Genomic DNA, 56,108 nt, shown 5'->3' on the forward strand with positions numbered 1-56,108 from the left:
GCATCCTGGGCATGCACAACTGGATCCACCGCTGGTATGTGCCCGGTGGCCGCAATTCACTGACCGAGATCGGCGACGCCTTCGCCGCCATGGTTTTGTCCGGCCTGCGTCCCTGACCGCGACTGTACGCAATCTTGGGTTCTGCGCCGTCACGAACTGCGTTGACGCCGTGGAAGAGCCTAGGATTGAATGCAATCTGCAGTCCGATCGCTGAAAGGAGACGCAATGCCGCGTCTGAAGCCGATCCCGCGAGATGAAGTCACCGACGATTTCACGCTTAAGATGTACGACTTCATGTTCGGCGATCGTGATCCGGTCGCCGATCTCGGTCAGTGAATTGCGGCCACCGGGCACATACCAGCGGTGGATCCAGTTGTGCATGCCCAGGATGCCGAGCATGACCAGCCGCGGGTCCAGGTCGGAACGGAAGGCGCCGGCGGCGACGCCTTCTTTGATGATCGCCAGCAGCGTCTTGCCGTAGGCGTCGGCATTGGTGACGATGCCCCGCGCCTCGGGAATGGTTGCAATGTGCTGACTTTCGCCCAACAGCAGGAACAGCTCGGGATAAGTCGCCAGGTCGGTGATGTAGGAATCCAGGGCGCGGCGCAACTTCTCTTCGGGTGCCGCATCGGATTCGAGCGCTTCGCGGCAGTGCCGGGTCATCTCGTAGGCCGGCTGCTCGATGAGTGCGACCAGCAGTTCCTCTTTGGTGCCCACGTAGTAGTAGAGCGAGGCGCGATTGATGCCGACCTCGACCGCAACGTCTTCCAGCCGCGCCCTTGCGAATCCCTCGCGACGGAACACTTCCGCTGCGCCTTTCAGGATGGTCTGCCACCGCTCGTTGGATGCGCGGCGGTCGGCATTTCGCCGCTCATGGCGGCGGCGAGCGTTGTCGCTCTGCTGACGTGCGGCTGGCATCGTCGGCCTCCTCGTGTGCGAGTCTCGCGTTGTCAAACTACGCCATCGGGGGAGCTGACCTGAGGATTAACACATCTATCAATGTGAACGTTGACGTTGACAAATCCGCCCCATTGCCCGCCGGCAGCGCGGCATGCACGTGCAGGTCCCCGAGTTTCGCCGACTCGGACATGTAGGCACCGCATCCAGCCCGATCGCATGACCGTTGACCGCGGCGACCAGCGGCTTGGTCAGCCCCACGATGTCGTCGACGATATGGCGCGCCTCCTCGATCGGAGTACGTCCCGAACTGGTCGCGTACTGGCGATCGCCGGACTCGTCGCCGCCGGCCGAGAAGGTTCGGCCCGCCCCAGTGAGCACGACGGCGCGCACCCAGGCGTCATCTTGAGCCGCCGCGAATATGCGGGACAGTTCCGAATGCATCACGTCGTCGACGGCGTTGGCCTTCTCCGGTCGATTCAGCGTCAGCACCGCCACGGCGGTCGCGCTGTCCACAGCGACATCGATGGTGCGGTATGCGGCGGGATCGAGCATCGGCGGCGCCCCCTTGCTGACTTGAACATGAACGTTGACGTAGATTATAGGAGCTGGACGGCATGTTGAAGTTCGGAACATTCATCGCGCCCTATCACCCGGTGCGGGAAAGCCCGCTGACCACCTACGAGCGCGACCTCGAGCTGATCGAGTGGTGCGATCGGTGGGGCTTTGACGAGGCATGGGTCGGCGAGCATCATTCGGCCGCCTGGGAGAACATCGCCGACCCGGCCATGTTCCTGGCCGTCGCCGGAGAGCGGACCACGCGGATCAAGCTCGGTTCCGGAGTGGTCAGCCTGCCGTACCACCACCCGATGATGGTGGCCGACCGATTCGTCCAGCTCGACTACCTGACGCATGGGCGGGCGATGCTCGGTGTGGGCCCCGGGGGCGTTGATTTCGGACGCCACCATGATGGGCATCGACCCCAGCACGCAGCGCCCGCGGATGAACGACGCCCTCGGTGTGATCATCCGGTTGCTCGCCGGGGAGATCGTCACGTATAACAGCGACTGGTTCACCCTGAATGAGGCTCGGCTGCAGATGCTTCCGGTCAACGGCTCGATGCCGATCGCCGTCGCATCCAGCACCTCACCGTCGGGCATGACGGCCGCGGGCACCCACGGGGTGGGGGTACTGTCGCTGGGCGCCGGGCTGATCGGCGGCAAAAAGGACCTGGCGGCGCACTGGGCGCTCGGCGAGAAGGCCGCTGCGGAAAGCGGCAAGCAATTGCGCCGCGACGAATGGCGACTGGTGATCCGGGCGCATCTCGCGCACACCCGGGAGCAGGCCAAGGCCGAGGTGATCGAGGGGCGGGAAGCCGAACGTGTCGGGTACTTCAAGCGGGTCGCTGGACTGAAGAACGACTACACCTTGGAGCAGGAGATCGAAGAGGACGCCGCATCGTAGGCACTCCCGACGACATGATCGAGGCGCTGCACCGGCTGCAGAACCTCACCGGCGGGTTCGGTGGCTTCCTGGTGCTGGCCGGGGATTGGGCCGACCGAGAGGCCACCCTGCGCAGCTACGAACTGATGGGGCGCTACGTGATTCCCGAATTTCGGGGACACATGGAGCCGCTGCGGGCCAGCTACGACATGGTGGTCGCGAAGAAGCGCGACTACGGCGCACCGGCGATGGCTGCGATCAAAAAGGCCTACGAGGACGCCGGCCAGCAGATGCCCGAGGACCTCAATCCCACCAACCTGCGGTAGGCGTGGCCCAACGGGCTGCCGCTGCACGACCGCCTAGCGCTTGCGCCGGCGGGGCGCCGGTGCCGAGTCGATCAGAGCTTGCCTGCGACGAAGTCGGCGGCCTGATTGGCCATGCCGGCGTCGATGTAGGCACCGGCGAGATGCTCTGGCCAGTTTGCCTTCCAGGTGTTCGGGTCGGCCGGGTTGCAGACCGGGTCGGCGCCGTGGCACAACTCGATGGTCCGGTCGTTGTAGGTCGGGTTGAAGTTGGTGATCGGGCCCACCCACTGGCTTCCGTTGCCGAACAGTGCGACAGCGGCGACGTGCTGATCGACGCCCGGGGGCAGCGGGCTGTCGAAACCGAATGCACCGATGGGCGCCGCCAGTACGACGTCGGTGACCGCCGCGCCCAGCGAGTAGCCGCCCAGCACCAGTCGGGTGTCCGGGCAGTTGTTGACCATGTCCTGGATGTGGTGGCTCATGTCGTTGGCGCCCTGGGCGACCTCGGTGTCGGCGGGGTACTGCACGGCGTATACGCCGACCGTCTTGTTCACCTTGTTGCGGACATCGCTGATGAACGCATTGCCCAGCGTGCCCGGTCCCGGTGATTCGTTACGGCCGCGGGCGAACACGATCTGTACCGGCGGGCAGTTCGCGGCCACGGCCGGCGGCGCCGCCCCCGGCGTGCCGGGCGGAAGTACTGCGGCGGGCAGCATCAGCGCCGCCGCAGCGACGATCGCGGCCAGACCGACAACAGCAAATCTCGGGATAAGCAGGGCGCGCACACCGATGATGGTAAAGCGAACCCGCTCCGGCCGCAGGGCAGCCGAAGATCTCGGGTGATCGCTGAGCGCGAACATCGACCACGGTGACGGCAGTGTCGATCCAGGCGATAGGTTCAGCTGATGAGCCATGTCGACGCGGGTGCGCCCGAGCGCTTGTTCGCGCTCGCCGAACAGGTACAAGGTTTCATGCCGGCCGACGAGGGGCGCGCGCTTTACGACGCCGCGCTGCGCTATCTCGGTGGCGGTGTCGGCGTCGAGATCGGCACTTACTGCGGCAAATCCACTCTTCTGCTGGGCGCAGCGGCACAACAGACCGCCAGCGTGCTCTACACCATCGACCACCACCACGGTTCCGAGGAGCACCAGGCGGGGTGGGAATATCACGACGCTTCGATGGTGGATGAGGTCACGGGCTTGTTCGACACCCTGCCGACGTTTCGTCGTGCGCTCGATTCCGCCCAACTGGACGAATATGTCGTCGCGATCGTCGGCAGGTCACCGCTGGTGGCGAGGGCGTGGCGCACCCCCCTGCAGTTCTTGTTCATCGACGGTGGGCACAGCGAAGCCGCTGCCAACCAGGACTTCGACGGATGGGCCAAATGGGTCGCCGCCGGTGGGGCGCTGGCCATCCACGACGTGTTCCCCGACCCGAAGGACGGCGGCCGGCCGCCGTATTACATCTACTGTCGCGCACTCGATTCCGGCCAGTTCCGGGAGGTATCGGCCACCGGATCGCTGAGGGTGCTCGAACGTATCGGCGGTCAGCCGGGGGAGCAGGTTTAGCGGGTCAGCGGCCCGGGCCGGCGACCACGCATTCGCAATCGAAGTCGGTTTGCAGACCCACCGGCAGCTGGTCGCCGCGGAAGATTCCCGCCCCGGCGGTGGTGTTCGACAAAGCGTCCGCCGCCAAGATCATCGCCGCGCCCGTCCAGGTGGTCCGCTCTTCGGGCCAGCGCTTTCCGTCCGCGAAAACCAAACCGGTCCAATAGGATCCGTCGTCCTCACGAAGATGTTGCATCGCGGCGAACTGCCGGTGAGCCTGCGAGTGCTGCCCGATGGCATCCAGCGCCATCACCAACTCGCAGGTTTCGGCGCCGGTTACCCACGGACGATCGCCGACACACCGGATGCCCAGACCGTCGACCACGAAGTCATCCCAGCGCTGCTTGATGCGCGTGGCCGCCGCCGCGCCTCGCAAGGCGCTACCGAGGATCGGGTAGTACCAGTCCATCGAGTAGCGGTCTTTTTCGGTGAATGCCTCGGGATGGGCGGAGATGGCGTGGCCCAGGCGGCCCAGCGCCAGTTCCCACTCCGGCTGCGGATCCCCGACCATGGCCGCCAACGCGAGTGCGCAGCGAATACTGTGAAATATGCTCGAGCACCCGGTCAGCAGAGCTTCCGTCAACAGGCCGGCTTCGCTTCGGGCCCAACCGATTTCGCCATAGCCGACCTGCATGTCGATGACGAAGTCAATCGCTTTGTGCACCACCGGCCACATCTCGGCGCCGAACGACTTGTCGCCGGTGACCAATACGTGGTGCCACACGCCGGCGGCGATGTAGGCGCAGAAGTTGCTGTCGCTATTGGCGTCTTCGATGACGCCCGCGCGAAACTGTAGGGGCCAGGACCCGTCCGGACGCTGGGTGCGCCGACTCCAGTCGAAGGCCGCTCGCGCCGGCTCCAGCAACCCGGCGGTGGACAACGCCATCGCGCATTCGATGTGATCCCACGGATCGGTGTGCCCACCCTCGAACCAGGGGATGGCGCCCGACGGCTCCTGTGCGGCGGCGATTGACAGCGCGGTCTGACGGCATTGCTCGGGAGTCAATACCCCCGTAACGGCAGGCGGGTTAGACCGATGCAACTGAATACCCTTCAGTTGCAGGGCTATTCGCCTCCTGCGGTTTGACGAAGTACATCGCTACACTTTTGCCCACCAGCGGATTGAGCATCGATTCCGCCAGCTGGGTGATTTTCGGCCGCCGCATCAGGTCCCAAACCAGCAGCTTGTGGTAGGCGGTCACCGCACGGTGCTCAGTGTTCTCCACACCCACAGCGCATTTGAGCCACCAGAAAGGGGAGTGCAGGGCATGTGCGTGATGAGTATGGGTCAATTCCATTCCGCCGCCGAGGATCTTGCCGCGCAATTCACTGGCTCGGTAAACGCGGACGTGGCCACCCTCGTTGCTGTGGTATTCGTCGGACAGCAGCCAGCACACCTGCTCGGGCAGCCACCGTGGCACGCTGACGGCCAGCGTGCCACCGACTTTGAGCACCCTGATCAGCTCGGCGATCGCCGTATCGTCGTCCGGAATGTGCTCCAAGATTTCCGACGCGATCACGCAGTCGAATGTCTGGTCGGGGTAGGGCAACTTCAGCGCGTCACCGACAACCACCTTCGCCGACGCGGCGGCGGGCGCCTCGCCGGTTTCGGCCATGGCACGCAGGATGGTGTCCACCGAACGCAATTCAGCTTCGTCGCGGTCGAAGGCGACGACGTCGGCGCCGCGCCGATACGCTTCGAATGCATGGCGGCCGGCCCCACATCCCACGTCGATCACCTTGCTGGACGGCCCAATTCCAAGCCGGTCGAAATCGACTGTCAGCATGGCGCTCCGCTCTGCGCGTTGCGGGCGATCGCTCGCTGGTAAACCCGGACGGTCTGAGCGGCCACCGCTTCCCAGCTGAACACGTCGACGGCCCGGGTCCGGCCGGCCTTGCCCAGATTGCGGCGCTTGTCCGGGGAGTCCAAAAGTTCACCGAGCGCGTGGGTCAGGGCATCCACGTCGGCGGGCGGCACCAGTTCGGCGCACGCGCCGTCGGCGCCAAGGACTTCCGGCAGTGCGCCGACCCGACTGGCGACGATCGGGGTGCCGCTGGCCATCGCTTCCACGGCGGGCAGCGAAAACCCTTCGTAGAGCGAGGGGATGCAGGCAACCTCCGCGGACGCGAACAAGGCGGCCAACTCGGCGTCGGACAGCCCGCTGGTGATGTGCACGATGTCGGAGATCCCGAGTTCGGCGATGAGTTTGTGGGTCGGGCCGTTGGGTTCCACTTTGGCGACCAACCGCAATTCGAGATCGCGCACGGTGCGCAGTCGGGCGACCGCTTGCAGCAGGGTGCGGACACCCTTCAGCGGAGTATCGGCGCTCGCGATCGCGATGATGCGGCCGGGCTCGCGTGGGCCGGAACCCGGTTTGAACAACTCCGTGTTCACCCCGAGCGGCACGACGTGCAGTTGCTCCGGCGCGACGCCGAAGTCGGCGATGATGTCCGACGCCGACGACGACGAGACCGTCAACAGGTCGGGGATGTGCCGGGCGACCTCTTGCTGCATGTCCAGAAACCCATACCAGCGGCGCACCAACGGTTTTCGCCACCACCGCGCAGCCGCCAGATCCAGCACCCGATCCCGGGTGATGGGGTGGTGCACGGTGGCCACGACGGGAAGTCCCGCCTCGGCAATGCTGAGCAGTCCGGTGCCCAGGCTTTGGTTGTCGTGGACGACGTCGAAATCGGCTGTCCGCTGCGCCAATAACCGGGCGGCCCGCATCGTGAACGTTCGCGGCTCGGGAAAGCCCGCGGTCCACGTGGTGAGCAATTCCAGGACGTCGATGGAGTCACGAATCTCGCTCGGCCGCGGCACCCGGAAGGGGTCGGGTTCCCGATAGAGATCGAGGCTCGGCACTTCAGTGAGCTTGACCCTCGGATCAAGCAGGTCGGGATACGGTTGCCCGGAAAACACCTCGACGTCGTGACCGAGTTCGACCAGGCCGTGGCTGAGATGGCGCACGTAGACGCCCTGTCCGCCGCAATGAGTCTTACTACGGTAGGACAGCAGGGCAATTCGCATACTCAACTCTTCTTTGCTGGAAAGTGACCGCGGAGTGGCGCCGAATCCTTAGCGGTCAACGGACTCCCGAGCTCCGTGACAGCAAACTGGACATGTGTCCAGACTATAGTTCGATCACCTAATCGAGCGCAACGAGCCGGAAACCCACCGTCTCGCGCGAAGACGACCCCCGGGATGTCCGACACGCAAAGATCATGCCACTGATCGGTGGCGGCCATCTTTCCGGCCGTAGATCCCGAACGCCCGGCGCCGCAGTTGATCGGCGCTGACCGGCGAAGATCGCCCCAAACCAGGCACGGGGTTTTGTTACCATCGCGCGGTGCGGGATTCGGCCGGACCGACTGGACGCGGGGATTCGCGATCGCCTTCGAGACGTGACCTCCTCAAATACGCGGGCACCTATGCTTTGACGCCAGCGCTGCTGAGCCTGGGCACGCTGGCCATCGGACCCGGCGGCCCGAAAGCGTCGGCGGCCGCGATGAGGCTGATCGATTTCGCCGAGCGCAGGATCTCGCCGGACGAAATCAAGGCGGCCGGCTATGACGGCGTGGTGAATTACGTATCGCAGTCGCGGCCGGGCGCCAACTTCGAAGCCAAACCGCTGACGCGGGAGTACGCCGATGCGCTGCGCGCCGCGGGACTGCATATCGTCAGCAACTTCCAGTACGGCAAGCCCGGTTGGCCTGACCCATCGGATTTCACCCGCGGCTATGACGGCGGCGTGGCCGACGCTCATACCGCCATGGGGTTGCACTCCGCGGCGGGAGGCCCGGGCTCGGCCCCGATCTTCTTCAGCGTCGACGACAAGATCGACGCGAATACGTGGGATAGCTCTGCGGTGCAATGGTTTCGGGGAATCAATTCCGTGTTGGGAGTGGGCCGTACCGGCATCTACGGAGACGCCCAGGTCTGTGGATGGGCGATCAGAGACGGCGTCATCGGGCACTCCAGCACCCCCGGGCACCTGTGGGCGTGGCAGACCAGGGCATGGTCGAACGGCGAACGCGAGCCCGCAGCGGTGCTCTACCAAACGGTGGTCAACAGCCCGGGCAACCCGGGTCCGCTGCTGGGCGGTATCAATGTCGATGTCGACGACGTGCTCGCGGCCGACTTCGGGCAGTGGGATCTGGATCGCTGAGTTCCGCGGTACCTAAGAAACGGCACCCCGCGAGCGCATGGCTCGCGGGGTGCCGTTTCTTATCGGCCGGCCCGTCTTATTTGAGGTCGAAGCGGTCGTTGTTCATGACCTTCACCCACGCCGCGACGAAGTCCTCCACGAACTTGCCCTGCGCGTCGTCCTGGGCGTAGATCTCGGCCAGCCCGCGCAGCACCGAGTTGGAGCCGAACACGAGGTCATTCGCGGTTGCGGTCCACTTCTGCTGACCCGTGGAGCGGTCGATGACCTGGTACACGTTCTCCGCTGACTCCGATGCCTTCCACTCATTGCCCATGTCGACCAGGTTGACGAAGAAGTCGTTGGTCAACGCGCCCGGCCGGTCGGTGAACACGCCGTGCTTGCTGCCGCCGTGATTGGCACCCAGGGCACGCAGCCCACCGACGAGCACCGTCATTTCCGGACCGCTCACGCCAAGCAAGTAGGCGCGCTCCAGCAACAGCTGCTCCAGCGGTGCCTTCTCCCCGGGACGGGTGTAGTTGCGGAACCCATCGGCCCGCGGTTCGAGCACCGCGAACGAGTCCACGTCAGTGTTCTCCTGCGATGCGTCGGTACGCCCGGGTGCGAAGTGCACCGAGATCTCGTATCCGGCGTCCTTGGCCGCCTTCTCCACCGCAGCAGAGCCGGCCAGCACGATCAGATCTGCAATCGAGATCTTCTTGCCGTCGGAGGCCGAGGCGTTGAAGTCCTGCTGGATCTTCTCCAGAACAGGCAACACCTTGTCCAACTCGGCGGGCTCGTTGACCTCCCAGCTCCTTTGCGGCTCGAGACGGAGCCGCCCGCCGTTCGCGCCACCGCGCTTGTCGGTGTTGCGGTAGCTCGACGCCGCCGACCACGCGGTCTTGACCAGCTGGGGAACGGAGAGACCGGATGCCAGCACCTTGCTCTTCAGAGCCGCCACGTCGTTGTCGTCGACCAGCTCATGGTCGACGGCCGGAACCGGGTCCTGCCACAGCTGCGGTTCGGGGATCCACGGCCCGAGGTAGCGGGTGATGGGTCCCATGTCACGGTGCAGCAGCTTGTACCACGCCTTGGCGAACGCCTCGGTCAGCTCTTCGGGATGGTCCAGCCAGCGCCGCGTGATATCGCGGTAGATCGGCGACTCGCGCATCGAAATGTCGGTGACCAGCATCGTCGGCGCGCGGCCCGGCCCGCCGAACGGGTCCGGGATGGTGCCCGCGCCCGCGCCGTCCTTGGCCGTGAACTGCCAGGCGCCGGCGGGACTCTTGGTCAGCTCCCACTCGTACCCGTACAGCGTCTCCAGGAAGGTGTTGTCCCACTTCGTCGGCGTCGGCGTCCAGACGACTTCCAGACCGCTGGTGATGGCGTCCTTGCCGACGCCGCTACCATACGAGCTCTTCCAGCCCAGCCCTTGCTGTTCGATCGGGGCGGCCTCCGGCTCGGGACCGATCAGGTCGGCGTCACCAGCGCCGTGGGTCTTGCCGAAGGTGTGGCCTCCGACGATGAGGGCGGCCGTCTCCTCATCGTTCATCGCCATCCGGCCGAACGTCTCGCGGATGTCGATGGCCGCGGCGACCGGATCCGGCTTGCCTTCGGGGCCTTCAGGATTCACGTAGATCAGACCCATGGTGGTGGCACCGTACGGTTGCGCGAGATCGCGTTCACCCGAGTAGCGCTTGTTGGTGCCCAACCATTCGTCCTCTTCTCCCCAGAGGATCTCTTCGGGCTCCCAAACGTCTTCGCGGCCGAACGCGAACCCAAAGGTCTTGAATCCCATCGACTCCAGGGCGCAGTTACCCGCGAAGATGATGAGATCGGCCCAGGAGATCTTGTTGCCGTACTTCTTCTTGACCGGCCACAGCAGCCGGCGGGCCTTGTCCAGACTCACGTTGTCCGGCCAACTGTTGAGCGGGGCGAAGCGCTGCATGCCCTGGCCGCCGCCGCCGCGGCCGTCGTGAATGCGGTAGGTACCAGCCGCATGCCAGCTCATCCGGATGAAGAGGCCCCCGTAGTGGCCGTAGTCCGCTGGCCACCAGTCCTGCGAGGTGGTCATCACCGAGATCACGTCGGCCTTGAGGGCATCGACGTCAAGTTTGGCGAACTCCGCCGGGTAGTCGAAGTCCTCGCCTAGCGGGTTGGACGCCGGCGAGTGCGGATGCAATTTCGACACGTCGATCTGGTCTGGCCACCAGTCCCGGTTCGTCAGGGGCGCATGCGATTTCGGCGTAGGGGATGGAATTGCCGGGTTTTCGCTTTCGCTTTTGCTAGCCGTCCCGGCGTCTGGCTGGGGTGGACGGCTAGCGGATGTATCAGATGACACAACATTCCTTTCCGGGGTGGGTGAATCTAGCGGTGCTCAAGAGCCTGTGGTCGAGCAATCGGCGCACAGGCCCCAATAGATGACTTCGGCCTCGTCGAGAACGAAGCCATCAAGAACGTTGTCGTCGTCGGAGGGGGTGAGGCAGGGAGCGTCACCGACGGCGCAGTCGATGTCGGCAATGATCCCGCACGACCGGCAGACGACGTGGTGATGGTTGTCGCCGACGCGCGATTCGTAGCGCGCGACCATGCCCAAGGGCTGGATGCGGCGAACCAAACCGACAGAGGTCAGCGCATTGAGGACGTCGTAGACGGCTTGGCGGGACACGTCGGGCAGGCCCACGCGCACCGCCGAGAAGATCGTCTCGGTATCGGCGTGCGGATTGGCGTCCACGACTTCCAGCACGGCAACCCTGGGCCGGGTCACCCGTAGATCGGCCCTCCGCAACCTTTCCGCGTAATCGGCCGTCGATGACACGCCACCAATATGACGCACTTATCTGGAACGAGTCAAGACTTTCTTGTGAAGTGTGCCACAACGCTGGGTGACGAATGAGCTGAGTCACCCAGGATCAGGTGGGTCTGAGTGCACTGCCCTTGCGCCAATCCTCCCAGCTGAGCGTCCAGTCGCCGTTCTGCGCCAGCGTCAGCGGAGGGCCACCGCTGTTGCGGATTTCGACCACGTCGCCCGGTACCGAAAAGTCGAAGAACCATTTCGCGTTGTCGGCGTTGAGGTTCAGGCAGCCATGCGATGTGTCCTGGCGCCCCTGGGCCCATACCGTCGCGTCGAGCTCGTGCAGATAGATGCCGTCGCTGCTGATCTTGGTGGCCCAATTGATGGTCTCGCGGTATCCGAGCCTGGAGTTCTTCGGCAGCCCGAACGTCGAGGAGTCCATGATGACGGGATTGCCCTTGTCGAGGACGGTGTAGACCCCGGATGGGGTCCATAGCGAGATGGTCTTTCCGCCGACGTCTTCGGTGCCGCCCATACCCATCGAGGTGGGCATGGTGCGCTGCAGAATCCCGTTGCTGAAGACGCTGACCTGGTGGGTAGCGTCGTCGGCGATTGATACGTGTGCATCGCCGACGCGAAAGGACACCTTGGTGTCGTCTTGCCCGAATAGACCGTCGCCCAAGGCGATTCCGTAGATTTTCGCCTCGGCGGTGACGGTCGTTCCCGGTGCGTAGTAGCGCTCGGGTCGCCAATGCGCGTTCTGGTCGTCGACCCAGTACCAGGAACCCTCGACTTTCGGGTTGGTGGTCACCGACAGCTGCCGCTCGGCGGCCGGCCGATCGGCGATTTTCTCGTCGAAGTGCGCCACGACCACCATTCCGACGCCGTAGGTGCCGCCGTCGCGCAATGGGGCCTCCGAGGTGGTGGTGAACGACACCTTGGTCTGGTTGGACGGCTTCAGCGTGGAGAACGACGAAACCTGCTTGGCCGCAACGCCGCTGACGCCACTGCTGGTGACCGTCAAAGTGTAGGTGCGCCCGTAGCCCAGCGGGACCGTCGGCTTCCATACCGTGTTATCCGGCGTCATGACGCCTTCGACCGGTTTACCGCTCTCGTTGACCATGTCGACGCCGGTCAGGGTCCCATTGTCGGCTTTGACGATGACCGGGGCGACCGGGTCGACGTCACGTGCGTCGGGTCCGGGAGTAATCGTTATTTGGGCCGGCTCAGCCGTTTTCGCGGGTGAGTCGCCTTGACGGCAATCGCCGCCCGGGCAATGTGAGGTCGACGCAACGTATATCGCGCCCACCACGGCGATGATCGCGAACACCGCGAGCAAGAGTCGGCGAGACCGGCTGACCCGCAGGATCCGGCCGCCGAGTCGATCGGGGTTCTGGGACATCATCAAGCTGCCGAATACCTGCTTTCTGGTTCTCGCAGGCGCGAACTTCTGCCCAGCGAAGTCGATGTTGTAGATGAAGTCGATGTTGTAGATGAGGTATCCCGCGACATGCGGTTTTTAAACCGACATCCGGCGCGGCTTCGTCACCGAGCACGGTCATCGGCCGTTCGCGAGAGATCATGGCCTTATGGCCGATGAGGAACTCGACAGCCTGTATGACGTGCCGCCCAAGGAGTTCGCCGCGCAACGCGCCGAATTGGCAGCCGCCGCCAAACAGCGCGGTGATACCGACGCAGCGAAACGCATTTCCGCCACCAAAAAACCCACCACTGCGGCCTGGGTCGTCAACCGGCTGGCGCTGCGGCACACGGACACCCGACAGCGGCTTGCCGACCTCGGTGAGCGATTGCGCGCCGCGCACGCCGCGATGGATGGTGGACGCATCCGGGACCTGTCGGCCGAGCAACGCAAACTCATCGACCAACTCACCCGCAAGGCGCTGGGCGCGGCGGATGTGAAGCAACCGTCGGCGACCATACGCGAAGACCTGATCAGCACACTGCAAGCCGCCATCGCCGACCCGCAGATCGCAGCGCGGCTCGGCCGGTTAACCCGGCCCGAACAGTGGTCGGGCTTTGGCGCCTTCGGCGATGCGGTACCCGAATCGGCGAGCACCGACAGCGAATCGTCGAAGCGGCAGAGCACCCCGGCGCGGAAACGACCCGCTGCGCAGCAGGCGGACGACAAGGCACGCGGCCAACGGCGAGAGAAGTTCAGCGCCGCCGTCGCCAACGCGGAACGCGTCAAAGCTCAGGCCGATCACCTGGTGTCGGAGCGACAAGACCAACGGGACGCCGCCCGGCAACATCGCGACGAAGCCGCGCGGGTGTTGCGGGCTGCCGAGCGGGAACTCAGCAGCGCCGAGAAGGATTACCGGAAAGCAAAGGAAGCCAGCCGGGCCGCCGCGGATTCGGTGCGCGAGGCAAAGGCCCGGTTGAAGCGGGCGTGAGCTCGCCACCGCGTTTCCCGGCGCCGGTCCGGGGTATCAGCACAGCCGTGACTTCTTTGTGGATGACAGAACGCACCGAACAGCCTTGGGCGGCAAGCCAGCTTGACCACGGCCCAGCATCCGCCGACGTCATCGTCGTCGGTGCCGGCATCACCGGTTTGATGACGGCGGTCCTGCTGGCTCGCGCGGGCAAGGACGTGCTGGTGCTGGAGGCTCGCACGGTGGGGGCCTGCGCGACCGGAAACACCACCGCCAAAATTAGCCTGCTGCAGGGCAGTCAGCTCTCCAAGGTGCTGCCACGGCACGGCAGGGATTTGGCACGCGCATATGTCGACGGCAATCGCGAAGGCCAGGAGTGGGTGCTGGAGTACTGCGAGGCGCACGACGTGGCGGTGCAACGCGAGGATGCCTACACCTATGCCCAGTCGGTGCGCGGCGTCCCGTCGGCGCGCGCCGAGCTCGCGGCATGTCAGGCGGTCGGCCTGCCCGTGGTGTGGGACGACGATGCCGACGTGCCGTTCGCGTACCACGGCGGTGTGCGGTTGGCCGAGCAGGCGCAGTTCGACCCGATGTCTTTCCTCGACTCGCTGGCCGTCGAGCTGCTCAACCGCGGTGGTCGGCTGGTGGAGCACAGCCGGGTGCGGCGGGTCTCCTGGCGCGGAAAAAAGGTGCGCGTGCATGTCAACGACACGGCCGAGCGAGACGTCGAACTTCAGGCCGACCAGTTAGTGCTTGCCACCGGGATCCCGATCCTGGATCGCGGCGGTTATTTCGCGCGGGTGAAGCCGAGCCGGTCCTACTGCCTGGCCTTCAAGGTCCCGGGCAACATCACCAGGCCGATGATGATCTCCACCGACTCGCCGACGCGGTCGGTGCGATATGCGCCGGTCGCCGACGGCGAAAGGCTGATCGTGGGTGGCGCCGGTCATACCGTGGGCCGTGAAAAGAGTCCGTCCGAAGCGCTGGACGAGCTGTCGGCGTGGGCCCGCAAGCACTACCCGGGTGCAGTGCAGACCCACTTCTGGTCGGCCCAGGACTACACGCCCATCGACCACCTGCCCTACGTGGGCCCCATCCTGCCGAACACCGAAAGTATCTTTGTCGCAACAGGTTTCAATAAGTGGGGGATGACCAATGGCCCGGCCGCGGCACTGGCGCTGTCGAGCCGCATCCTGGGCGGGCGGATGGATTGGGCCCGCGCGTTCGCCAGCTGGAGTCCGCATGAGCTCTCGGGCCTGGCGACCGCCCTGCAAGCCAACCTCGAGGTTGGCTTCAATCTGACGAAGGGCTGGATCACCCCGGCGATACGCACTCACCGCCGCAGCCCCGCCGACGGCGAAGGCGGCGTGGTGAGTGGTCCGCCGTGGCATTTGGAGGCCCGCTGCCGGGTGGACGGCACCGAACACCGCGTGTCACCGGTCTGCCCGCATCTGGGCGGCATCGTGAACTGGAACGACGCCGACCAAGCGTGGGAGTGCCCGTTGCACGGGTCTCGGTTCGCGCCCGATGGCACGCTGCTGGAAGGACCGGCCACTCGCGACCTGACCGCGTAGGCCCGCGCCGTATTCAGTCCGTCTTCTGGAAAACGAGCCAGCGCAGTTCGATCGGCGAGTCGTCGCGTTCGACGTCGAACACGTCGAGCCCGCTTGCCCACCCCTCGAACCAGCCGGTGGGCGGCCAAGCGCCCGGCGCTGAACCTGCCTTCTCGTAGTCGTAGGCGGAGTCGTCGGCGACAAGCTCGAGCGGTAGACCGGCCGCCGCAGCGGCCACCTCGTCGCGGGTGAAGGTCATGCTGTTGCACTGCTGACTGAGTTGCACTGCGGCGTCGTCCGGAACGTAACCGTCGCGGGCCAGGAAGATGTTGAAGACCAGACGCCCACCGGGCGCCAGACAATCCGTGGCGAGTTCGAACATGCCGCGCAACTCGTGGCTGGTGCGGAAGTCGGGAACCACTTCTGAGAGCACCATCAGCTGGTACTCCTCGCGAACGTCCTCCATGGCCGTGAAGACGTCGCTTTGAATGACGTTCACGCTCAGCGATTCGCCGGCGGCTTCGGAAACGATGACCTCCGCGAACTTCGCGGTCATCTCGACCGCATCGACCGGATGTCCGCGTCGGGCCAGGGCCAGGGCGTTGCGCCCGGTCCCCGCGCCGACGTCCAATATCCGGTACGTGCTGGCGTCGGCCGCTTCGGCGGCCAGGGCCAGCACGCGTGCGTCTGGCTCGGTGCCGAACAGCGGCGGTGGGCGGACCTCCATCCACTGGTCGTAGTCGGCCGCCACCGTCCGCCAATCGGCTTGGACGCGGAAATTGACGCCCGTCCCGAAGGGAGCCTGATAGGAGATGACCACCTCCGACCGAGGGGACGCCTTGAAGGCCTTTTCCAGCTCGCCTTTCAGCGCGGTCCGCAGCTGTGCGGCTTGTTCGGGTGCGTACCAGACGCCCAGGGTGGCACAGACGTTGCCGCACAACTGGACGTACTCGTCGATCAGGGCCGGCACCGCCGGCACCCGGATATGGCCCTCGGCCGACAACCGGCGGTACAGCCGCCTGATCAGCGCTTCGCGCAACATCATCGGATCGAACGAGCTACTCGGCGGATCCTGCACCAGAACCTTTTACACGACCGGCGGGCTTTACACCACCGCTGAGACGAACGGCCGGCACGGCTATGCGCGTTCGGCGGCGCCCTCGAGGAGATCGGCCGCCCTCGCAATGCTTTCCGTCGATGTGGTCACTTGGGTAGCGACCTCCCGGGCCCTGCTGAGGTAATGGGCAGCACGCACCGAACGCAGATCGGCGACCAGCGAGTCGAGGGTGGAGTCCGAGAACGCCCGCCCCAGGCCGACTTCCAACCTGTTGACCGCCTCAGCCCATATCGGCTGATCGAGCCAGAGCCAGAGAATCAACATGGGCACGCCCGCCCGCATGCCCGCTGCAGTGGTTCCGGCGCCCCCGTGGTGCACGATCGCGCGGCAGGCTGGAAAGACGGCGGCATGGTTCACCGCCTCCACGATCTTCACGTGGTCGGCGGGCGGGATGTGGGTGAAATCGTTTGGGCCGCTGCAGATCAACGCACGCTCGCCGATTTGCGCGCAGGCCGCGCTGATCACGGCGACCGTCTCGGCGGGGGAGGTGACGGGGGTGCTGCCGAATCCGAAGTAGATCGGCGGCGTCCCATCGGCTATCCAGGACAACACCTCGTCGTCGGCATCGGCCGGTATTCCGAGCGTCAACGAACCCACGAAGGGGCGTCGGTACCCCGAGCAGGCCCATTGCTGCGCCAGTTCGGGCGCGCAGAGCTCGTCGTAGGTCTGTATCTCGAGCGCTGGTTGCGCCGGCCGCTCGGCGTCGTCGCGCAAACCGAGCGCGCGCCGCTGGGCCCCTTCGGCCGCACTGGTGACGTCGGATTGCAGCCCGCCGAGTTCCAGGATGTCGGCGGGAAAGAAGTGCAGCGCGGCCAGCGGTATGCCGAGATGCTCCGCGACGTTCGCGGCGAGCCGCTGCTCGTTCATCCCGGCCACCAGCAGGTCGGCGCCCGCCGCCAACGACGCCAGCGTCTCGCTCTTGCCGGTCCACACCTTGGTGACCCGCTCGATGATTTGCGGCAACGCGCTCATCGGGTTGTGCACGTTGCGGACGAAATTGGTCGCCATGTGGATCTGTTCGCGGGTGTCGGGTCCGTAAGCGACCGCGGCAAGCTCCGCCGCCTCGGCCAATCCGGTCATGTTGGGCGGGACTGCGACGACGACCTCGTGGCCGCGGCGTTGTAGCTCCCGTGCTGCGGCGGCGCAGGGTTCGACGTCGCCGCGGCTGCCGTAGGCGGCCAGCACAATTTTCATCAAAGACCTCACTCGCGGGGATGCCACAAATCCAAGCAGAACCGGCGCCGCCCGACCTGCTGGGCGTGCCCTAACCCTTTTCACCAGTGCTTAAGGTGCGAGCATGGGCGCGCGGGGCGGTGCGCGAAACCTGCCCGCCCGGTTAGCGCCGGCTGCGGTGATTTGCGCAATACGAGCCGAACCCTTGTGAGTTTCTGCCGTCATGTGCAGGTAACCTATCGTTAACCCACGGCAACAATTTCGCTGTACAGGTTGATGTGGGAGCACTTGCAAACGTGTGAGACCGGTCCCCTAGCACTGGGGACGTCTTATTCGGCCGTCTTCGTTCGCGGCGTTGGCGGCCCGGGAGGGAATGCGATTTGTTTGCTGCTCGGTTGGCTAACCCCATACGACGCGCATCGAGGCCGTCAATGCCCCTTGTGGCCATGAAAGCGATCGGAGGAGCACGACGTGGACTTCGCAGTACTACCGCCGGAGGTTAACTCCGCGCGGATGTACGCCGGTCCGGGGTCGGGACCGATGCTGGCCGCCGCGATGGCATGGGACGAGTTGGCCGCCGCACTGCAATCGACGGCGACCTCCTATCAGGCCGAGATCACGGCCTTAACCTCCGGTCCATGGGTCGGCCCGTCGTCGGCGTCCATGGTCGCAGCGATCACCCCCTATTTGGAGTGGATGCGAACCACCGGCGCCCAGGCCGAAGAAGCCGCCAACCAGGCCAGATCTGCCGCTTACGCCTACGAGACGGCGTTCGCCCAGACGGTGCCGCCCCCCGTGGTCGCGGCCAACCGCACCCGGCTCGCGACACTTGTCGCAACCAACATCCTGGGGCAGAACACACCGGCGATTGCCCAAACCGAGACCGAGTATGCCGAGATGTGGGCGCAAGACACGGCGGCCATGTTCGGCTACGCGGGCACGACGGCCTCGGCAACACGACTGACACCGTTTACCCAGCCGGACCCGACCAGCAATTCCGGCGCCGGCCAGTCCGAGGCCGTGGCTCAGGCCACCGGCACCGCGGCCGGAAGCACCCAAAACGCCGTGCAGCAATCATTCTCTGCGGTACCCAACCTGCTGAGCAACGCTGCGTTCGGGCCCAACCTCGCCGCCGCCCCGGCCTCGACGACGGACGTGCTGGGACTGGGAGCCGATCTCACCACGTTCTTCCTCGATGCGCCGGCCAGCGTGGCCGGGCTCAGTATCGACACGCCGGGTACGTTGATCGCTCTTCCGTTCGACGTGGCCGGCACGCTGACCGGTTTCCACACCGATGACATCGTCAGCGGCTGGGCCGGTGTGCAGTCCTGGCCGGGCACCGGCGCGGTGCCGCCCACCTCATTTCCGGTTATCACCAACCCGGCGGGCGGGTTCGGATCGCTGGCGTCAGCGGGGCTTGGCCAGGCCAACACGGTCGGCGGTCTGTCGGTGCCGCCAGGCTGGACGGCGGCCGCCCCGGCAATTCGTCCGGCCGCCGTCGTCCTGCCCACCACCACCGCCGGCGCCGCCGCGGAAGCCGCGGCCGCCGCCGCTCCCAGTGGGGCCGGGGGTTTATTCGGCGAGATGGCCGTGGCGAGCATGGCCGGGCGAGCGATGGCCGGTACCGGGGGTGCCCTGGGGCGCGAGCGGGCCCGGGCCGGCGGGATCGAAAAGGCGACGCGCGAGGCGCCGAAGGAGCCGACGATCGAGTCGACGGCGACACCGCAGGTTGCGGCGGGCGGCCCGATCACCAGCATCGCCGCCGAGTTGCGCGAACTGGCGTCGCTGCGCGACGCCGGGATCTTGACGCAGCAGGAGTTCGAAGAGCAGAAAAAGCGCCTACTGCCAAGCTGATCGCGACCCAATTCCGGTGTGTTCCTTGACCGATCGGTGCGGATGTTCACGGGCCTGGCGAACGACCGCAAGATCATCGCGTTCGTCAACTCCTCGGTGATCTTGAATGCCGATGACCAGCGCACCAAGGCCGACCACTTCCTGGTCGTGACGGGTATCGACACCGGCAAAGAGACCGTTCATCTCAACGACCCCGGTACCGATCACGCCGATGAACAGGTCGGCCTCACCACTTTCATGACTGCGTGGCAGACCAGCGATCAGTCGATCGTCGTCACCGCGGCGCCCGGCTGATCCCTGGTAACGCCAGGCGGTTTGGGGCACAGTGTGCAGTGAAACTCCACTGAAGGTGCCAATGAAGAAGTCGACCCCCCGCGATAAACCCAGCGTGCAGATGCGGGTGCAGGCACTGCTTCGGTATCCGGTGAAGTCGATGCTGGGCGAAACCCTCGACTGCCTGCGGGTCGACGAGGCCGGCGCCGAGGGCGACCGGCGACTGGCACTCGTCGATGGTGAGACCGGACATGTGGCCAGCGCGAAGAATCCCCGCCTCTGGCGCGATCTCTTGACGTGCACCGCGCGGGCAGATTCCCGGGGTGTGCGAATCACGCTGCCCGACGGCAGCAACGTGGCCGCCGATGATCCCGGTGTCGACGAACTGATCTCCCGGCTGACGCGACGGCGGGTCCGGTTGGTCAGGCAACGCCCCGACGGCGCGACACTGGTGCGTCCCGATCCGGAGCAATTGCTCGAACTCGGCCTCGACGCCGACGTCGCGGGCCGCATTCTGCGGATCGCCGCGGCCACCCCGGGCGAGTCGTTCACCGACGAAGCTCCTTTGCATGCGATCACGACCGCCACCCTCGAGCACATCGGTGTGGAGGCGCTGCGGTACCGGCCCAATCTGGTGATCAGTACCCCGCCGGACTACCCGCCGTATGCCGAAAACGACTGGGTTGGTGATGATCTCGCCATCGGCGAGGCGCGGGTGCGCGTCCTTACGGCGACGTCACGTTGCGTGGTTCCCACACTCGAGCACGGCCCGCTGCCGCGGGCGCCGCAGGCCCTTCGCATACCGGCGGCTGAAAACCGTTTGGACACAGGGGGTCACGGTAAACAGGCGTGCGCAGGGGCTTACCTCGCGGTGGTGGCCAAGGGCGTTATCCGGGTCGATGACCCCGTCACCATCGGCCCATAAACCGCGCTGTATGCAACGGCCGGCGGCGCGGCGCGCGATGGGTCAACCACCCAAGTTTCGTACGGCCGTGTCGAGATCTTCGGCTTGCTCGGCCAGCTCCCGGTCGGATAAATCCGCTTGTCCGACTCGCTGCAGCAATTCCTGGCGCGTCGTAACCTGCAGGGCACCTCGGTATTCCGGCGAGTTCAGATCCGCCGCCGCAACGACCGCGGCGCGCCCCTCGACCACTACCAGGGCTGTGTCCGCGTCTGGGCTGGCGAGCAGTCGCCGGACATCCTCGGCGCCGATGGTCACGAGCCGCCCCGCCCGGTTCGTTGTTGCAGCTTGTCGATCAGGCTGGACGCCTCCGCTTTGGTGAGATTCTCCGGGATCTCCTCGCCAGCTTCCTGCGCCAGAGTGTTCAAGTAGCTGCGCTGCGGACCGGTCATGGGCTCGTCGCCGGTCACCCACTGCGACTGGTCCTTCTCCGGATTCTCCTGCGGCGCCTGCCCGGCATCGTCGACCATGCAGGTGGCTATGCCCGCTACGGAGCGAACGTAATCAGATTTCGACATGCTTAGCCGCCCGCCCCGGCCATCTTCATCACGAGCAGTACCGCCACCGCGATGAACGCCGCGGCGAATATGCAGACGGCGACCACGGTAAGCACCGAACTGGGAGTGAAGCGACGGGTGTTCGGCGGTTGTGGCTCGGATACACCGGACGTTTGGGGCGCAGCCGGGGGAGTGCTGCCCGGTGCCACGCCTCCTCCTGGCTCGAGCCCAGGTGTTTGTGCCGGGTCGGGATCAGGAAGTTGCGCGGTCATGATCGACCTTGGTGTTCTCGAACATCTCTCACCGCATGCTCCCTTCCGTGGGCATGCGGTACCCGTCCCCCGGCCATCCAAACGCTCGGGGTGCGAATCCGCGATTCGCTCGGCCGTGCGTAACGCGGCTGATCACCCGAAAGTACTGCCTGCCAACAGCCTTCGCTCGGATTGCGACCGAATCAGATCGGCCGAGCCCGACGCGCGAGCGCGGTGGCCGGCCGCGCTTAGTGCTCCGAGTTCGGGGTGGGGCTCTGCGCAGACTCCCACTTGGCCTCGAGGGACCTTGTCACCTTCGTGCCGGCGGGCAGGTCGAGCTGAAACGTTTCGCCGCCGTCGGTCTCGAACGTGATGAGATAACCCGCGTCGCTGGAATCCTTGAAGACGACTTTGTAGGGCTGTTCACCCGAGCCGCGGTCCACGGCGATGATGTCGCCAGGGGTGACGTCGTCGATCAGGTCGTTACCGGAGACTTTGGACATACGGTCGACGGTAGCCGAAACAACGCGACGACCGTCCGGGGCCGCGGGCGCGGTGACCGACCTCACGGCTGCAGGAAGGCCTTGATAGCGCGCCGCTCGTCCATCGCCCGGTAGGCCTCGGCAACCTGCTCGAGAGGCAGGCGCAGGTCGAACACCTTGCCGGGGTTGATTCTTCTGTCGAGCACCGACTCGATCAGGGATGGCAAGAAGTGCCGGACCGGGGCCGGGCCGCCGCGCAGCCCGACTTGGGTGCGGAAAAGTTGCTCGCCGGAGATGGTGACATCGTGGGGGACGCCGACAAACCCGACGAAGGCGCCCGGACGAGCGGATTGGATGGCTTGTTGCATGGCCTGCCCGGTGCCGACGCATTCCAGCACGGCGTCGGCGCCGACGCCTTCGGTCATGTCTTTGATGACCGCGACACCGTCATCGCCGCGTTCGGTGACGATGTCTGTGGCGCCGAACTCGCGCGCCAGCTTCTGCCGGGGCTCGTGGCGACTCATCGCGATGATCCGCTCGGCGCCCTTTTCGCGTGCGGCCAGCACCGCGCACAACCCGACCGCGCCGTCACCCACCACGGCCACCGTCATGCCCGCAACGACATTGGCAGCTTCGGCGGCGAACCATCCGGTGCCCATCACATCCGACAGGGTCAGCAGGTCCGGAATCAATTCCTCGTCGGGTTCATCGGGCAGTGCCACCAGACTGCCGTCTGCCCACGGGATACGCACCGACTCCGCTTGGCAGCCGCCCATCAGCACCCCGTTCACGCAAGAACTTTGGACGCCGTTGCGGCAGTTTGGGCAGGTGCCGTCGGAAGCATAGAAGGACCCGATGACGAACTGACCCGGCTTGACCGAGGTGACCTCGCTGCCGACGGCTTCGACGACACCGCAGTACTCGTGACCGAACGGCTTGGGTTCGGGAACGGGGTTGATGCCGCGGTAGTCCCACAGATCCGAACCGCACACACAGGTCGCGGTGGTGCGGATGATCGCGTCGGTGGGGGCGACGATCTCGGGTTCCGGCAGGTCCTCGAATCGGACATCCCCGGCGCCGTAGATGACTGCTCCTCGCATAACGCCCCCCTCTCGAGGTAGTGGAAGTCCAGCTACCCGGTATCGATGCTTTTAATCTCGGCTCAACGCCATTTGATACCGCATCCGATTGACGGACGCTGCTGGGGGTTCACCGGTCGCCCGGCCAGTACCGCGTCGACCGCGGCGCGGACGTCCGCGGCTGTGACCGGCCGGCCGTTTCCCGGTCGCGAATCATCAAGTTGGCCGCGGTAGACCAATCGGCGTTCGCCGTCGAAAACGAACGTGTCGGGTGTGCACGCGGCTGAAAAAGCACGGGCAACGTCTTGGGTTTCGTCATACAGGTAGGGGAACGTCCAGCCATGGCTGCGGGCCTCCGCGACCATCTGATCGGGGCCGTCCTGCGGGTAGGTGACCACGTCGTTGCTCGAAATGCCAACCATCGCAACACCTTGCTGGGCGAGGTCACCACCGAGCGCGGCAAGCCCGTCGGCGACGTGCTTGACGTACGGGCAGTGGTTGCAAATGAAGGTGACGACCAGGGCCGGACCGGTCAGATCGTCGCTACTGAGCGTGCGGCCGGTGGCCGGCTCGGGCAGGGCGAACGCCGGTGCGGCGGTACCGAGGGGGAGCATGCTGGACTCGATCGCCATGCCGCCCAGCGTATCGGGATATCGCGCGTTCGCGCGCTACGCCGCAGCGTGAGCACGAAATCTATTGTGCTGCTATTGAATTCAATGCGGTCAACGCATTGACGACGGCCCCGCGATCAGTGGCCTGAGACACGTCCGTGTTTGATCGGCCCAGTTCGTGGAACCACCCACCAGACACGACCGAAGGTTTCGGTCAACGCCTCAAGGAGAATGATGAGTGAGCAGAATAAGGCCGAGGAAGCCCGCAGGGGCCTGATCGACTCGATCAAAGGCAAAGCCAAAGAGGTCGCCGGGGCAATTACGGGCAACGAATCGCTGACCGCCGAGGGGCAACTCGAGCAGACCCAGGCGCATGCCCGCAAGGAAGCGAATGCGACCGAGGCCGTGGCCGAAGCCCAGGCCAAACAAGCCCAAGAGGACGCGGCCGAAGTCAAGGTTGAGGGCGCCCAACAACGCCTGTCGGCGAACGCGCAGGCGGTGGCCGCCGAGGATTCGATTGAGGCCCAGGAGGCCGCCCAGAAGCGTGCTGCCGACCGGTCGGCGCATCAACAGGCGATGACTGCGAAGACTCAGGCCGAGGTGGACGCGGAGCGTGACATTCAGCTGGCCAAAGCCGAAGAGCGGGCAGAAATCCGCGAGGCGTCCGAGGAGATCGTCGACGCCGTCGCCGACCACCAGACCTCGGTCCAGGCGGCCCGCAATGAGGAGTCCGAGGCCGACCGGCTACGACGCCAGGCCCAGAACGTGACCGACGAAGCCGACCTGCCCTGACGGCGGGCCTCACCTTGAGGAGAAGTTGATGAAAATTTCCCAAGTCCCGCTGGCAGTCCTGCGGTTTCACTACCAACTCGCCCGATTCCCGTTGCAGTTGATCGAGGATCAGGTCGTCAACCGCATCCCCAGGGAAGCACCGGCGCGGCTGCTGTACGAGCGCTCACTCGGCATGCTCGACACCACCGTGGGCAATGTGCTCGGCGACACGACGCTCGTCGAGCGGGGGGCAGCCCTGGTCGAACGCAGCGACGCGCTGGGCCGCGCGGCGCAACTGGACAAAAAAGCCGCGGTCAGGAAAACACAGGCGGACGCCAAGCTCAGGAGCGCCCGCGACGAGGCGATCCAGGAACGCGAGGAAGCGCAGGCCGCCACCCAGCAGCAAGTCAAAGAGGCGCGTATCACCGCCGAGCAGCGCAAACGTGAAGCGGCGCGATCGGCGCAGCGGCAGAGTGCGGCGGCGAAGCAGCGCGCCGACGAGACCGCTTCCCAGCGGAAGCAGACGGTCGAGTCAGCCAAACGCCAGGTCGAAGACCGGACTCAAGCCGCCGAGAAGGCCGCCGCCAAGGCTGCAGCGTCCAAGATCGATGCGGCCGAGGACAAGCTCGGCGAGGCTGCCGACAAGCGCGCCGAGGCGGATCGGGTCGCGGAGTTGGCGGACGCCGAGAAGCGGCAACGGCAAGAGGAGCGGGCGAACGACTGACGTCGTCAGGTGCGCGGCGCGGCTTGATCGATCTTGTTGGCGGCGAAGGTCGCGGCCTGGGCGGTCATCCCGTCTTCGATGTAGGAAACGTGCGCGATGATGTTGCCGCCGCCGGAGCAGATCGGATCGTCGGGCGCGCACAGGCTGGTGACCTTGGAGCCATAGGCCGGATTGATCGTCGGTAGCGGTTGGCCGCCCCACAACATGCTGGAGAACTGGCTGGTGGGCTCGCCGAAGAGGGCGACGGCGGCGACATGGTTGGCCGCCGAGGCCGGCAGCGCGTTGGTGGCCAGATCGATCACCGTCGAGCCCTGCGAGTAGCCGCCGAGCACGATTTTCGAGTTCGGGCAGTTGGCCACCACGTCCTGGATGTGCGCGCTTGCGTCATTGGCGCCGGCGTTGGCGCTGTTGTGGTAGTCGTCGTTCGCGGGGTAGTTGACCGGGTAGACGTCAACTGACCGTCCACCCAACTGCGACGTCAGCGAGTCGACGAACGCCTGTCCGATGTTGCCGAGACCGGGCTCCTGGTGGGTGCCCCGGGCGAACACCACCGAGACGTCCGAACACCCGTCGGCAACGGCGGTGGGGGTTGCGATGGGTGCACTCAGCAGCGCCCACGTCGTCACAACCGCGATACCAACCCAGCGAGCAAGTCTGCGTGCACTCATGCCGAAATCCTGTCATATCGCCGGTTGCGGCGGTCTCGGCGGCTGGCGCTAGGGCGCGCAGCTGCGTTCGAGCCGACGACGACGTGGCAGCACAATGCCGATGTTCACGGTCCGGTGGTCCGGATCCGAATCGGCCCGGACCAATCGGCGTCGGGGTCGACGACGTCACCGCGCTGGGTGATCTCCACGTCGCCCGATCTGGCCAGTTGCCGGGCAATCTCCCGGGCGTCGTCCACCAAGCCGCGCCAACTGCCGCCGCCGACCGCGCGGGCCGCGTCTGACGGGCAGATGCTGCTTGTCGGACCCCGATGCTCGGTCAACGCACGGATCGCCGACTCGAGCCGCTGCCTGATCGGCCCGTCGCCCATTGCGGTCTCGGCATGGTCGGCACCGCGGCCGCCGCGGCTGCGCACCCGGCTCAGTTCGGCGCGCAATCGCTCATCCACCCGTTCGGTCAACGGCCCGACCGTTACCGCCCGCGCCACTGCGGCTTGCGCTTCTCGGCCCAGGCCCGCAGGCCCTCGCCGACGTCTTCGGTCGCACCGGCCACCTTGCGCATGGTCTCGCCGAAGCGCACGGACTCGATCCAGCCCATGTCCGCGGTCCGCCACGCCACCTCCTTGGTCGCCCGCTGCGCCAACGGTGCGGCCTCGGTGAGCGTCCGGGCCCAGGACTGGGCTTCGGCCTGCAGCTGGTCGGGCTCGACCAGCTTCCAGACCAGGCCGATCTCTTTGGCCCGCTCGGCGCTCATCGGCTTTCCGGTCAAAAGCAGTTCCATGGCGTTGGCCCAGCCCACCCGATGCGGAAGCCGGATGGCTCCGACGATGGTGGGCACCCCGATCGAGACCTCAGGAAAACAAAACGTGGCCTCGGTGCTGGCGATGACGAAGTCGCAGAACAACACCCCGGTGACCCCGTAGCCGATGCACGGGCCGTGCACCGCCGCGATGGTCGGCTTGAACAATTCCATGCCGGATTCGAACGAGTTGATGGTCGGCTTCTCCCAGAAGGTACCGCCGAAGGTGCCGACCGAGCCTTCGCCGTCCTTGAGGTCGCCGCCGGCACAGAAGACGCTGCCGTTGGCCGTCAGGATCCCGACCCACGCTTCCAAATCGTCGCGGAAACGGTCCCAGGCCCCATTGAGGTCCTGGCGAAGCGCGCCGTTGATGGCGTTGCGCGCCTCGGGCCGGTTCAGGGTGATGGTGGCGACGTGGTCTTGTAGCTCATAGGTGACCAAACTCATCACTGCAGACTATTGCGCCGGGCCCACCACCGAGCCGTTAGCCGGGGAAAGCCCCCGTCATGGTGTGCGCGGGCGATGGAAGCTATGGAAGTTCCCAAGGCGCCCAGGGGTTTTCGCCGGCGCGCGCTTGACGTCCTCGAAATGCACGCTGACCCGCTCGGCGGTTTTGACCCGTTCGGCTTTGACCTTTTTGGTGTACGTTCGCCGATCCGCCACGGTCAGATCCGCTTCCTCGGTGAATGCGCCGAGCAAGGCACGCGGGTATAGCCGCTCCACCAAGACCACGTTGATCTCGGCACACATCACCAACGCCACCGACGCGAGGAACAGAAACGCCAATGCCCCCAACACCAATGCGAACACACTGTTGGTGGCGCTGGCCCGTTTCACGGTGTGCGCCACATAGCCGCCGCCGAACCACTGCAGCATCTGCCAAATGAACGCTGCGGCAATGGCTCCCGGCAACACCTGCCGATAGGTCAGCGTGCGCGCCGTGGTCACCCGAAAAGCAACCAGGCAGATCCCTGCGTTGATCGCCATGGCAGCCAGTGCCAGGCCGATCTTGCTGAAGACGCCGAGTGCTCCGGTGGCGTGACCCGCCGCAGCGAGTACGGTGGCCGCGATGGCGGCCGAGCCGAGTACCAACAGCAGCATCAAGCTGCGTAGACGCGACCGAATCGGGTTGGGGCGCTTGTGCTTCGGCACCGCCCACACGGTGTCCATCGCGTTCTGCAGTGCCTGTCCCACCCCGAGACCGCCATAGACCGCGCCGAGCAGGCCCACCACCACGCCGACCGCGCCGCCGCTGAGCCCTTGGGGGTGGTGCAGCTGATCGCCGAGCACCGGGAACTGGCTCAAGGTGCTGTGCAGCACTTGAGCTTGCAGGTCGGGCCGACCGGCCAGCACCACCCCAAGACCGGTGGTCAAGAGCAGCAGCAGCGGAAACAGCGATACCAGCCCGTAATAGGTGATCAGGGCGGCAAGATAGCCGCCCTGATCGTCGTTGTACTTGTACACAACGGCGACGATCACGCCGACGACTCGATTCCGTCGCTGCAGCCTGTCCAGCCAACCGACCATTGCCGATCACTTCCCCGCAAGCCGACATCCAATTCGATGGACTCGCCACCTAATACCCGGATTCGGCCGCCGTCAACCCCGCCGGATCACTCGAGGCGGTGGGGTTATCGCTGGGCGGATGCCTATTCTGTGCGGGGTGGCCGAACCGTCTGCAGCGCAGTTGCGCAAACAGCTTGACGGTACAACCTTGCGCGACGCCGCCCGCCTGGGCCAGCGCCTGAAGAACCTGCGCGGGGCCCCGCCGGAGAAACTGGCTCAACTGGCCGACCAGATCGCGGCGGCACGAATGGTCGTCGCCGCCCGTCAGGCCGCCGTGCCCACGATCACCTATCCCGACCTGCCGATCAGCGAGCGGCGGCAGGAGATCGCAGAAGCGATCCGGGCGAATCAGGTAGTGGTGATCGCGGGGGAGACCGGGTCAGGAAAGACCACCCAGCTGCCCAAGATCTGTCTCGAGGCCGGCCGCGGCATCCGCGGAACCATCGGGCACACCCAGCCTCGCCGGTTGGCCGCCCGCACCGTCGCCCAGCGGATCGCCGACGAGCTGGGCAGCCCGCTCGGCGACACAGTCGGCTACACCGTGCGGTTCACCGACCAGGTGAGCGACCGCACGTTGATCAAGCTGATGACCGACGGCATCCTGCTCGCCGAGATCCAGCGCGACCGCCGTCTGCTGCGTTACGACACCCTGATTCTCGACGAGGCGCACGAACGCAGCCTGAACATCGACTTCCTGCTCGGGTATCTGCGCGAATTGTTGCCGCGCCGCCCCGATCTGAAGGTGATCATCACCTCGGCGACGATCGAGCCCCAGCGCTTCGCGGATCACTTCGGCGGAGCCGAACATGTGATCAGCAGCGGGGGCGAACATGTGATCAGCGGCGGGGGCGTGCCGATCATCGAGGTGTCCGGGCGGACGTATCCGGTCGAGGTGCGTTACCGGCCGCTGGAAGTCGCCGTGCCGTCCGCCGCCGAGGACGACCCCGACGATCCCGACCACGAGATCGTGCGTACCGAGACCCGCGACGAGGTCGAGGCGATCGTGGACGCCATCGGTGAACTCGAGGCAGAGCCACCCGGGGACATCCTCGTCTTCCTCTCCGGGGAGCGCGAGATCCGCGATACCGCTGAGGCTTTGAGTGGACTCAAGCACGCCGAGGTACTTCCGCTGTACGCCCGGCTACCCACCGCCGAGCAACACAAAGTGTTCGCGCCTCACACCGGGCGGCGTGTGGTGCTGTCGACCAACGTCGCCGAAACGTCGTTGACGGTGCCCGGGATCCGCTATGTCATCGACCCCGGCAACGCACGCATCTCGCGCTACAGCCGGCGCTTGAAGGTGCAGCGGCTGCCGATCGAGCCGATCTCGCAGGCGTCGGCCGCGCAGCGGGCCGGCCGCTGCGGCCGGGTCGCGCCCGGTGTGTGCATCCGGCTGTACTCCGAGCAGGATTTCGCGGCCCGGCCGCGCTACACCGAGCCCGAGATCCTGCGAACGAATCTTGCCGCCGTGCTGCTGCAGATGGCAGCCCTGCAAATCGGCGACATCGAGAAGTTCCCTTTCCTCGATCCGCCGGACCGGCGCAGCGTACGCGACGGCATACAGTTGCTGGCCGAACTCGGCGCGTTCGACCGGGACGGCGCGATCACCGACCTCGGCCGCCGCCTGGCTCGACTGCCCGTCGATCCCCGGCTGGGCCGGATGGTTCTACAGGCACAGACCGAGGGCTGCGTGCGCGAGATGCTGGTGTTGGCCGCGGCGCTGACGATCCCTGACCCGCGTGAGCGGCCAAGTGACCGCGAGGAGGCCGCTCGCCAAAAGCATGCCCGTTTCGCCGACGAGCATTCCGACTTCATGTCCTATCTCAACCTGTGGCGTTATCTGCGTGAGCAGCGGAAATCGTTATCGGGCAATGCCTTTCGACGGATGTGCCGTTCTGAGTTTCTGCATTATCTGCGCATTCGTGAGTGGCAGGACCTGGTCGGGCAGCTGCGCAGCGTCGCCCGCGACGTGGGCGTCGTCGAAGACGCCGGCCCTGACGAGCCGGTCGATCCGGCGCGGGTGCACGCGGCACTGCTTGCCGGGCTGCTGTCGCATGTGGGGATGCGCCGCGAAGACAGCCGCGAGTATGTGGGCGCCCGGAACTCGCACTTTGTGCTCGCCCCCGGCTCGGCGCTCACCAGACGGCCACCGCGCTGGGTGGTCGTGGCGGAGCTGGTGGAGACCAGCCGGCTGTACGGGCGGACCGCTGCGCGCGTCCAGCCGGAGGTCGTGGAGCGGGTCGCCGGCGATCTGGTGCAGCGCACCTACAGCGAACCGCATTGGGACGCCAAGCGCGGCGAGGTGATGGCGTTCGAGCGGGTGACGTTGTACGGGCTGCCGCTGGTCGCGCGCCGCCGCGTCGGATACGCACGCATCGAGCCGGTGGTGGCACGCGAACTGTTCATCCGCCACGCGCTGGTCGAGGGACAGTGGCATACCCGCCATCACTTCTTCGGTGACAACGCGCGGCTGCGCTCCGAACTCGAGGAGCTGGAGGAGCGGGCCCGCCGCCGCGACCTGCTGGTCGCCGACGACGACATCTACGCGCTCTACGACGCTCGCATTCCCGCTGAGGTGGTGTCCGCACGGCACTTCGACGCGTGGTGGAAGAAGCAGCGGCACAAGACGCCGGACCTGCTGACCTTTACCCGCGCCGACCTGCTGCGCACCGATGAGACCGCCGATGCGGATCGCCCCGACACCTGGCGGACAGGCGATGTCGCGCTGCCGCTGACCTACCGGTTCGAGCCGGGCGCCGCCGACGACGGGGTCACCGTGCACGTGCCGATTGATGTGCTGGCGCGGCTGGGCGGCGACGAGTTCGCCTGGCAGGTGCCGGCGCTGCGCGAGGAGCTGGTGACCGCGCTCATCCGCTCACTGCCGAAAGACGTGCGCCGCAACTTCGTTCCCGCCCCGGACACAGCCCGTGCGGTGCTGGCCGCAATCGACCCATCCGGCGAACCGCTGCTGCCGGCACTGCAACGTGAATTACGCCGTCGCACCGGCATTTTGGTGCCCCTGGACGCCTTCGACCTGGACAAACTACCGCCGCATCTGCGGGTGACGTTCAAGGTCGAGTCCGGCGATGGCACCGAGGTGGCACGCGGCAAGGATCTGCGGATACTGCAGGAACAGCTCACGACGACGGCACGGCAGGCCGTCGCGCATGCGGTCGCAGGCGACCTGGAGTGCGCGGGGTTGCGCGACTGGCCCGAGGACCTCGACGAACTGCCCCGCGTCATCGAGCGCACGATCGATGGGCGCACCGTGCGCGGCTTTCCCGCACTGGTCGACACGGTCGGTGGCGTCGACCTTCGCGTGTTCGCCACGTCGTTCGAACAGGATCGGAAGATGCGAGCGGGTCTCCGGCGGTTGCTGCGACTCAGTGTCGCCTCGCCGGTCAAAGCCATTGCGCGTCAACTCGATCCACGTACCCGGCTGGCCTTGAGCACCAACCCGGACGGTGACTTGTCCGCGCTGCTCGACGACTGCGCCGACGCCGCGACCGACACGCTCGTGACGACACCGGTGTGGACGCACGCGGAGTTCGCCGCGCTGCAACAGCGGGCGGCAAAGTCCCTGCTGCCCAACACCGTCGACGTGGTGGGCCGCGTCGAGAAGGTGCTGGCCGCCGCTCAAGAGGTGCAACTTTCGCTGCCCGGCAATCCGCCGCCCGCGCACGCCGATGCGATCGCCGACATCCGCGCTCAACTGACTCGGCTGTTGCCGGCCGGCTTCGTCACCGCCACCGGGGCCGCGCACCTCGCCGACCTCACCCGCTACCTGCTCGGGATCCGCCGCCGCCTCGACGGGCTGGCCCGCGCCGTCCAGGCCGATCGGGAGCGCATGCAACGGGTGCGGGCGGTGCAGCACGCCTACGACGAATTGTTGGCTGAGCTTCCCCAAACTGCGAAGACGGCCACCGACGTTCGCGATATCGCCCGGCAGATCGAGGAACTCAGGGTAAGTCTGTGGGCCCAACAACTCGGCACCCCTCGCCCGGTCAGTGAGCAGCGAATTTACCGCGCAATCGATACCGTGCGCGACCGTTTGTGATTGCTTTCCCCGCCACTTTCAACCTATAGCCCAGATGGGGGCTTGCCGCAAGACCCGGGTGGTGATGCAAAATCGCTGTCCGCAGCGAGAATTCAGACGGATCGGGGTGGTGAAGTGGGTGTCTTGCGGACATCGGAGAAGTCGCGCGGCGAGATCGCGCATACGGTGCTCGTCGCCGGAGGCGGCCCGACCGGGCTGATGCTCGCGGGCGAGTTGGCGCTGGCCGGGGTCGACGTCGCCATCGTCGAACGGCGGGCCAACCAAAACCTGATCGGTGCTCGCGCCGGCGGTCTGCATGCCCGCACCATCGAAGTCCTCGACCAGCGCGGCATCGCCGACCGGTTTTTGTCCCGGGGCCAGGTGGCACAGGTCGCCGGCTACTCCCAGATTCGGCTGGACATCAGCGACTTTCCCACTCGGCACCCCTACGGACTCGCGTTGTGGCAGAACGAGATCGAACGCATTCTGGCCGACTGGATCAGCGAGCTCGGGGCGCGCATTTATCGCGGCAACGAGGTGACGACCCTCGCCCAGGACGATGCCGGCGTCGAGGTCGGCCTGGGCGACGGGCAGGTGATGCGGGGGCAGTATCTGGTCGGGTGCGATGGAGGACGCAGTGCCGTACGCAAGGCGGCCGGAATCGATTTTCCGGGCTGGGACGCGACGACCAGCTATCTGCTGGCCGAGGTCCAAATGGCTTTGGACACTGGGCAATCCCCGCAGTGGGGGATCCGCCACGATGCGCTCGGCGTCCATGCCCTGTCCGCCGAAAAAGACGGCGGACCGGTGCGGGTCATGGTCACCGAGCGGCACCTCGGAGCGGCCGCCGAACCCACACTGAGTGACTTGAGTGAGGCACTCATCGCCGTCTATCAAACCGACTACGGAATCCACAGCCCCACTTGGATTTCCCGGTTCACCGACGCGGCGCGACAGGCCGCAGCCTATCGCCGCGGGCGGGTTTTACTCGCCGGCGACGCAGCACATGTCCACCACCCGGTGGGCGGACAGGGCCTCAACACCGGCGTACAGGATGCGGTGAACCTGGGGTGGAAGCTGGCCCAGGTGGTCAACACGACATCACCCGACAGCCTGCTCGACAGCTATCACGCCGAACGGCATCCAGTCGGGCAGCGGGTACTGCGCCATTCGATGTCCCAAATGGCGCTGCTGCGTCCCGACGACCGCACCAAGGCACTGCGCGACACCATGTCCGAGCTTCTCGCCATGGACGAACCTCGCACCTGCTTCGCCGCGATGATGTCGGGCCTGGATATCCATTACGACCTGGGCGACGGGCATCCGCTGCTGGGCCGCCGCATGCCCGACCTAGACCTCGTCACACCCGATGGTTCGCTTCGGGTGTTCGCGTTGCTGCGAGACGCCCGCCCGGTGCTTCTCAATTTCGGCGAGGCCGGCTGCATCGACATCGGGCCGTGGGCGGAGCGGGTACGGGTAGTCGACGCGAAACATGTTGAGCAGTGCGTGCTTCCGGTGCTGGGCGCGGTCGCCGCACCGCCGGCGGTGTTGATCCGGCCGGACGGACACGTCGCGTGGGTGGGCGCCCGTACTGACCCCGCGCTGCGCGAGGCCCTCCAAACGTGGTTCGGGCCGCCGACGGTGACTCGAGGCCGATGCGCGCGCCGGCAAAGGTGACTTGTACTGGTGGGTGCAGGGTGTAACGTGCGTGTTCGCTGTTCAAGAGCAGGAAGCGCACGACCGTGGACATGCCAACCGACCAACCACCGGCACCGCCTACGGACTGGGCCGAGGTCCAATCCCTGCTCCGGCCCGTGCTGCGCCCGCAAAGCTACGTCAACCAGCTGGTCAACGACGGGGCTCAATTCTGGGTCCGCCCGGTGTTCCCGTTCATCAACGAAATGGTTGTGGTCGACCTGCCCACCGTGCGGAGCTTGGTCACCCCGGCCGAAACGAACGCTTGGAGCATCACCGGTGACCAGGCCTTCGCGGTCGCCAGGAAGAACCTTTCCGCTCGTCAGCAGGCCCTCGATCCGGGCGAGAAGATCCTGATGAAGGACGCCGACGGCGGCACTTACGTCGATTCGATGATCTTGGCCACCGGGTGGCTTGGTTCGCTGGCGGTGGCGGGCGGTCCTCGCCCGCTGGTGTTCTTCCCCGGCGACGGTGTATTACTGCTGGGCACCGACGCTCCCGACCAAGCCGCGGAACTCTTCGAGGTCGCCGAGCAGCTGTACCTCCATGCCGAGCAGCCGATCTCGCCACAGGGCTACACCATCAACGGCAGCATCATCGCGCCGGTCGATCAGGCCGGACCCCACCCGGTGCGGGACTTGGCGCTGAGGGCTCGAACACTTTTGTGCACAACGGAATACCGCCATCAGACCGAGTTTCTGCGACAGCACTATGGGCGCGAGCGATTCCCGCAATACGTCGGCGATGCGCAGGTGATCGAAGCGGCGTGGGGCCAGCGCAGCACAGCGATATGGAGGCAGGGAGTCGCCTGCGAGTTGCCCCAGACCGACTACGTGACGTTTTTGGTCGGTGACCCGTCGGATGTGTCCGACACATTCACCGTGCCTTTCCCGACGGTCGTCGACGCGCTGGGCATCCTGCCCGTCACGGGCATCAATCCGGTTCGGTACCGCGCCGACGAATGGCCGACACCCGAGCTGCTGGCGACGCTGAAGGCGCACGCCGTCGACCTACCGAGCGAATGACGGCGTACACCCGGGTCGGGGCGGCGGCCCGCTAGTCCGGCGGCTCGTTAGCCGCGCCGCGGACGGCCGCTTGTTCCCGGTCGGTGCGGTTGCCGGGGGTGCCTTCGGCTTCGCTTTCCTCGGTAACCTTCTCCTCGAGCTGATCGACGATGTTTTCCAGCTCCTGCGCGCGGCTCAGCGGGTCTTTGTCGGGTTTGGTCATTTCGCTTTCCATGGGCGTGGGTGGGGACGGGCCCCGGCGCCGGGAACCCGTCGCTATTCCATACCCGATCGCGCGTTCGCTAACCAGATCCGGCCGGCTGTCGAAGGACGAGACACAGCGCCGTGGCGATGGAAGTATCGCAAGGGTGGCTACCGAGAAACCTCAGACCATCGCTTACCCCGCTGCGGACGGCCGCCCCCGTCGCCACCATTCCGACCCGCTCGACCCGCACGTCATCGTCCTGTTCGGGGCGACGGGCGATCTGGCGAAACGAAAGCTGATTCCCGGTCTGGCCTATTTGGACCAGTCCGAATTGGCGCCCGATATTCAGATCGTCGCTACGTCGCTGGAAGACCTGAGTCAAGACGAATTCCGCGATCTCGCCAAGGAGGCGATCGATTCCTTCGGCACGCACAAGCTCTCGTCCGAACAGTGGTCGAACTTCGCCAAGATCGTGACCTATGTCCCGCAGGGCGCCGGACCCGAGGCGCTGGCCGACGCGGTGGCGCAGGCCGAGGACAACCTGGGGCCCGACGTCCGGCGATTGCACTACCTGTCGGTGCCGCCCAAGGCGGCACGCGAGGTGATCACCATGTTGCGCGATGCCAAGCTGGTCGAACGCTCGCGGGTGGTCATGGAGAAACCGTTCGGCACCGACCTGGCCAGCGCGGTGGCGCTGAACGACTTCGTGCACGAAACCTTCGAGGAATCGCAGATTTTCCGCATCGACCACTTCTTGGGCAAAGAGGCCGCGCAGAACATTTTGGCGTTCCGCTTTGCCAACGGTCTATTCGAGCCGATCTGGAACCGCAATTTCATCGACCATATCCAGATCGACATTCCCGAGGCCCTGGGCCTGGACCAGCGGGCGAACTTTTACGAGGAGACCGGCGCCTATAAGGACATGGTGGTGACCCACCTGTTCCAGGTCATGGCGTTCGTGGTGATGGAGCCGCCGACGGCGCTGGAACCCTTTGCCATCAGCGAAGAGAAGAACAAGGTGTTCCGGTCGATGCTGCCGGTCAAGCCTTCGAATGTGGTTCGTGGTCAATACAACGGCTACCGCGAAGAAGACGGGGTGGCAAAGGATTCCGACACCGAGACCTTCATCGCCCTCAAGGTCGGCATCGACAATTGGCGATGGGCCGGGGTGCCCATCTACCTGCGCACCGGCAAGAAGATGGCCGAAGGCATCCGCGTCATCTCGATCGCGTTCAAAGAGGCTCCGCGAACGATGTTTCCGCCCGGATCCGGGGTGGGGACCCAGGGTCCCGACCACCTCACGTTCGACCTTGCCGACAACTCGAAGGTCTCGCTGTCCTTCTACGGCAAGCGGCCCGGTCCCGGCATGAAGCTGGACAAGCTGTCCATGCAATTCTCCTCGCAGGAGATCGACACCGTGGTCGACGTGCTGGAAGCCTACGAACGTCTCATTCTCGATGCGATGCGGGGCGACCACACGCTGTTCAATACGGCCGAGGGCATCGAATCATTGTGGGAGCGTTCCGAAGACCTCCTCACCGATCCGCCCCCGGCCAAGCTGTATCAGCCGGGTACATGGGGCCCCAACGCCATTCACCAATTGATCGCACCCAATGCGTGGCGGCTGCCGTTCGAGCGGGAGTGGCGCGAAGCCCGGTCCTAGCAGCAGCCCGGCATCAGCGGTCACGCCGGGATCAGCTCAATTCGGCACTGAGATAACTGATTGCGTGACGGAATTCCTTGAGGATTTCGTGGTCGGGCACCACGAATCCGTAGTCGGCGTAGACCTGTTCGGTGGGGTGGCGGGTGACGTTCCAGCCGGTCGCGGCCAGGTGGTCAGCGGCTGGACGGCGATCCCCCAGCCAGACCAGCTCGCCGACGTCAATGTCCAGCCCGTGCTGACGCCAGGTGTTGCGCATCGCCCGAGCCCGTTCGTCGGTGAATACGCTCATATCGGTGATGTTCTCGGTGGCCAGCCGGCTGCCCGCGGCGCTGAGCGCGGTGATGTTGTCCAGCAGCCGGTCCTGGGCTTCGGGCGGTAGATAGGGCAGCAGGCCTTCAGCGATCCAGGCGGTGGGGGAGCTGGTGTCAAACCCACTGTCGCGCAGGGCTGTTGGCCAATCATCGCGCAGATCGATAGCGACCGTCCGGCGCTCGGCGGTCGGTTCGGCACCGATCTGGGCGAGCGTGTCGGTCTTGAAGGCGATGACCTGAGGCTGGTCGACCTCGAAGACCACGGTGCCCGAAGGCCACGACAACCGATAGGCCCGCGCGTCGAGGCCGGCGGCCAAGATGACCGCCTGCCGGATTCCGGCGGCGGTGGCGGCGCCGAAGAAATCGTCGAAAAACCGGGTCCGCACGGTCATCTGCTCGCGCCGCTGCTGCAGCGTCGTCGGCATGTCGTCGCTCTCGAGTGGAATGTCGCCATCCAGCATCCGGATGAAGAAGGGGTGCCCGACCGCTCGCACCAACGGCTCGGCAAACCGGTCATCAAGCAGTGGATCTGGCTCGCGGGAAGCCAGCGCTCGGGAGGCCGCCACCATGGTGGCGGTCGCCCCCACGCTGGAGGCCAGGTCCCAGCTGTCGCCCTCGCTGCGCGCCGAGCCAAGTGATGACATTCGTTTTCCCCTTCACAGATTCCGTCCGCCGCGTCGGCCAGTTCGCCCACCGGGCCCTTCGCCACCCGCGGCTACCCCACCGGTACCGAAGGGTACTTTCTGCCTATGCCGCGCGCACCACGCATTCGTCGTGCCCGCATGTGGCGCCCATCCCCGCTGAGCTCGACGACAGGAAGTGAACCACTCCATGCCGACCCTGCGCCCGCGCCGATCCGCTCTGTATCTGCCCGGCAACAAGCCCCGCGCGCTGGAGAAGGGTAAAACGCTGCCGGCGGACGTGCTGATATTCGACCTCGAGGATGCCGTCGGGCCCGACGCGAAGGCCGAGTCGCGGGCGACGGTGTGCGACGCGATCTCGTCGGAGAGCTACCGGCCCCGCGAGATCGTGGTGCGCATCAACGGCTTGGACACCGACTGGCACGATGACGATTTGGCGGCCGTGGCCGGATCGAGCGCCGACGGCGTGCTGGTGCCGAAAGTTGAGACAGGGCAACAGGTTCAAGCGCTGGCCGACTCACTCGACGCACTGGGAGCACCGAAGTCGTTGCAGCTGTGGGTGATGGTGGAAACGCCGCGGGCCTTTCTGCGCGCCGAGGAGGTCGCGTCGGCCAGCGACCGCCTGGCCGGCTTGGTGGTGGGCACTAACGACCTGGTCAACGAGCTGCACGGGCTACACGTCGCCGGGCGCGCGCCCGCGCTGCCGGCCCTGGGCCTGGCCCTGTTGGGAGCGAGGGCGGCCGGCAAGGTCATCTTGGATGGCGTGTTCAACGACATCACCGACGAGGAAGCATTCCGGGCCGAGGCCCGGCAGGGCCGCGAAATGGGATTCGACGGCAAGACCTTGATCCACCCGTCGCAGATCACTCCAGCCAATGAGCTGTTCGGTCCGTCACAGAAGGAGGTGTCCGACGCCCGCAAGATCGTCTCGGCCTACGAGCAGGCGCAGGCCGCGGGTACCAGCGTGATCACCGTCGATGGCCGCATGATCGAGAGCCTGCATGTCCGCGATGCCCAGCGAATACTCACCCTCGCCGATTTGATTGCGGAGAAGCAATCCGCTTCCTAGGGCAGGGGCGATGTCGGGCGCCCGCGGCGGTGCACGACGAGCGCCCGCGACGGGCGTTCGGTGTCGGCCACACGGTAGGTTGAACGCGTTCCGACGACTCGAGAGGAGATGACGTGGGCCGAACCGCGGGCATGGCCGAGGCCGACCGCACGTGGATGATCGACACGCTGCTCGCGCTGTTGCAGACCCCGAGCCCGGCCGGACGCACGGACGCCGTGATGCAGGTGATCGGCGACATCTTCGATCACTTCGGGGTGCCATTCACGTTGACCCGGCGCGGAGCGCTGACGGCCGAACTCCCGGGCGAGTCCGCGACCACCGATCGGGCAGTAGTGGTCCACTCCGACACCATCGGCTGCATGGTCCGTGAGCTCAAGGACAACGGGCGTCTGGAAATTGTTCCGGTGGGCACGTTTTCGGCGCGGTTCGCCGCCGGTGCGCGGGTGCGCATCTTCATCGACGATCCTGACGAGTTCATCACCGGCACGGTCATGCCCCTCAAGGCGAGTGGGCATGCGTTCGGGGACGGCATCGACACGCAGCCCACCAACTGGGAGCACGTCGAGGTTCGCATCGACCGCAAGGTGTCGACGCGGGAGGACCTGGTTCGGCTCGGCTTGCAAGTGGGTGACTTCGTCGCGTTGATCACCAGCCCCGAGCTCACCGCCGACGGTTTCATCGTTTCGCGTCACCTGGACGGGAAGGCGGGCGTTGCGATCGCGCTCGCCCTGGCGAAGAACTTCTCCGAGAACAAAGTGGTTCTGCCACACCGCACCACGATCTTGGTCACCATCACCGAGGAGGTCGGCCACGGAGCAAGCCACGGCCTGCCCGCCGACGTCGCCGAGCTCGTTTCGGTGGACAACGCAGTGTGCGCCCCCGGCCAGCATTCCCTCGAGGACGGCGTGACTATTCCGATGGCCGATATGCACGGCCCGTTCGACTACCACCTGACGCGCAAACTCTGCCGGCTCGCCCAGGAGCAGGGAATCAAGTACGCCCGCGACATTTTTCGTTATTACCGATCCGACGCCGCGGCGGCTATCGAGGCCGGGGCCAACACCCGGGCCGCGCTGGTCGGCTTCGGACTCGACGGCAGTCACGGCTGGGAACGGACCCACATCGATTCGCTGGAGGCCGCCTACAACCTGCTGCACTGCTGGCTGCAGACACCGTTGACGTTCGCCAAGTGGGACGCCAAGCCATCGGGCAAGCTCGAGGACTTCCCGTCGGCGGAGCAGCCCGCGCCCAGCGAGCGGTGGGTGCCGCTGTCTCGCGGCGATTACGAAAGTCCCGGCGAAGCGTCGCCCGGGACGGTCTGGCCGCCGGAGGGGCCCCAGGCCTGAGGCAGCTACATCTGCGCCCAGACGATCTTCGTCTGTAGGTAGGTCTCGATGCCGGCCTTGCCGGATTCGTGGCCCCAACCGGATTGCTTGTAGCCACCGAATGGCATGGAGTGGTCGTACGGAAAGGCACAGTTGAGTCCGACGGTTCCGGCCTTGAGCCGCTTGGCCAGCCGGTGCGACCGGCCGAGGTCCTTGGTCCACACCGTGGCGGCCAGCCCGTAGGTGCTGTTGTTCGCCAAGTCGACGGCCTCGTCCTCGTCGTCGAACGGAACGATCGTGACGACCGGGCCGAAGATCTCCTCCTGAAACAGCCGGCTGGTGTCGGGGTCGACGTTGGTGACGACGGTGGGGTGCACGAAGTAGCCCTTGCGGTTGAGCCGGTGCCCGCCGGTGACGATCTCGGCGCCATCGGACCTGCCTTGCTCGAGGTAACCCAGCACCCGATCGAGTTGCTTCTGGCTGATCAGCGGACCGCTCATGGTGCCCTCTTCTTTGGGGCCGCCCATCTTCATCGCATTCGCGACCATTGCCATGCCTTCGACCACCTGGTCGTAGACACCGCGCTGCACCAGGATGCGGGAACCGCACACGCAGGCCTGCCCGGAGTGGACGAAGGTGCCGAACGCCGACATCGGGATCGCCTTCTTCAATTTCGCGTCGTCGAAGATCAGCACCGGAGACTTGCCCCCGAGTTCCAGAGTGACTTTGTTGAGGTTGCTGTCGGCCGAGGCGTGCACGATGGCGCGGCCGACCTCGGTCGAGCCGGTGAAGGCGACCTTTTCGACGTCGGGGTGCGCGGTGATCGCCGCGCCGACGGTGTGCCCGTACCCGTTGACCAGGTTGGCCACCCCGTCGGGGACTCCGGCCTCGGCCAGCAGGCGCATCAGCATGTGGGCTGAAAGTGGTGTCTCCTCAGCGGGTTTGACCACGCTGTTACAGCCGGCCGCCAGCGCCGGCGCGAGCTTGGCGCAGAAATTGAAGACCGGGCCGTTCCACGGGAAGATGAGCCCCACCACGTCGTAGGGTTCGCGCACGGTGTAGGTGTGCATGTGCGAGTCGACGCCGGTCAGGCCGCCGGTGTTCACGTCGCGCGCGATGCCGTCGATCTTGGTACACCAGCCGGCGTAATAGCGGAACCATTCGGCGCCGATTTTCACCTGCATTGCCGCTTGAGCGGGATACATTCCGGCATTGAGCATTTCGAGTTCGGCGAGTAGCTCGGCGTTCTCGTCGATCAGGTCGGCGACCCGCCACAGGATCTTGGCTCGTTCGTAGTCGGGCTTTCCGGACCAGATCCCGGACTCGGCACTGGCTTTCGCACGGGCCACCGCCTCGTTGACCGCTTCGGTGCCACAGTCGGTGAAGTGGCTGATCTGTTCCTCGGTGGAGGGGTCGAAGATCGGAATCACGTCACCGGTACCGGGACGTTCGCGTACCTCGTCCAACACGGATTGCACCGACATGCGCTTCCTCCTGACGTGAATGCCGCAGAAGTTACGCGGTTAACCCCACGCTGTCTACGACATCCGGAAGAAAGCGCGGAAGCGAGGCTCCCTTACCGGCCGCGGGCGATCCGATCGGCGCGCCAGCACCGGGACTGCATGGGAATGTCGATCGCCTCGGCGCCGGGGAACCGCTCCGCCAGAACCGCGCGGGCATTGTCGAGTCGCCGTGCGCGGTCATCCGGAGAGGCGATGATCACCCGGCTGTACGTCCCGACCATCGCAACGACATCGGCGATTCGCATGGTCCGCACGAACTCGAACGTCTCGCGGGCAATGTTGTGGAAGATCTGTGGATCGGGCAGCACGACGTTCTCGTGACGCCGGCGGAACCGGTCGGGTGCATCCGCCTCGGCCGTGTCGTCGCCGGGCGCCAGGTCGAGGTCGCGGACCCAGTCCACATCGCGATCCCGACTGGTCCAGATCAGCCCGAACCGCCCGCCGTCACGCAGGACCCGGCCGATCTCCGGGACGGCGCGTTCGGGATCCATCCAGTGCCAGGCCGACGAAACGAACACCGCATCCGCGGAATGGTCGGGGAGGGGGATCGCCTCACCGGTGCCCGCCACGGCACGAACCTCGGGGGACCGCTCGGAAAGCACCGCACGCATCCGCGCATCGGGCTCCACCGCGACGACCTGTGCGGCCCTGCCGACAAGCGTTCGGGTGAACAGTCCGGTGCCCGCACCCACGTCGACCGCCACGTCGCAGTCGGAGGGCAGCAACCAGTCCACCGCCTGCTGCGGGGCCTGGGGTCGCAGCCCGTCGTAATCCTCGGCGATGGAGCCGAAGGACATTGCTCGCTCTTGACGATTAGTCACACGCGACAAGGTAATCCAGCTCGCTGTGCATGACATGAGAAGTTTGGTGCATCACCAGAGTGCGCTGTGATTGACCAGTGCGTCGGCGATGAGTCCAACCCCGAAAACCAGGAACAACAGTCGCACCGACATCGGGCCGTAGCGGGTGAGCGCACGCACGATCCTGCGCTGAATGCGTTTGGCTCGCATGGTCTTCCTCATCGACAACGCGAGAATCAGCATCGGCGGCGAGAGAGCGATCGCCCAGTAGACGATGATGGCCAACGGCCACAACGGCGGTCGTGGGTGCAGCGCGGCGAGCATCGCCAAGCCGGTGAGGTAGGGCACGGCCGTGGGAGCCTGGCCACTGCCCACCGCCAGCCCCAGGAATCCGAGCAGCCATGGACGTTCTCGCATGGCCGCCAAGGCCCAGCCGGGTGCCGAGGATTGTGCGGTCAACGGGAAGTAAGCCAGACCGACCAGCACGATGCCCACCAGCAGTTCACCGCGAAACCGAGTCGCCGGCGTGAGGTGAAAGTCGAATACCTGGCTGAGGAAGTCGATGCCCAACACCGTGCACACGCCGAAAGTGGTCGTCACCGCGAACACGCCCGCCACGTAACTCAGGGCACCGGGAAGTGGTGACCGACGACCGAGCCGGCTGTCGAAGATGACGGCCGAAACTACCCCCACGTTGAGCACATTGAGCGAGTCGAGAAACGCCAGGCCGGCCAGCGCCAGGACCGTAGCCGCCATGTGCCAGTACCGGCCCTAGCGCCCGGATCTACCGGCTGCCCGCGGCGAGCGGCGCACCGACCACGGCGAAACGATCCAAGCGGCGATCATGCTGCAGACAATAGTTCGGGTGCGAACTTGTCGGCGGATGATGGCCGTTCTCCGCGGCTGTAGCGCGTTCACCTCTCCCGACGCAGGGGCCGATGTCGTTGGCGCAGGTGATGAACGGCATTATCGATGCGTCGGCGACGCGCGGATTTAATGTCGCGGGAGTCAAACGGTGATAACACATCACGGAGGGGTGGCGAGGATGACCACACTTACCGCGCAGGGGCTACGTGAATACCTGGTCGGGGCTTGGGCGTTGGAGTCCTACCAGAGCTCCGACGTGGATGGTTCAAACGTGCGTCACCCGCTGGGAACCGACGCCCGCGGAATCATCATGTACACCGCGGACGGCTGCATGTCCGCCCAGATCATGCGCGCCGACCGCGCGCCGGTTGCCCGCGGCGATCTTCAGCTCGCGGACAACGACGAATTGGCGGCGGCGGCCAGGGGATATCTGGCCTACGCCGGACCGTACAGCGTTCTCGACGACGGCGTTATCGCCCACCACGTAGACGTCAGCCTGCTGCCCAACTGGATCGGCGGAACACAATACCGTGCAGCGCAAGTCGGCGATGACCGCTTGCAGCTCGGCCCCGCCGAGCCCGTGCTGATCAAAGGCAAGCTCCGCAACGGACGCCTGATCTGGCGGCGGGCGAAACCGGCCAAATAGCCCGTTGCGCAGCGGGACTCACCAGGCTTTAGCCGCGTCGACCTCAGGAGAACGCAATGGGATTGCTCGACCATAAAACGGCGGTCATCACCGGCGCCAATTCTGGCATCGGGCTGGCCACCGCGCAGCGGTTCCTTGACGAAGGCGCCCGCCGGGTATTCATCACCGGCCGACGCCAGGCCGAACTCGACCATGCCGCAAAGCAATTGGGGCCCCGCGCTACTGCCGTGCCCGGCGATGTCGGATCACCGGCGGACCTGGACCGGCTGTACGCCGAAGTCGCGGCCGCCGGGAATAACCTCGACATCGTGATGGCCAACGCCGGATCGACGAGGGTGGCACGGCTGGGGGAGATTACCGACGACGACCTCGACGTGCTGCTGACCACCAACGTCAAGGGAGTCGTCCACACCGTTCAGAAAGCGCTGCCGCTGCTCAACGACGGCGCCTCGATCATCCTGACCGGCTCCACCACCGCCGACCGCGGGCGCGCCGGGCTGAGTATCTACGCCGCCACCAAGGCGGCCGTCCGATCACTGGCCCGGGCCTGGGCGAGTGAACTCGCCGACCGCAACATCCGAGTCAACGTCATCGTGGCCGGATCCACCGCCACTCCGGGAAGCGACACACTGGCCGCGCAGACCGATCCCGATGCTTCGGTCGACGAGTTCCGGGCGGGACGCATCGCCACGATTCCGCTGGGCCGCTTCGCCGATCCGACCGAGATCGCCAATGCTGCAGTGTTTTTGGCCAGCGATCTGTCCAGCTTCAGCACTGGATCCACGGTGACCGCCGACGGCGGCTTCAACCAAGTCTGACGGAGCCGATGAGCTCAGTGCTGATGATCCGCGACGTTGTCGGCCAGTTCATCGAAGATTGCTTGGTTCAGGCCGAAGGCGGTTTTCACCTCGCCGACTATCCGATCGATTTCGGCGGCGTCGGTGCGAAGCTCATCAAGACGTTTGCGGTAGGCATCTTTATATGGTTTGGGCCGCACCGGAAATTCGTAGAACGCAAGACCGGCGCCGCGAAGGTCATACGTGCGATCCATGATTTTGCCGATGCCCCGGCCTCCGGAGAGGTCCCCGAGATAGCGCGTGTAGTGGTGGGCCACCAGTTCACCACCCCAGCTGAGGGCATCGAGCCGCTGCGCGTAGGCCGCAGCGGCGGGGGAGTCGACGTCGCGTGCGGCACCGTCGGGCAGCCAATAATCGAGATCGGCATCGATAGCCGTCAGGCGCTCCAACGCGGGGTCGTAGACCGCCGCGACCATCGAGTCGTCACGGCGGCCCCGCACGGCCTTCTCCAGGGCGGCGTAGACCACGCGCAGCCGCAGCAAGTAGGCCGAATAGCCAGCCGCCCCGATCCGGCCCGCCAGCAGTTCGGACATGAAGGGGCTCTGCTCGGCGGCGTCGTGTTCGGCCGCCGAGCCCTCCTTCATCGCGACCGACAGACGGCGGCTGGTTGAGACGGCGACCGGGCACATGACCTGCTCAGATTACATTGGTGATCGCGAAGGCGGTGGTTACCGCAGCCGATGCAATCAGAGCCGGCGCGCGAGTGATGCTGGCGGGGGAAGTTTCTTGAGCGCGTGGGGAAATCGGTGCGGGCAAGTCTGCCCGGAGTGCGAACCGCGGCTGACCTGGTCCAGAGTGGCGGCACACATCTGGACGCCGATGGCGTCGGGCCATACCGACGACGACGTCCCCATCATCACGCTGCACCGCCCCTGACCTGTCGCGACCCGGCTGCTATTTCAATCGAAGGGCGCCTAATCCGCCGGCGGCCATCTACAGTTCGACAGATAGCGATTGGATTGCGATAACACCTAGAGGACAGTGCGATGGCGAAAAGCATTGCGGCCAAAAATGACAACGAAAAGCTCGTGCTCGATTTCGTACATGCCGCTTACGGCCAGAGCATGGACATCGACGCGATGACCGCGCTCATGGCCGAGGACTTTGTTTGGCAACTCCATGTGCCGCTGTCGCCGGTCGTTCGGGGACGTGACGCCGCGCGCGCAGAACTCGAGAAGCACAAAAACTTGTCCACGGGCATGATCGAGGGCAGCGAAATCCGCACGATTGTCTCCGACGGCGACACCGTTGTCGTTGAGCGCGTCGACGTGAACGCCATGAACGGCGTCGCCGTGACGTTCCATGTCACGGCGCAGTTCGAGGTTCGCGACGGTGCGATCACCCACTGGCGAGAGTATTGGGACACCTCTCACGTCGCTCAACAGCTCGGCATCGATCCCGCGCTCATGTTCGCGCCGTTGGGCAATTGACCAGCGGCACAAGGGATGTGGCGGGCCGAATCAGCCGGCGGCGCTGAGGATCTTGATCGCGAAAACCAGCGAGTCGCCTGGCTGGATTCCCGCGCTGGGCTGCCCTTCGGGATAGCCGTCGGCAGGAACCATGGCGACGGCGACCGTGGACCCGACCTTTTGGCCGGCGATGGCCTTCTGGAAGCCCGGCACCACTCCGGTAAGCGGGAAGTCGACCGGCGCGCCGCGCTGGTAGCTGCTGTCGAACACCGACCCGTCGCGTCCGTTGACGCCCATGTAGCACACGGAGACCTTGGCGATGTTCGAGACCACCGGTCCATCTCCGGCGTGCAGCGTGTGCACCTGGGTCTGGCTCACGCTGAAGGGTGCGGTCACGTTCACCAGCGGGGCCGTCGTGTCCGTGGATCCGGTCACCGCGACGCTGCCGGTGGTACCGCTCAGTGTCCAGTCCGGCGTTCCACCGTTCTGCGGCGCCGCGGTTGGGCACGAACCGGCCGCGGTGGCCGTGCCCGCTCCGGTGAGCGTCATAACGGTTGCCGCGGCAGAAGCGGCGAGCGCGACGGCGGAATACATCCAGGAAGACTTCACGGCCGTCACGGTACAGCCACTCAACGCGTTGCTCGCCGGGGGTCCTCAGGTGCAAAGGCTGGGGGCGTCGCAGACATTGCCGGGGCAATAAATCGAGTGGGCGGCGTTGACCAGGCTTCCGACGTCCAACAATGTCACGCCCTTGGTGTCCAACCGGGCGTGCAGGTCGTCGGCGATCTGTTGCGGCGTCCAACCCCAGGTGAGGTCGTAGCACACGTCATGCGCCTCGGCGATCAGCGCCTCGTCGGTCTTCGGCGGCCAGGTGAGACCGGCGGCGCGCAGTTGCGCGAGGTAGGCGTCATCTTGCGGGGTGGCCGCGGCGACGCCGGCGGTGGCGACCAGCGCAGCGGCAGCCATGAGGGGCAAGGCAAGCACGGCCGGCCAACGAGGTGAGGGCATTCGATTCCCTTCTGATCTCCGTGGCGCGATTCAAGGCCGCCAAAAGTGTGCTGATGCAACGCAGAGGCACATGCAGAATAGCCAACGTTTTACAAAGCGGCTCGTCGAAATTCTCGGCTAGGCGGGCGGGCTAACCAGTGATGCCGGCCCATTCGCGTGCCACCGCATCGAATGCGCGCAGCGTGTCCGACAGCGTCTGCGGATCCTGCGAGTCGGGCTGGGTGGACAACTTGGCCGCGACCACTTCCGCGGCGCGGTTGACGTAGATCATCTGTCCGCACATGCCTTGGCACAACACGACATTGCTGCCCGGGTAGGGGAACCACACTTGGTTGCGGTACATCCCGCCGGGCATTTGGTTGTCGTCAGGGCTGTCCGCGAACGCCTGGCGTGAGTCGGGACCGCCGTCGAGAGTGTCGGCGATCCACGCCGCCGGCACCACCTGCTCACCAGTCAACGAGACACCGTCGTGCAAGAACAGCACCCCGAACCGGATCATGTCGGTCAGACAAGCGTTGATGCCGCCGTCGAAGAATCCGGTGCCGTCCGCGTCCACGCCGATGGTGGCTTCGCACTGGGCACCGATGCGGCTCCACACCAGTTCCGACATCAGTTCCGGCATCCGCCGGTCACCCGCGACCTCGCAGACCCAGCCGACCACGTCGGTTTCACACGAGCGATATTGAAACGGGCCGCCATGAGCCGACTTCTGCCGCAAGGTCAGCAGGAACTCACGCAGCGTGGACGGGACGTCGGGGCCGCTCCTGGGTGCCCACCCCATCGCCTGGTCGAGAACGTGTATGTGCGCGGTCGGGTGCAGGTAATCGTCTGAGAAGTCGATACCCGATCTCATGTCCAGCAGGTGGCGCACCGTCGCGCCGGCGTAGCCGCAGTTGTCCAGCGCGGGAACGTATTTCGTAACCGGCGCATCAAGCTCGATCGCACCTGCCCCGTGCAGCGCACCCACCACGGCAGCAACCAGCGACTTGCTCACCGAGAACAGCAGGTGCCGGGTCTGGGGCCCCATGCCGTCGAAGTACTCCTCGGCCACCATCGACCCGCGGTGGGCGACGGCCCATCCGTCGGTACCGGTGCCCGCCATCACCGCGCCGACGGTGGTGAGTGCCCCGTCGGTGGCTGTCACGGGGATATCGGCGATCGGAGCAGCGACTGCGGGCAACTCCGCGACCGGCCCGGTCCCGCGTGAGATCACCGCGGTCGGCACGAAGTCTTCGACGTGTTGAAATGACCAATGCGAATATGGCTCGGAGAGCCAGTTGTCCAGTGAGATACCGGCTGGGACGCTGCGGCCGCTGCTCACGCTCGTGCGACGAGCCGCGAGACGATTGGCGCGGCGGGCGCCAGCGGCGTTGAAATGAACTTCGCCTTCATGCCCTTGACCCATCGCCGGCAGCGGTCGGTGAGCTGGTAGTCATCACTTTGCAGGTGGCCGCGGGTGACCAGCACGCCGAGTTGTGCGCCCTCCGAGCGCAAGTCGCCAGGCGCCGCGACCCGCATATAGAAGGCCTCCGACCCGTCGAGCAGCGTGGCCCAGTCATTGGCGGACCGCGCGAACGAGACACGCCCGTCGTCGTCGATGCGCCATACCCCGGTGCGTGGTGTCGCGGTGAAGAGCTCGACGCCGGGCGAGGTTTCGGTGATGATCACCTGTCCCCACACCTCGTCCTCGCCGTACCCCCGCTCCCAGCGCGCGTTGATCTCATCGATGTCCAGCTCGTACTCCACGTCCATGTACTCGAGCAGATGAAAGAGGAACAACGGCATGTCGGCGTAGGCCTCAGTCGTCAGGTTCGTCATCGGGCTGGCGCCGGACAGCCTCGGGTTCACCTCGCCCAGGTAGAGCTCGTTGGAGTCGAGGTCATGCAGGAGGTCCACCTCGAAGTAACCGCGGTAACCCTCACGGCGCATGACGTCGCCGAGCTTTCGCACCATTTCTCGCGCGGCATGCGTCTGCTCGGGTGGCAGCACCTCGCGCCAGATGTCATTGCCGCACCAGCTGCCTCGGTGCGGAGTCAGCTCCGTATAACCGACCAGACTCGTCATCGCGGGGCCGATCACGGTGCCGTGCCGGGTCACGGCACCCTCGAGGCACACCTCGACATTGCGGATGCGCTTCATCACCTTGACTTCTTGGTGCGCGGTCAGGTCACCGGCATGCTGGTCCCAGTCGCGCGGGCCGTGCACGAAGAACGTCCCGCTGCCGGCGTTGCCGTACGGGATCGAGACGACGAGGTCGTCCCCCAATTCGGCATTGTGGGCAAGCGCCAACAGCTCGTCGTAGGAGCCGGCCCGCCCGATCACGTGCGGCACGCTCGGTACGCCCGCCTCGTCGGCGAGGCGGGTCATGACGGTCTTCGAGCCCAGTCGCTTACGCAGTTCCGCCGGCGGATGCATGATCTCGAGGCCTGCCTGACGCGCCAGGGCCTGAGTCTCTTCCTCCAGCATTACGAAGCAGGCCTTGCCCCCGGGGCCTCGGCCGGCGATGAACTCGAGCGTCTCGGGATCCGACAGAAGGTGATTGCACACATCGCCCATGGACTCAAAATCAAGGCGGTCACGTCGCCGAGGCACGAACACGCGCGAATGCGTGCCCTCGAACGAGTCAAAGTAGGTCAGGTAGAAGAAGTTCTGTATCCAGCGGTCGATGCCCAGCAGGTTGAATGGCGTCGGCGAGATGAAGTACAGCGGCACGGTGTTGGTGTGAAAGAACGCGCGTACCTCCGAGAGACCGTTCAACCGGCGGCGCGGCTCGGGCGCCATCACGCCGACCGCGGTGACGCCGACGCCTGAATCCGGCGCTGGGATTGCGGCGGCTGCAGAGGCGGTGCGGTCAGCGCGATGGCGATGAAATGACGTACCTCCATTTGACAAGTGTGCGCCCTGTCGGTGCCCGTGTCGAAGGCTGGAACAACTCCGACGCCGACGGGTAACGCGACAGTGCAGCCCGCGCTGTGGCTGCGGTGTTTGGCTATATCATTGCGCCACAGCAGATTTAATGCCTGCAAGCGAACTTCCAGATCGACCAGATACGGTCTGTCCTCGCTGCGTCATGCGTGAGGGCTCCGTTGGGGTCAATCAACGCCGCGCCGAAGTAACGCAGAACTGGATCGACCGGATCCGCCGTACTCCGACGGACGGGACACCGGTCCGAAATCCGTTGGGGCAGAGACTTATCGGCGTTCTGGTATGCCAGCCTGCGCCGATCGCTCCAGAGCCGCCAGCGACGCGACGAGGTAATCCTCAGCGAAAATGGGCATCGCTCCAACGCGGTCCCGAAAAGTCTGCGGCGTGCCGCTCCAGTCGTAAGTGAGGGTGACATCCGTGCGTTCACCGTTCGGAGTGAGATCGTAACGCCAGAACCAACCCCCGGGGGTGTGGTGGCCGGCCTCATCCAGCACCCCGGGCATCCAACCAATGGCACGGTCCTTCTCGAACACATTGACCAGGTTGTATGTGACGTAGTCGCCGCCCGCCTGAGTGAGGTACATATTCATCGCGAACATCTGTCCCGCCCCGGTAATCGGAGCAGCGTCCACCGCGCTACGCACCCAATCGGTGGGTTCGGTGTTCTGGTGGCGGGACGGATCGACGAGCACAGCGAAAATCTCGGCCGCAGAGGCGGCGATGGTGCGGGTGACGACGTAACGTTCGGCGGTGGCGTTCATGATTGGTCCTCACTCGGTCCATATGCGGCTGCGATGGCGGGGGAGTCGAGCCATCCGGAGTAGGTGGGCCGCGAGGGCCAACCCGCGGGCGAATCGAGCCATTCCTCTTGGCGGCCCCACGGCAGTATGTCGATCAGCCCGAAGGAGTGGCTGAGTTGCTCGGTGCCTCGCCCGTTCGTATGCCACGTTCGGTAGACGGTGTCGCGGACACGTAAGAACACGTTGACGGCGAAGCCGCCGCCGGGCGGCGCGTCCATGTCGGCACCGAACGTGCTCGCCGACGACGAGTACCAGTCCATGCGGTTGCCGGTCTTGTGCTTGTAGGCGAGCGCTTCCTGGATCGGTCCGTTGGTGACGATGACAAAGCGGGCGTCGTAGTTGTCGAGGAACTCCAGTCGGGTGAACTGGGACGTGAAGCCCGTGCACCCACCGCACTGCCACTCTGCGCCGTCGGACCACATGTGGTGGTAGACGATTAGCTGTGAGTGGCCGTCGAACACATCGACCAAGCGGATGGGGCCGGCCGCACCGATCAAGGTGTAGTCGGCCAATTCGACCATCGGCAGACGCCGCCGCTGGGCCGCTATCGCATCCAATTCCCGGGTGGCGGCCTTCTCACGTTTGCGCAGTTCGTCGAGCGCGGCGCGCCAGGTTTGGCGATCGACGACCGGCGGCAGAGCCGTGTATTGGGCGTGCATAGGATCCACCTTCGCTCTCGATTGGTTCACCTGGAAGGTCTGACCGAAGAAGTCTCCGGAATTCATCGGACACCACGGCCTCCGCACAACTATTCGCCACTCGCACGATGATCTTGACCGGCGTGCCACAACTGGGTTCGATATGGATTAGCAGGAGGGGAGGCCCGAAATGAGCATGTTAATTCGCAAACTTTCAGTCATCGTCTCGATCGCGTTCGCGACGATGGCGGCCGTGACGATCGCGACGCCGGCAGTGAGCAAGGCCGACTGCGGGGACGGCGAGTGGTGGGACCCGACCGCCAAGGTCTGCCGCCCGCTCGGGGTCGGGCCGCAACCATTGGCATGCGACCCGGGCCAGTGGTGGGACCCGACGGCCAATGTATGCCGCCCCCTTGGCGTCGGGCCGCAACCGCTCGCATGCGACAACGGCTGGTGGTGGGATCCGGGTGCCAACGAATGCCGGCCGCCGGCGGTACCGCCGGCCGGCTAGTACGAAAACGAGGCTGGCGATGAATCGCTTGCCGGCAATAGCGCTTCTTGGCTTTGCATAGTATGCTCATAGCTAATAGTGGACGTTCCCGTCTACAATATTCAGCGAACGAAGGCGCCATGCTGTATACCGCACCATCGCCCTTTGACGACCCCACCGAGCCGATCGATGCTCAGGCCTTGCGTGCGTGGTGGGCGAGCCGCAGGACCCAAGCGCCGGCTATCCAACCACGCAAGCCAGAATCCGCTGCGTTCGGTCGGCGCAGATAGACGACTACACCCGATTCGACTGGGGGACATGCCGATTCGGCTGGGTTGTCCCAGCGTCGTTGACGCTGTGGTTCTACGGTGTTCCTGAGCACATGAACGGAAACCCGCACCATGGCTTCTGCATCGCCTCGGGCGGCGGTGGGCCGTCTCCCTCCCAGATACCCGGAGCGACGTTTCCGTGCCCCCAGACGACGCCATACCAGGTGTGGCACTGACCGGCGTCCCAATGAACCTCCGTTCCCGGACATCCGCGACCGGTCTGCGGGTGAAGGCCGGTTTTTTCCTCCCCGGGGCAACAGGTGTACGGCCCGCTGGCGCCCGGCGGTACTGGCCCGTCTTCTGGCGGGAAGCCATGCACCAGCGGTGCATAGCCGGGCTGCGCCTGCGCGGCTCCTACGCCGAACCCCATTCCGCCCAGCACTGCGCCCGCCGACAACACTCCCGCGGCAACCACTTTCATCATCAGGGTCTTGGTCGTGTGCACAGCAGTGTCCTTTCGCTGTTATCGGGCATTTAACGCCGAAACTCACGAAATTTTTGCGCTTTTGCTTGGCTACCGATCCAAGAAGGCGTTCGCCGGCGAGCACGCCTTGGCGGCTTGCGTTAGACCCCGGCTGGAACCAGTGTGGCCGATGTTCGCATTTCGTGGCGCAGCGCGGTGAAATCCGTGATCGTCTTCGTGGTCACGCTGGCCACCGGGCGAGCGTTGCGGCCGGTGGCTTCGCGCTTGGACACCATCACCACGCTGTCGATGTAAGGCTGGATGGTGGTCGCGTTCTGCACGGTGGCCACGATGACGAGCTGGAAGCCGAACTTGCGGAATGCTTGCAAAGCCTGCTGGGCGAACTGCGGGTCGGACTTGGAGAACGCCTCATCGAGCATCAGCTGGGCGAATACCGGTTTGTTGTCCGCACTTTCCGGGTTGGCCAGGTTGAAGCTCAAGGCTCCGGCCAGGCAGAAAGCCATCAGCTTCTCCTGCTCGCCGCCGGAGTTGTCGCCCGAGTTGCTGTGAGTACGGATCAACTCGTCGCTGGTGACATCCCATTCGGCGCAGTCGAAGGTGAACCGGTTGCGGACATCGAGGGCGTCGCGGGTCCAGGCCTTGTCTTCGGGTGCGGTCGACGCCAATCGGTTGCGCAGCCGCAAGATGTCGGCGTACTGGTCCAAGATGGCCTGCTTGTCGCCGAGGCCGACTTCGGCGATGCGCCGCGAGATGGCCCGGACGATCTCGGTGAGTTCGGCGACGGCGGTGAGGCTGCGCGACGTGGCGCGCAACGTAAGCCGGGTGCCGCGGTTGAACTCCACTGCACCCAGGCCGGTGTTGACGCGTTCGATCTGCTCGCTGATGCGCCGAGCCTCCTGTTCGGCGACCCGGTGCAGGGTCAAGATGGCGTCGGGCGCCTGCTCGGTGACCAGTCGCATCATCCGCTCGTAGGCGTCGGGCAGTTCTCGCTCATCGATGTGGCGGCACAACGCGACGTAGTCGTGTACGCGTTCGTCGAATACGTCGCTGTCATTGGGGATTGCGTCGGGGAAGGCGGTGTCGAACGTGTTGAGGATGCGCGCGAGCTCATCGTATGAGCGCCTGCGGCTTTCGCGTAGTTGCTCGCGCTCGCGCCGGATCGCGGTGAAGACTGCGTCGCGGTGCGGTTCGGGGTTGAGCATGTCCAGGGGCACCGGCACGTCGGCGGCATAGCGATTCAGCAGCTCGGTCAGCGGCTCGGACACGAAGGCCGGGGCGAGCCGTTCCTGCAGCTCGAGCAGCTGGGTACGGCGACCGTCCAGGTCGTCGCGGCGGGTCTGGATGGCGCCGCGACGTGTCATCAGGGCCTGGATCTGCTCCCAGCACTGCTCGGCGCGGGCGGTGAGCGCCTCGATATCGGGATTGTCGGCCAGCAGCAGCTCGAACTGCTCGCGCAACCGGTCGGCATGCCCGTCGGCGGTCTCGGTGTCGACGTGGGTCCACTGCTCGAACTGATCGCAGATCGCCTTGAACGCTGCGGCCCGGTCCCGCCATTGTTGGCGCTCGGCGGCGATATCGTCCGCGATGCTGCGGGCCCGGCGATAAGCCTCTTCGGCGTTGGCCAAATCCACTGTGAGCGCGTCGATCTTGGCGGCCACGTCGCCCTGGTAGATGTAGTCGGCCTGCTTGAGTGGCCGGCGGTCATCCTTGATGGCCAGGCGCTCGGAGTCCTTGTACAGGCCGGTGTCGGTGACGGCGCGCCGGAATCGGGGGAAGACGTCGGGGGTGTCGACGCAGATGTGATCACCGGCGGCGGCGACGACGTCGGCCGCTTCGGCGGCGCAGGCGTGGGTCCGGTCGACCACAAACAATTTGCCGGCCAATGTGTTCGGCTCGGCCTCGGTGACTTCGGCGCCGACGAACCTGGCACGGACGTGATGCAGCTGCAGCCGTCCGCCCATGTTGGTCTCGTTGACGAACCGCAACACCGCCGGGTAATGACTGTCGGGTACCAGTAGTCGCAGACCCACCCCGCGCAGCACCTTTTCGACGGCGACGCGCCAGCGACTCTGCTCGGGCCGTAGGTCCATCAGCTCGGCGATATAGGGCAGTTCATCCGGGTCGATACCCACGGCGGCGCAGATGTGTTCGCGCATCGCCAACGCGAACTCCGGCAGCGCCGAGCCGACGTGCTCGACACGTTTGAGTTCCTTGGCGGCATCGTCGCGGGCAATGCGGGCGACCTTCTGGGCGTATTCGGCATCGGTGGAGGCTTCCCGGCCGCGATCCAGTTTGGCCAGCACCTCGGTGGCCCGCGTGCTGAGTTCCTCGCGCAGGTTCCAGAATTCGTCGGCGGTGTCCGGGATGTCCAGACCGTGCATGCTGAGCATGGCTTCGTAGGCGGTGCGCCGACGCGACACCTGCTCGGCCTGCGCTTCGGCGGCGGCCACCTGCGACTGCAGCGGGCCCAGGCTGGTGCTGGATCCGCTGATCTGAGCGTTGAGCGAATCACCTTCGGCCTTGGCCAGATTGAGCTGGCGGGTGACGTCCTCGTATTCGTTGCCAAGCTGGTCGATGGTGGCATCGAGCGATTCGATCTGCGCCGGACACTGCGCCAGCCGGACGTGATCGGTGTAGGCCCGCACCATCGGCTGGTCCACCAGATCGATGATGCCCAGGTCGGAGGACTCTGAGGCGTAACGCTGCTGGATCTTCTCGATATCGCCGAGGATCTTGCGTTTGCGCTGCGCGACGGCCAGCAGTTCACGGGCGTCGACCAGCGGGTCGATCTGCTTGAGCGCTTCGGGCAACCGGGTCAGGCTGCTGGGCTCGTCGAGCATGAACTCTCGAACGAATTGCTCAAGGCCACCAACACTTTTCAGCGATTTAGCCTTGCCGAGAAGCTGTTGCGCGGCATCGGAGGCGCGGATCCCGATGGTGGCATACAGCTGGGCGAGATACTGCGACTCCACCTTGGTGGAGAACCGCCAGTCGTCCTTGAACACCGCGACGTCAAAACGGCCGGCGGCCCACCGGTTGCAGACGTTCTCGATGTCGCGGTCGCCGTCGGCCAGCACGAACCGGCTGGACGAGTCCGATCGGGATTCGCCGGTGAGCCACTTGAGCACCAGGCCGGTGACGGTGCGGCCGGTGTTGCTGCGGTAGGTGACCGCGACCGCCGACCACGCGGTGCCGTCGCCGCGCAGATACATGACCTTGCTGGTGCCGGCCTCGCTGCGCTGGCCCCAGGCGCCGCGGACGTATTTGTCGACGGTCCGGCGGCCCGCGCTGGACCCGGCGGCGGTGTTGTCTCCGGAAGCGTTGAAATTGCGCCGGTTGAATGGCAGAAACCCCAGCGAAATCGCGTCCAGCAGTGAGGATTTACCGCTGCCAGAGGCGCCGGCGATCAGTGCGCCGCCCTCGCTGAACCCGATGGAGTGATACCCGTCGAAGACACCCCAGTTGATGACCTGCAGCCGCGACAGG

At 65.7% G+C, this 56,108-nt stretch carries 54 protein-coding genes and 3 pseudogenes (1 of these 57 running past the window's edge); 22 read left to right on the forward strand and 35 right to left on the reverse strand.

What is annotated here, in order from left to right:
• The first annotated feature begins 11 nt into the window (after positions 1–11).
• A complete protein-coding gene (locus tag A5625_RS29590) occupies positions 12–116 on the forward strand; it encodes a hypothetical protein (protein ID WP_232003637.1) in 105 nt (34 codons plus the stop codon).
• 250 nt (positions 117–366) lie between these two features.
• Here the strand turns inward: A5625_RS29590 and A5625_RS12575 are convergent.
• Both A5625_RS12575 and A5625_RS12580 read right to left on the reverse strand, forming a co-directional pair.
• Positions 367–918, reverse strand: a pseudogene (locus A5625_RS12575) (TetR/AcrR family transcriptional regulator); the annotation flags it as partial.
• A 78-nt stretch (positions 919–996) separates the two neighbouring features.
• Positions 997–1,452 carry an enoyl-CoA hydratase/isomerase family protein gene (locus A5625_RS12580; RefSeq protein WP_066993761.1) on the reverse strand — a complete coding sequence of 152 codons (456 nt, stop codon included), beginning with the start codon at positions 1,450–1,452 and terminating at the stop codon, positions 997–999.
• Positions 1,453–1,514: 62 nt separating this feature from the next.
• On the opposite strand from A5625_RS12580, the pseudogene A5625_RS30120 reads away from it, so the two are divergent.
• Together A5625_RS30120 and A5625_RS29100 are read left to right on the forward strand one after the other, a co-directional pair.
• Positions 1,515–2,361: pseudogene (locus tag A5625_RS30120) on the forward strand (LLM class flavin-dependent oxidoreductase).
• A 14-nt stretch (positions 2,362–2,375) separates the two neighbouring features.
• On the forward strand, positions 2,376–2,666 hold the full coding sequence (locus A5625_RS29100) for a hypothetical protein (RefSeq protein ID WP_156748171.1): 291 nt from the start codon (positions 2,376–2,378) through the stop codon (positions 2,664–2,666).
• 71 nt (positions 2,667–2,737) lie between these two features.
• Here the strand turns inward: A5625_RS29100 and A5625_RS12590 are convergent, their stop codons facing one another.
• Positions 2,738–3,361 (reverse strand): cutinase family protein, encoded by a 624-nt coding sequence (locus tag A5625_RS12590; protein ID WP_232003639.1) that lies wholly within the window; start codon positions 3,359–3,361, stop codon positions 2,738–2,740.
• Positions 3,362–3,550: 189 nt separating this feature from the next.
• Here A5625_RS12590 and A5625_RS12595 point away from each other — a divergent pair, with 189 nt between their 5' ends.
• Positions 3,551–4,213 carry a class I SAM-dependent methyltransferase gene (locus tag A5625_RS12595; protein WP_066993764.1) on the forward strand — a complete coding sequence of 221 codons (663 nt, stop codon included), beginning with the start codon at positions 3,551–3,553 and terminating at the stop codon, positions 4,211–4,213.
• Between the two features lie 4 nt (positions 4,214–4,217).
• Here the strand turns inward: A5625_RS12595 and A5625_RS12600 are convergent, their stop codons facing one another.
• From A5625_RS12600 to A5625_RS12610, 3 genes are read right to left on the reverse strand one after another with little or no spacing between them, the layout of a single operon-like run.
• Positions 4,218–5,294, reverse strand: coding sequence for a prenyltransferase (locus A5625_RS12600; protein WP_066993767.1), 1,077 nt, complete (start codon positions 5,292–5,294; stop codon positions 4,218–4,220).
• The gene (locus A5625_RS12605) at positions 5,281–6,039 is read right to left on the reverse strand and encodes a class I SAM-dependent methyltransferase (RefSeq protein ID WP_066993770.1); all 759 of its coding nucleotides are present in this window, start codon (positions 6,037–6,039) and stop codon (positions 5,281–5,283) included. The genes A5625_RS12600 and A5625_RS12605 overlap by 14 nt, the downstream gene beginning before the upstream one ends.
• The gene (locus tag A5625_RS12610; protein ID WP_066993773.1) at positions 6,033–7,283 is read right to left on the reverse strand and encodes a glycosyltransferase family 4 protein; all 1,251 of its coding nucleotides are present in this window, start codon (positions 7,281–7,283) and stop codon (positions 6,033–6,035) included. Before A5625_RS12610 ends, A5625_RS12605 begins: the two co-directional genes overlap by 7 nt.
• A 319-nt stretch (positions 7,284–7,602) precedes the next feature.
• Between A5625_RS12610 and A5625_RS12615 the strand changes: the two genes are divergently transcribed.
• The gene (locus A5625_RS12615; protein ID WP_066993775.1) at positions 7,603–8,421 is read left to right on the forward strand and encodes a DUF1906 domain-containing protein; all 819 of its coding nucleotides are present in this window, start codon (positions 7,603–7,605) and stop codon (positions 8,419–8,421) included.
• A 76-nt stretch (positions 8,422–8,497) separates the two neighbouring features.
• Here A5625_RS12615 and katG read toward each other — a convergent pair whose 3' ends face one another.
• From katG to A5625_RS12630, 3 genes are all read right to left on the reverse strand, one after another.
• On the reverse strand, positions 8,498–10,738 hold the full coding sequence (gene katG, locus A5625_RS12620) for a catalase/peroxidase HPI (RefSeq protein ID WP_066993778.1): 2,241 nt from the start codon (positions 10,736–10,738) through the stop codon (positions 8,498–8,500).
• Positions 10,739–10,774: 36 nt separating this feature from the next.
• Positions 10,775–11,215, reverse strand: a complete 441-nt coding sequence (locus A5625_RS12625; RefSeq protein ID WP_066993781.1) for a Fur family transcriptional regulator — start codon at positions 11,213–11,215, stop codon at positions 10,775–10,777.
• A 94-nt stretch (positions 11,216–11,309) separates the two neighbouring features.
• On the reverse strand, positions 11,310–12,596 hold the full coding sequence (locus A5625_RS12630) for an Ig-like domain-containing protein (protein WP_066993784.1): 1,287 nt from the start codon (positions 12,594–12,596) through the stop codon (positions 11,310–11,312).
• Positions 12,597–12,780: 184 nt separating this feature from the next.
• Here A5625_RS12630 and A5625_RS12635 point away from each other — a divergent pair, with 184 nt between their 5' ends.
• Together A5625_RS12635 and A5625_RS12640 are read left to right on the forward strand one after the other, a co-directional pair.
• Positions 12,781–13,602 (forward strand): hypothetical protein, encoded by an 822-nt coding sequence (locus tag A5625_RS12635; RefSeq protein ID WP_066993787.1) that lies wholly within the window; start codon positions 12,781–12,783, stop codon positions 13,600–13,602.
• 62 nt (positions 13,603–13,664) lie between these two features.
• A complete protein-coding gene (locus tag A5625_RS12640) occupies positions 13,665–15,155 on the forward strand; it encodes an FAD-dependent oxidoreductase (protein ID WP_066993791.1) in 1,491 nt (496 codons plus the stop codon).
• A gap of 13 nt (positions 15,156–15,168) precedes the next feature.
• Here the strand turns inward: A5625_RS12640 and A5625_RS12645 are convergent, their stop codons facing one another.
• Entirely contained in the window at positions 15,169–16,212 is a 1,044-nt protein-coding gene (locus A5625_RS12645; protein WP_066993794.1) for a bifunctional 2-polyprenyl-6-hydroxyphenol methylase/3-demethylubiquinol 3-O-methyltransferase UbiG, read from the reverse strand.
• 60 nt (positions 16,213–16,272) lie between these two features.
• A complete protein-coding gene (locus tag A5625_RS12650) occupies positions 16,273–17,445 on the reverse strand; it encodes a glycosyltransferase (protein WP_066993796.1) in 1,173 nt (390 codons plus the stop codon).
• Positions 17,446–17,895: 450 nt separating this feature from the next.
• Between A5625_RS12650 and A5625_RS12655 the strand changes: the two genes are divergently transcribed.
• From A5625_RS12655 to A5625_RS12665, 3 genes and pseudogenes are all read left to right on the forward strand, one after another.
• Positions 17,896–19,278: a PPE domain-containing protein gene (locus A5625_RS12655; RefSeq protein WP_066993799.1), complete on the forward strand. Its 1,383-nt coding sequence runs from the start codon at positions 17,896–17,898 to the stop codon at positions 19,276–19,278.
• Between the two features lie 54 nt (positions 19,279–19,332).
• Positions 19,333–19,572 (forward strand): annotated as a pseudogene (locus A5625_RS12660) (papain-like cysteine protease family protein); the annotation flags it as partial.
• A 61-nt stretch (positions 19,573–19,633) separates the two neighbouring features.
• A complete protein-coding gene (locus A5625_RS12665; RefSeq protein ID WP_066993801.1) occupies positions 19,634–20,476 on the forward strand; it encodes an MOSC domain-containing protein in 843 nt (280 codons plus the stop codon).
• A 42-nt stretch (positions 20,477–20,518) separates the two neighbouring features.
• On the opposite strand, the gene A5625_RS12670 is transcribed toward A5625_RS12665, so the two are convergent.
• From A5625_RS12670 to A5625_RS12690, 6 genes are all read right to left on the reverse strand, one after another.
• The gene (locus tag A5625_RS12670) at positions 20,519–20,770 is read right to left on the reverse strand and encodes a hypothetical protein (protein ID WP_066993804.1); all 252 of its coding nucleotides are present in this window, start codon (positions 20,768–20,770) and stop codon (positions 20,519–20,521) included.
• Positions 20,767–20,982, reverse strand: a complete 216-nt coding sequence (locus A5625_RS12675) for a DUF3072 domain-containing protein (RefSeq protein ID WP_066993807.1) — start codon at positions 20,980–20,982, stop codon at positions 20,767–20,769. The genes A5625_RS12670 and A5625_RS12675 overlap by 4 nt, the downstream gene beginning before the upstream one ends.
• 50 nt (positions 20,983–21,032) lie before the next feature.
• Positions 21,033–21,281, reverse strand: a complete 249-nt coding sequence (locus A5625_RS28360; protein ID WP_082984387.1) for a DUF6480 family protein — start codon at positions 21,279–21,281, stop codon at positions 21,033–21,035.
• 227 nt (positions 21,282–21,508) lie between these two features.
• Positions 21,509–21,763 (reverse strand): hypothetical protein, encoded by a 255-nt coding sequence (locus A5625_RS12680; RefSeq protein WP_066993810.1) that lies wholly within the window; start codon positions 21,761–21,763, stop codon positions 21,509–21,511.
• A 62-nt stretch (positions 21,764–21,825) separates the two neighbouring features.
• On the reverse strand, positions 21,826–22,842 hold the full coding sequence (locus tag A5625_RS12685; protein ID WP_066993813.1) for a zinc-dependent alcohol dehydrogenase family protein: 1,017 nt from the start codon (positions 22,840–22,842) through the stop codon (positions 21,826–21,828).
• Positions 22,843–22,904: 62 nt separating this feature from the next.
• The gene (locus A5625_RS12690) at positions 22,905–23,453 is read right to left on the reverse strand and encodes a thioredoxin family protein (protein ID WP_066993816.1); all 549 of its coding nucleotides are present in this window, start codon (positions 23,451–23,453) and stop codon (positions 22,905–22,907) included.
• A gap of 213 nt (positions 23,454–23,666) precedes the next feature.
• Here A5625_RS12690 and A5625_RS12695 point away from each other — a divergent pair, with 213 nt between their 5' ends.
• Both A5625_RS12695 and A5625_RS12700 read left to right on the forward strand, forming a co-directional pair.
• Positions 23,667–24,224, forward strand: a complete 558-nt coding sequence (locus tag A5625_RS12695; protein WP_066993935.1) for a CsbD family protein — start codon at positions 23,667–23,669, stop codon at positions 24,222–24,224.
• A 28-nt stretch (positions 24,225–24,252) separates the two neighbouring features.
• Positions 24,253–24,927, forward strand: coding sequence for an IF2 family translation initiation factor (locus A5625_RS12700; protein ID WP_066993821.1), 675 nt, complete (start codon positions 24,253–24,255; stop codon positions 24,925–24,927).
• Positions 24,928–24,932: 5 nt separating this feature from the next.
• On the opposite strand, the gene A5625_RS12705 is transcribed toward A5625_RS12700, so the two are convergent.
• The 4 genes from A5625_RS12705 to A5625_RS12720 form a co-directional block, all read right to left on the reverse strand.
• On the reverse strand, positions 24,933–25,595 hold the full coding sequence (locus A5625_RS12705; RefSeq protein WP_197516073.1) for a cutinase family protein: 663 nt from the start codon (positions 25,593–25,595) through the stop codon (positions 24,933–24,935).
• Between the two features lie 104 nt (positions 25,596–25,699).
• Entirely contained in the window at positions 25,700–26,080 is a 381-nt protein-coding gene (locus A5625_RS12710) for a DUF3253 domain-containing protein (RefSeq protein WP_232003624.1), read from the reverse strand.
• Positions 26,065–26,838: an enoyl-CoA hydratase/isomerase family protein gene (locus A5625_RS12715; RefSeq protein ID WP_066993825.1), complete on the reverse strand. Its 774-nt coding sequence runs from the start codon at positions 26,836–26,838 to the stop codon at positions 26,065–26,067. Before A5625_RS12715 ends, A5625_RS12710 begins: the two co-directional genes overlap by 16 nt.
• Before the next feature lie 57 nt (positions 26,839–26,895).
• Positions 26,896–27,918, reverse strand: coding sequence for a YihY/virulence factor BrkB family protein (locus tag A5625_RS12720; protein ID WP_066993827.1), 1,023 nt, complete (start codon positions 27,916–27,918; stop codon positions 26,896–26,898).
• A 136-nt stretch (positions 27,919–28,054) separates the two neighbouring features.
• Here A5625_RS12720 and hrpA point away from each other — a divergent pair, with 136 nt between their 5' ends.
• The 3 genes from hrpA to A5625_RS12735 all read left to right on the forward strand — a co-directional run bounded on the left by hrpA (position 28,055) and on the right by A5625_RS12735 (position 34,713).
• Positions 28,055–32,014 (forward strand): ATP-dependent RNA helicase HrpA, encoded by a 3,960-nt coding sequence (gene hrpA / locus A5625_RS12725; RefSeq protein ID WP_066993830.1) that lies wholly within the window; start codon positions 28,055–28,057, stop codon positions 32,012–32,014.
• Between the two features lie 114 nt (positions 32,015–32,128).
• Entirely contained in the window at positions 32,129–33,670 is a 1,542-nt protein-coding gene (locus A5625_RS12730) for an FAD-dependent monooxygenase (RefSeq protein ID WP_197516074.1), read from the forward strand.
• A 65-nt stretch (positions 33,671–33,735) separates the two neighbouring features.
• Positions 33,736–34,713 (forward strand): hypothetical protein, encoded by a 978-nt coding sequence (locus A5625_RS12735; protein WP_066993833.1) that lies wholly within the window; start codon positions 33,736–33,738, stop codon positions 34,711–34,713.
• 31 nt (positions 34,714–34,744) lie between these two features.
• Here the strand turns inward: A5625_RS12735 and A5625_RS12740 are convergent, their stop codons facing one another.
• Positions 34,745–34,927: a hypothetical protein gene (locus A5625_RS12740; protein WP_066993836.1), complete on the reverse strand. Its 183-nt coding sequence runs from the start codon at positions 34,925–34,927 to the stop codon at positions 34,745–34,747.
• Positions 34,928–35,060: 133 nt separating this feature from the next.
• Between A5625_RS12740 and zwf the strand changes: the two genes are divergently transcribed.
• Positions 35,061–36,560: a glucose-6-phosphate dehydrogenase gene (gene zwf / locus A5625_RS12745; RefSeq protein WP_066993838.1), complete on the forward strand. Its 1,500-nt coding sequence runs from the start codon at positions 35,061–35,063 to the stop codon at positions 36,558–36,560.
• Positions 36,561–36,591: 31 nt separating this feature from the next.
• Here the strand turns inward: zwf and A5625_RS12750 are convergent, their stop codons facing one another.
• Complete coding sequence (locus A5625_RS12750) at positions 36,592–37,515, reverse strand: class I SAM-dependent methyltransferase (RefSeq protein WP_066993841.1); 924 nt, start codon at positions 37,513–37,515, stop codon at positions 36,592–36,594.
• 187 nt (positions 37,516–37,702) lie between these two features.
• On the opposite strand from A5625_RS12750, the gene A5625_RS12755 reads away from it, so the two are divergent.
• A complete protein-coding gene (locus A5625_RS12755; protein ID WP_066993844.1) occupies positions 37,703–38,581 on the forward strand; it encodes a CoA ester lyase in 879 nt (292 codons plus the stop codon).
• A gap of 113 nt (positions 38,582–38,694) precedes the next feature.
• A complete protein-coding gene (locus tag A5625_RS12760; RefSeq protein ID WP_066993847.1) occupies positions 38,695–39,927 on the forward strand; it encodes an osmoprotectant NAGGN system M42 family peptidase in 1,233 nt (410 codons plus the stop codon).
• Between the two features lie 5 nt (positions 39,928–39,932).
• On the opposite strand, the gene A5625_RS12765 is transcribed toward A5625_RS12760, so the two are convergent.
• The 3 genes from A5625_RS12765 to A5625_RS12775 all read right to left on the reverse strand — a co-directional run bounded on the left by A5625_RS12765 (position 39,933) and on the right by A5625_RS12775 (position 42,985).
• On the reverse strand, positions 39,933–41,390 hold the full coding sequence (locus A5625_RS12765; protein WP_066993850.1) for an aldehyde dehydrogenase: 1,458 nt from the start codon (positions 41,388–41,390) through the stop codon (positions 39,933–39,935).
• A gap of 92 nt (positions 41,391–41,482) precedes the next feature.
• Complete coding sequence (locus A5625_RS12770) at positions 41,483–42,250, reverse strand: class I SAM-dependent methyltransferase (protein ID WP_066993853.1); 768 nt, start codon at positions 42,248–42,250, stop codon at positions 41,483–41,485.
• Positions 42,251–42,301: 51 nt separating this feature from the next.
• Complete coding sequence (locus A5625_RS12775) at positions 42,302–42,985, reverse strand: GAP family protein (RefSeq protein WP_066993856.1); 684 nt, start codon at positions 42,983–42,985, stop codon at positions 42,302–42,304.
• Positions 42,986–43,274: 289 nt separating this feature from the next.
• Between A5625_RS12775 and A5625_RS12785 the strand changes: the two genes are divergently transcribed.
• Positions 43,275–43,742 (forward strand): lipocalin-like domain-containing protein, encoded by a 468-nt coding sequence (locus tag A5625_RS12785; protein WP_066993862.1) that lies wholly within the window; start codon positions 43,275–43,277, stop codon positions 43,740–43,742.
• A 56-nt stretch (positions 43,743–43,798) separates the two neighbouring features.
• Complete coding sequence (locus A5625_RS12790; protein ID WP_066993865.1) at positions 43,799–44,560, forward strand: SDR family NAD(P)-dependent oxidoreductase; 762 nt, start codon at positions 43,799–43,801, stop codon at positions 44,558–44,560.
• Between the two features lie 14 nt (positions 44,561–44,574).
• On the opposite strand, the gene A5625_RS12795 is transcribed toward A5625_RS12790, so the two are convergent.
• The gene (locus A5625_RS12795; protein WP_066993868.1) at positions 44,575–45,228 is read right to left on the reverse strand and encodes a heme oxygenase (biliverdin-producing); all 654 of its coding nucleotides are present in this window, start codon (positions 45,226–45,228) and stop codon (positions 44,575–44,577) included.
• Positions 45,229–45,585: 357 nt separating this feature from the next.
• On the opposite strand from A5625_RS12795, the gene A5625_RS12800 reads away from it, so the two are divergent.
• Positions 45,586–46,029 (forward strand): nuclear transport factor 2 family protein, encoded by a 444-nt coding sequence (locus A5625_RS12800; protein ID WP_066993872.1) that lies wholly within the window; start codon positions 45,586–45,588, stop codon positions 46,027–46,029.
• Between the two features lie 30 nt (positions 46,030–46,059).
• On the opposite strand, the gene A5625_RS12805 is transcribed toward A5625_RS12800, so the two are convergent.
• From A5625_RS12805 to A5625_RS12830, 6 genes are all read right to left on the reverse strand, one after another.
• Positions 46,060–46,602, reverse strand: coding sequence for an FKBP-type peptidyl-prolyl cis-trans isomerase (locus tag A5625_RS12805; RefSeq protein ID WP_232003641.1), 543 nt, complete (start codon positions 46,600–46,602; stop codon positions 46,060–46,062).
• A 60-nt stretch (positions 46,603–46,662) separates the two neighbouring features.
• Positions 46,663–46,974, reverse strand: coding sequence for a DUF732 domain-containing protein (locus A5625_RS12810; protein WP_066993878.1), 312 nt, complete (start codon positions 46,972–46,974; stop codon positions 46,663–46,665).
• Positions 46,975–47,146: 172 nt separating this feature from the next.
• On the reverse strand, positions 47,147–48,337 hold the full coding sequence (locus A5625_RS12815) for a serine hydrolase domain-containing protein (protein WP_066993881.1): 1,191 nt from the start codon (positions 48,335–48,337) through the stop codon (positions 47,147–47,149).
• Entirely contained in the window at positions 48,334–49,797 is a 1,464-nt protein-coding gene (locus tag A5625_RS12820) for a biotin carboxylase (protein WP_066993885.1), read from the reverse strand. Before A5625_RS12820 ends, A5625_RS12815 begins: the two co-directional genes overlap by 4 nt.
• Before the next feature lie 410 nt (positions 49,798–50,207).
• Positions 50,208–50,702, reverse strand: a complete 495-nt coding sequence (locus tag A5625_RS12825) for an SRPBCC family protein (RefSeq protein WP_066993888.1) — start codon at positions 50,700–50,702, stop codon at positions 50,208–50,210.
• Positions 50,699–51,400, reverse strand: coding sequence for a DUF899 family protein (locus A5625_RS12830; protein WP_066993943.1), 702 nt, complete (start codon positions 51,398–51,400; stop codon positions 50,699–50,701). The genes A5625_RS12825 and A5625_RS12830 overlap by 4 nt, the downstream gene beginning before the upstream one ends.
• A 169-nt stretch (positions 51,401–51,569) precedes the next feature.
• Here A5625_RS12830 and A5625_RS12835 point away from each other — a divergent pair, with 169 nt between their 5' ends.
• Positions 51,570–51,890: a hypothetical protein gene (locus A5625_RS12835; RefSeq protein ID WP_066993891.1), complete on the forward strand. Its 321-nt coding sequence runs from the start codon at positions 51,570–51,572 to the stop codon at positions 51,888–51,890.
• Positions 51,891–52,232: 342 nt separating this feature from the next.
• Here A5625_RS12835 and A5625_RS29105 read toward each other — a convergent pair whose 3' ends face one another.
• Positions 52,233–52,643, reverse strand: a complete 411-nt coding sequence (locus A5625_RS29105; RefSeq protein ID WP_156748173.1) for a hypothetical protein — start codon at positions 52,641–52,643, stop codon at positions 52,233–52,235.
• 119 nt (positions 52,644–52,762) lie between these two features.
• A protein-coding gene (locus tag A5625_RS12840) for an ATP-binding protein (protein ID WP_066993894.1) crosses the window boundary here: on the reverse strand, positions 52,763–56,108 show its 3' portion. It continues 17 nt past the right edge of the window; 3,346 of the gene's 3,363 nt are visible here — the last part of the coding sequence; the start codon falls outside the window, past its right edge; it ends in the stop codon at positions 52,763–52,765.

The organism is Mycobacterium sp. 1465703.0, assembly GCF_001672975.1.
Taxonomy (GTDB): Bacteria; Actinomycetota; Actinomycetes; order Mycobacteriales; family Mycobacteriaceae; genus Mycobacterium.

Bases quoted from the DNA above. Each gene is read 5' to 3' on its own strand.
- A5625_RS12605 (WP_066993770.1), bottom strand. From the start codon at position 6,039: ATGCTGACAGTCGATTTCGACCGGCTTGGAATTGGGCCGTCCAGCAAG.
- A5625_RS12705 (WP_197516073.1), bottom strand. From the start codon at position 25,595: ATGAGTGCACGCAGACTTGCTCGCTGGGTTGGTATCGCGGTTGTGACG.
- A5625_RS12635 (WP_066993787.1), top strand. From the start codon at position 12,781: ATGGCCGATGAGGAACTCGACAGCCTGTATGACGTGCCGCCCAAGGAG.
- A5625_RS12580 (WP_066993761.1), bottom strand. From the start codon at position 1,452: ATGCTCGATCCCGCCGCATACCGCACCATCGATGTCGCTGTGGACAGC.
- A5625_RS12835 (WP_066993891.1), top strand. From the start codon at position 51,570: ATGAGCATGTTAATTCGCAAACTTTCAGTCATCGTCTCGATCGCGTTC.
- A5625_RS12810 (WP_066993878.1), bottom strand. From the start codon at position 46,974: ATGGCTGCCGCTGCGCTGGTCGCCACCGCCGGCGTCGCCGCGGCCACC.
- A5625_RS12590 (WP_232003639.1), bottom strand. From the start codon at position 3,361: ATGCTGCCCGCCGCAGTACTTCCGCCCGGCACGCCGGGGGCGGCGCCG.
- A5625_RS12630 (WP_066993784.1), bottom strand. From the start codon at position 12,596: ATGATGTCCCAGAACCCCGATCGACTCGGCGGCCGGATCCTGCGGGTC.
- A5625_RS12640 (WP_066993791.1), top strand. From the start codon at position 13,665: ATGACAGAACGCACCGAACAGCCTTGGGCGGCAAGCCAGCTTGACCAC.
- A5625_RS29100 (WP_156748171.1), top strand. From the start codon at position 2,376: ATGATCGAGGCGCTGCACCGGCTGCAGAACCTCACCGGCGGGTTCGGT.
- A5625_RS12750 (WP_066993841.1), bottom strand. From the start codon at position 37,515: ATGTCATCACTTGGCTCGGCGCGCAGCGAGGGCGACAGCTGGGACCTG.
- A5625_RS12665 (WP_066993801.1), top strand. From the start codon at position 19,634: ATGAAGAAGTCGACCCCCCGCGATAAACCCAGCGTGCAGATGCGGGTG.
- A5625_RS12700 (WP_066993821.1), top strand. From the start codon at position 24,253: ATGAAAATTTCCCAAGTCCCGCTGGCAGTCCTGCGGTTTCACTACCAA.
- A5625_RS12715 (WP_066993825.1), bottom strand. From the start codon at position 26,838: ATGAGTTTGGTCACCTATGAGCTACAAGACCACGTCGCCACCATCACC.
- A5625_RS12740 (WP_066993836.1), bottom strand. From the start codon at position 34,927: ATGGAAAGCGAAATGACCAAACCCGACAAAGACCCGCTGAGCCGCGCG.
- A5625_RS12720 (WP_066993827.1), bottom strand. From the start codon at position 27,918: ATGGTCGGTTGGCTGGACAGGCTGCAGCGACGGAATCGAGTCGTCGGC.
- A5625_RS12795 (WP_066993868.1), bottom strand. From the start codon at position 45,228: ATGTGCCCGGTCGCCGTCTCAACCAGCCGCCGTCTGTCGGTCGCGATG.
- A5625_RS12820 (WP_066993885.1), bottom strand. From the start codon at position 49,797: ATGGCGCCCGAGCCGCGCCGCCGGTTGAACGGTCTCTCGGAGGTACGC.
- A5625_RS12805 (WP_232003641.1), bottom strand. From the start codon at position 46,602: ATGTATTCCGCCGTCGCGCTCGCCGCTTCTGCCGCGGCAACCGTTATG.
- A5625_RS12610 (WP_066993773.1), bottom strand. From the start codon at position 7,283: ATGCGAATTGCCCTGCTGTCCTACCGTAGTAAGACTCATTGCGGCGGA.
- A5625_RS12685 (WP_066993813.1), bottom strand. From the start codon at position 22,842: ATGCGAGGAGCAGTCATCTACGGCGCCGGGGATGTCCGATTCGAGGAC.
- A5625_RS12800 (WP_066993872.1), top strand. From the start codon at position 45,586: ATGGCGAAAAGCATTGCGGCCAAAAATGACAACGAAAAGCTCGTGCTC.
- A5625_RS12790 (WP_066993865.1), top strand. From the start codon at position 43,799: ATGGGATTGCTCGACCATAAAACGGCGGTCATCACCGGCGCCAATTCT.
- A5625_RS12695 (WP_066993935.1), top strand. From the start codon at position 23,667: ATGAGTGAGCAGAATAAGGCCGAGGAAGCCCGCAGGGGCCTGATCGAC.
- A5625_RS12675 (WP_066993807.1), bottom strand. From the start codon at position 20,982: ATGGTCGACGATGCCGGGCAGGCGCCGCAGGAGAATCCGGAGAAGGAC.
- A5625_RS12650 (WP_066993796.1), bottom strand. From the start codon at position 17,445: ATGAAAATTGTGCTGGCCGCCTACGGCAGCCGCGGCGACGTCGAACCC.
- A5625_RS12825 (WP_066993888.1), bottom strand. From the start codon at position 50,702: ATGAACGCCACCGCCGAACGTTACGTCGTCACCCGCACCATCGCCGCC.
- A5625_RS29590 (WP_232003637.1), top strand. From the start codon at position 12: ATGCACAACTGGATCCACCGCTGGTATGTGCCCGGTGGCCGCAATTCA.
- A5625_RS12595 (WP_066993764.1), top strand. From the start codon at position 3,551: ATGAGCCATGTCGACGCGGGTGCGCCCGAGCGCTTGTTCGCGCTCGCC.
- A5625_RS12690 (WP_066993816.1), bottom strand. From the start codon at position 23,453: ATGGCGATCGAGTCCAGCATGCTCCCCCTCGGTACCGCCGCACCGGCG.
- A5625_RS28360 (WP_082984387.1), bottom strand. From the start codon at position 21,281: ATGACCGCGCAACTTCCTGATCCCGACCCGGCACAAACACCTGGGCTC.
- A5625_RS12775 (WP_066993856.1), bottom strand. From the start codon at position 42,985: ATGGCGGCTACGGTCCTGGCGCTGGCCGGCCTGGCGTTTCTCGACTCG.
- A5625_RS12680 (WP_066993810.1), bottom strand. From the start codon at position 21,763: ATGTCCAAAGTCTCCGGTAACGACCTGATCGACGACGTCACCCCTGGC.
- A5625_RS12830 (WP_066993943.1), bottom strand. From the start codon at position 51,400: ATGCACGCCCAATACACGGCTCTGCCGCCGGTCGTCGATCGCCAAACC.
- A5625_RS12755 (WP_066993844.1), top strand. From the start codon at position 37,703: ATGCCGACCCTGCGCCCGCGCCGATCCGCTCTGTATCTGCCCGGCAAC.
- A5625_RS12785 (WP_066993862.1), top strand. From the start codon at position 43,275: ATGACCACACTTACCGCGCAGGGGCTACGTGAATACCTGGTCGGGGCT.
- A5625_RS12765 (WP_066993850.1), bottom strand. From the start codon at position 41,390: ATGTCGGTGCAATCCGTGTTGGACGAGGTACGCGAACGTCCCGGTACC.